At 70.0% G+C, this 54,235-nt stretch carries 57 protein-coding genes, 4 tRNA genes and 1 pseudogene (1 of these 62 cut by a window edge); 25 read left to right on the top strand and 37 right to left on the bottom strand.

What is annotated here, in order from left to right:
- From ACNQOV_RS04135 to ACNQOV_RS04115, 5 genes are all read right to left on the bottom strand, one after another.
- Window positions 1-39, bottom strand: partial view of a hypothetical protein gene (locus ACNQOV_RS04135; RefSeq protein WP_416393470.1) — the 5' end (the start) only. 582 nt of this gene lie to the left of the window's left edge; only the first 39 of its 621 coding nucleotides appear in the window; the start codon lies at window positions 37-39; its stop codon lies off the left edge, out of view.
- Between the two features lie 52 nt (window positions 40-91).
- Window positions 92-328: a hypothetical protein gene (locus tag ACNQOV_RS04130; protein WP_416393469.1), complete on the bottom strand. Its 237-nt coding sequence runs from the start codon at window positions 326-328 to the stop codon at window positions 92-94.
- An 11-nt stretch (window positions 329-339) separates the two neighbouring features.
- Window positions 340-609, bottom strand: a complete 270-nt coding sequence (locus tag ACNQOV_RS04125) for a hypothetical protein (protein WP_416393468.1) — start codon at window positions 607-609, stop codon at window positions 340-342.
- Between the two features lie 309 nt (window positions 610-918).
- Entirely contained in the window at window positions 919-1,455 is a 537-nt protein-coding gene (locus ACNQOV_RS04120; RefSeq protein WP_416393467.1) for a hypothetical protein, read from the bottom strand.
- A gap of 62 nt (window positions 1,456-1,517) precedes the next feature.
- Complete coding sequence (locus ACNQOV_RS04115) at window positions 1,518-1,661, bottom strand: hypothetical protein (protein WP_171898811.1); 144 nt, start codon at window positions 1,659-1,661, stop codon at window positions 1,518-1,520.
- Between the two features lie 1,194 nt (window positions 1,662-2,855).
- Here ACNQOV_RS04115 and ACNQOV_RS04110 point away from each other — a divergent pair.
- A complete protein-coding gene (locus ACNQOV_RS04110) occupies window positions 2,856-3,113 on the top strand; it encodes a hypothetical protein (protein ID WP_416393466.1) in 258 nt (85 codons plus the stop codon).
- 163 nt (window positions 3,114-3,276) lie between these two features.
- On the opposite strand, the gene ACNQOV_RS04105 is transcribed toward ACNQOV_RS04110, so the two are convergent.
- From ACNQOV_RS04105 to ACNQOV_RS04095, 3 genes are all read right to left on the bottom strand, one after another.
- Window positions 3,277-3,843, bottom strand: coding sequence for a DUF2290 domain-containing protein (locus tag ACNQOV_RS04105; RefSeq protein WP_416393465.1), 567 nt, complete (start codon window positions 3,841-3,843; stop codon window positions 3,277-3,279).
- A gap of 91 nt (window positions 3,844-3,934) precedes the next feature.
- Window positions 3,935-6,097 (bottom strand): DEAD/DEAH box helicase, encoded by a 2,163-nt coding sequence (locus ACNQOV_RS04100; protein WP_416393464.1) that lies wholly within the window; start codon window positions 6,095-6,097, stop codon window positions 3,935-3,937.
- Between the two features lie 597 nt (window positions 6,098-6,694).
- Window positions 6,695-6,784: transfer RNA gene (locus ACNQOV_RS04095), tRNA-Ser, on the bottom strand.
- Between the two features lie 142 nt (window positions 6,785-6,926).
- On the opposite strand from ACNQOV_RS04095, the gene ACNQOV_RS04090 reads away from it, so the two are divergent.
- Entirely contained in the window at window positions 6,927-7,916 is a 990-nt protein-coding gene (locus tag ACNQOV_RS04090) for an SGNH/GDSL hydrolase family protein (RefSeq protein ID WP_416393463.1), read from the top strand.
- A gap of 10 nt (window positions 7,917-7,926) precedes the next feature.
- Window positions 7,927-9,288: a DNA repair protein RadA gene (gene radA / locus ACNQOV_RS04085; protein ID WP_070419292.1), complete on the top strand. Its 1,362-nt coding sequence runs from the start codon at window positions 7,927-7,929 to the stop codon at window positions 9,286-9,288.
- Between the two features lie 75 nt (window positions 9,289-9,363).
- Here radA and ACNQOV_RS04080 read toward each other — a convergent pair whose 3' ends face one another.
- Complete coding sequence (locus tag ACNQOV_RS04080; protein WP_071296496.1) at window positions 9,364-9,747, bottom strand: SseB family protein; 384 nt, start codon at window positions 9,745-9,747, stop codon at window positions 9,364-9,366.
- Window positions 9,748-10,051: 304 nt separating this feature from the next.
- Between ACNQOV_RS04080 and ACNQOV_RS04075 the strand changes: the two genes are divergently transcribed.
- Both ACNQOV_RS04075 and ACNQOV_RS04070 read left to right on the top strand, forming a co-directional pair.
- Window positions 10,052-10,261, top strand: a complete 210-nt coding sequence (locus tag ACNQOV_RS04075) for a cold-shock protein (RefSeq protein ID WP_022907629.1) — start codon at window positions 10,052-10,054, stop codon at window positions 10,259-10,261.
- Between the two features lie 111 nt (window positions 10,262-10,372).
- Window positions 10,373-11,104: a DUF3800 domain-containing protein gene (locus ACNQOV_RS04070; protein WP_416393462.1), complete on the top strand. Its 732-nt coding sequence runs from the start codon at window positions 10,373-10,375 to the stop codon at window positions 11,102-11,104.
- 92 nt (window positions 11,105-11,196) lie between these two features.
- Here the strand turns inward: ACNQOV_RS04070 and ACNQOV_RS04065 are convergent, their stop codons facing one another.
- Complete coding sequence (locus tag ACNQOV_RS04065) at window positions 11,197-11,880, bottom strand: hypothetical protein (protein ID WP_416393461.1); 684 nt, start codon at window positions 11,878-11,880, stop codon at window positions 11,197-11,199.
- Window positions 11,881-11,944: 64 nt separating this feature from the next.
- Window positions 11,945-12,487, bottom strand: a complete 543-nt coding sequence (locus tag ACNQOV_RS04060; RefSeq protein WP_022907627.1) for an amino-acid N-acetyltransferase — start codon at window positions 12,485-12,487, stop codon at window positions 11,945-11,947.
- A 73-nt stretch (window positions 12,488-12,560) separates the two neighbouring features.
- Between ACNQOV_RS04060 and ACNQOV_RS04055 the strand changes: the two genes are divergently transcribed.
- From ACNQOV_RS04055 to ACNQOV_RS04035, 5 genes are all read left to right on the top strand, one after another.
- Window positions 12,561-13,013 (top strand): SRPBCC family protein, encoded by a 453-nt coding sequence (locus ACNQOV_RS04055; RefSeq protein WP_022907626.1) that lies wholly within the window; start codon window positions 12,561-12,563, stop codon window positions 13,011-13,013.
- Window positions 13,014-13,251: 238 nt separating this feature from the next.
- Window positions 13,252-13,695 carry a hypothetical protein gene (locus ACNQOV_RS04050; protein WP_416393460.1) on the top strand — a complete coding sequence of 148 codons (444 nt, stop codon included), beginning with the start codon at window positions 13,252-13,254 and terminating at the stop codon, window positions 13,693-13,695.
- On the top strand, window positions 13,692-14,150 hold the full coding sequence (locus ACNQOV_RS04045) for a hypothetical protein (RefSeq protein ID WP_022907624.1): 459 nt from the start codon (window positions 13,692-13,694) through the stop codon (window positions 14,148-14,150). The genes ACNQOV_RS04050 and ACNQOV_RS04045 overlap by 4 nt, the downstream gene beginning before the upstream one ends.
- Window positions 14,147-15,097, top strand: a complete 951-nt coding sequence (locus ACNQOV_RS04040) for a hypothetical protein (RefSeq protein ID WP_416393459.1) — start codon at window positions 14,147-14,149, stop codon at window positions 15,095-15,097. Before ACNQOV_RS04045 ends, ACNQOV_RS04040 begins: the two co-directional genes overlap by 4 nt.
- Complete coding sequence (locus ACNQOV_RS04035) at window positions 15,094-16,152, top strand: hypothetical protein (RefSeq protein ID WP_416393458.1); 1,059 nt, start codon at window positions 15,094-15,096, stop codon at window positions 16,150-16,152. The genes ACNQOV_RS04040 and ACNQOV_RS04035 overlap by 4 nt, the downstream gene beginning before the upstream one ends.
- A 282-nt stretch (window positions 16,153-16,434) precedes the next feature.
- Here the strand turns inward: ACNQOV_RS04035 and ACNQOV_RS04030 are convergent, their stop codons facing one another.
- Window positions 16,435-18,951: an ATP-dependent Clp protease ATP-binding subunit gene (locus ACNQOV_RS04030; protein ID WP_022907623.1), complete on the bottom strand. Its 2,517-nt coding sequence runs from the start codon at window positions 18,949-18,951 to the stop codon at window positions 16,435-16,437.
- Window positions 18,952-19,173: 222 nt separating this feature from the next.
- Here ACNQOV_RS04030 and ACNQOV_RS04025 point away from each other — a divergent pair, with 222 nt between their 5' ends.
- Complete coding sequence (locus ACNQOV_RS04025; RefSeq protein WP_416393457.1) at window positions 19,174-20,106, top strand: NAD(+)/NADH kinase; 933 nt, start codon at window positions 19,174-19,176, stop codon at window positions 20,104-20,106.
- 167 nt (window positions 20,107-20,273) lie between these two features.
- On the opposite strand, the gene ACNQOV_RS04020 is transcribed toward ACNQOV_RS04025, so the two are convergent.
- The 16 genes from ACNQOV_RS04020 to tilS form a co-directional block, all read right to left on the bottom strand.
- Window positions 20,274-21,344 (bottom strand): sigma-70 family RNA polymerase sigma factor, encoded by a 1,071-nt coding sequence (locus tag ACNQOV_RS04020; RefSeq protein WP_416393456.1) that lies wholly within the window; start codon window positions 21,342-21,344, stop codon window positions 20,274-20,276.
- 341 nt (window positions 21,345-21,685) lie between these two features.
- Window positions 21,686-21,853 (bottom strand): hypothetical protein, encoded by a 168-nt coding sequence (locus tag ACNQOV_RS04015; RefSeq protein ID WP_022907621.1) that lies wholly within the window; start codon window positions 21,851-21,853, stop codon window positions 21,686-21,688.
- 63 nt (window positions 21,854-21,916) lie between these two features.
- Window positions 21,917-22,150, bottom strand: coding sequence for a hypothetical protein (locus tag ACNQOV_RS04010; protein WP_416393455.1), 234 nt, complete (start codon window positions 22,148-22,150; stop codon window positions 21,917-21,919).
- Window positions 22,151-22,213: 63 nt separating this feature from the next.
- On the bottom strand, window positions 22,214-22,417 hold the full coding sequence (locus ACNQOV_RS04005; protein WP_031262806.1) for a hypothetical protein: 204 nt from the start codon (window positions 22,415-22,417) through the stop codon (window positions 22,214-22,216).
- Between the two features lie 107 nt (window positions 22,418-22,524).
- Window positions 22,525-23,745, bottom strand: a complete 1,221-nt coding sequence (gene fdhA / locus ACNQOV_RS04000; RefSeq protein WP_402268522.1) for a formaldehyde dehydrogenase, glutathione-independent — start codon at window positions 23,743-23,745, stop codon at window positions 22,525-22,527.
- Window positions 23,746-23,909: 164 nt separating this feature from the next.
- Complete coding sequence (lysS, locus tag ACNQOV_RS03995; RefSeq protein WP_022907617.1) at window positions 23,910-25,430, bottom strand: lysine--tRNA ligase; 1,521 nt, start codon at window positions 25,428-25,430, stop codon at window positions 23,910-23,912.
- A 55-nt stretch (window positions 25,431-25,485) separates the two neighbouring features.
- A complete protein-coding gene (locus ACNQOV_RS03990) occupies window positions 25,486-26,178 on the bottom strand; it encodes a Rossmann-like and DUF2520 domain-containing protein (protein ID WP_402268516.1) in 693 nt (230 codons plus the stop codon).
- The gene (locus ACNQOV_RS03985; protein WP_416393454.1) at window positions 26,175-27,989 is read right to left on the bottom strand and encodes a PH domain-containing protein; all 1,815 of its coding nucleotides are present in this window, start codon (window positions 27,987-27,989) and stop codon (window positions 26,175-26,177) included. The genes ACNQOV_RS03990 and ACNQOV_RS03985 overlap by 4 nt, the downstream gene beginning before the upstream one ends.
- Before the next feature lie 8 nt (window positions 27,990-27,997).
- Window positions 27,998-28,519: a PH domain-containing protein gene (locus ACNQOV_RS03980; RefSeq protein ID WP_402268510.1), complete on the bottom strand. Its 522-nt coding sequence runs from the start codon at window positions 28,517-28,519 to the stop codon at window positions 27,998-28,000.
- A 90-nt stretch (window positions 28,520-28,609) separates the two neighbouring features.
- Window positions 28,610-29,101, bottom strand: a complete 492-nt coding sequence (locus ACNQOV_RS03975; protein ID WP_022907613.1) for a DUF3180 domain-containing protein — start codon at window positions 29,099-29,101, stop codon at window positions 28,610-28,612.
- On the bottom strand, window positions 29,098-29,658 hold the full coding sequence (folK, locus tag ACNQOV_RS03970; RefSeq protein ID WP_402268507.1) for a 2-amino-4-hydroxy-6-hydroxymethyldihydropteridine diphosphokinase: 561 nt from the start codon (window positions 29,656-29,658) through the stop codon (window positions 29,098-29,100). The genes ACNQOV_RS03975 and folK overlap by 4 nt, the downstream gene beginning before the upstream one ends.
- The gene (gene folB / locus ACNQOV_RS03965; RefSeq protein ID WP_031262804.1) at window positions 29,655-30,056 is read right to left on the bottom strand and encodes a dihydroneopterin aldolase; all 402 of its coding nucleotides are present in this window, start codon (window positions 30,054-30,056) and stop codon (window positions 29,655-29,657) included. Before folB ends, folK begins: the two co-directional genes overlap by 4 nt.
- Window positions 30,053-31,027, bottom strand: a complete 975-nt coding sequence (gene folP / locus ACNQOV_RS03960) for a dihydropteroate synthase (protein WP_402268501.1) — start codon at window positions 31,025-31,027, stop codon at window positions 30,053-30,055. Before folP ends, folB begins: the two co-directional genes overlap by 4 nt.
- Before the next feature lie 6 nt (window positions 31,028-31,033).
- A complete protein-coding gene (ftsH, locus tag ACNQOV_RS03955) occupies window positions 31,034-33,019 on the bottom strand; it encodes an ATP-dependent zinc metalloprotease FtsH (RefSeq protein WP_022907611.1) in 1,986 nt (661 codons plus the stop codon).
- 121 nt (window positions 33,020-33,140) lie between these two features.
- Window positions 33,141-33,692, bottom strand: coding sequence for a hypoxanthine phosphoribosyltransferase (hpt, locus tag ACNQOV_RS03950; RefSeq protein WP_070417327.1), 552 nt, complete (start codon window positions 33,690-33,692; stop codon window positions 33,141-33,143).
- Window positions 33,693-33,701: 9 nt separating this feature from the next.
- A complete protein-coding gene (gene tilS, locus ACNQOV_RS03945; RefSeq protein ID WP_402268496.1) occupies window positions 33,702-34,721 on the bottom strand; it encodes a tRNA lysidine(34) synthetase TilS in 1,020 nt (339 codons plus the stop codon).
- Between the two features lie 50 nt (window positions 34,722-34,771).
- Between tilS and ACNQOV_RS03940 the strand changes: the two genes are divergently transcribed.
- The gene (locus tag ACNQOV_RS03940; protein ID WP_070417329.1) at window positions 34,772-35,263 is read left to right on the top strand and encodes an inorganic diphosphatase; all 492 of its coding nucleotides are present in this window, start codon (window positions 34,772-34,774) and stop codon (window positions 35,261-35,263) included.
- Between the two features lie 80 nt (window positions 35,264-35,343).
- Here ACNQOV_RS03940 and ACNQOV_RS03935 read toward each other — a convergent pair whose 3' ends face one another.
- Window positions 35,344-36,807 carry an NlpC/P60 family protein gene (locus tag ACNQOV_RS03935; RefSeq protein ID WP_416393453.1) on the bottom strand — a complete coding sequence of 488 codons (1,464 nt, stop codon included), beginning with the start codon at window positions 36,805-36,807 and terminating at the stop codon, window positions 35,344-35,346.
- A 33-nt stretch (window positions 36,808-36,840) separates the two neighbouring features.
- Window positions 36,841-38,112: a M23 family metallopeptidase gene (locus tag ACNQOV_RS03930; RefSeq protein WP_416393452.1), complete on the bottom strand. Its 1,272-nt coding sequence runs from the start codon at window positions 38,110-38,112 to the stop codon at window positions 36,841-36,843.
- Between the two features lie 301 nt (window positions 38,113-38,413).
- Here ACNQOV_RS03930 and ACNQOV_RS03925 point away from each other — a divergent pair.
- From ACNQOV_RS03925 to ACNQOV_RS03915, 3 genes are all read left to right on the top strand, one after another.
- A tRNA-Glu gene (locus tag ACNQOV_RS03925) sits at window positions 38,414-38,486 on the top strand.
- A gap of 57 nt (window positions 38,487-38,543) precedes the next feature.
- Window positions 38,544-38,620: transfer RNA gene (locus tag ACNQOV_RS03920), tRNA-Asp, on the top strand.
- A 1-nt stretch (window position 38,621) separates the two neighbouring features.
- Window positions 38,622-38,694 (top strand) — tRNA-Phe (locus ACNQOV_RS03915).
- Window positions 38,695-38,899: 205 nt separating this feature from the next.
- Here the strand turns inward: ACNQOV_RS03915 and ACNQOV_RS03910 are convergent.
- Window positions 38,900-39,910 carry an aldo/keto reductase family protein gene (locus tag ACNQOV_RS03910; protein ID WP_416393451.1) on the bottom strand — a complete coding sequence of 337 codons (1,011 nt, stop codon included), beginning with the start codon at window positions 39,908-39,910 and terminating at the stop codon, window positions 38,900-38,902.
- Window positions 39,911-40,292: 382 nt separating this feature from the next.
- Between ACNQOV_RS03910 and ACNQOV_RS03905 the strand changes: the two genes are divergently transcribed.
- Entirely contained in the window at window positions 40,293-40,505 is a 213-nt protein-coding gene (locus ACNQOV_RS03905; RefSeq protein WP_416393450.1) for a hypothetical protein, read from the top strand.
- A gap of 57 nt (window positions 40,506-40,562) precedes the next feature.
- On the top strand, window positions 40,563-41,555 hold the full coding sequence (locus ACNQOV_RS03900; RefSeq protein WP_416393449.1) for an NAD-dependent epimerase/dehydratase family protein: 993 nt from the start codon (window positions 40,563-40,565) through the stop codon (window positions 41,553-41,555).
- A gap of 128 nt (window positions 41,556-41,683) precedes the next feature.
- On the opposite strand, the gene rocD is transcribed toward ACNQOV_RS03900, so the two are convergent.
- Both rocD and ddaH read right to left on the bottom strand, forming a co-directional pair.
- The gene (gene rocD, locus ACNQOV_RS03895; protein ID WP_416393448.1) at window positions 41,684-42,907 is read right to left on the bottom strand and encodes an ornithine--oxo-acid transaminase; all 1,224 of its coding nucleotides are present in this window, start codon (window positions 42,905-42,907) and stop codon (window positions 41,684-41,686) included.
- A complete protein-coding gene (gene ddaH / locus ACNQOV_RS03890) occupies window positions 42,907-43,800 on the bottom strand; it encodes a dimethylargininase (protein ID WP_416393447.1) in 894 nt (297 codons plus the stop codon). Before ddaH ends, rocD begins: the two co-directional genes overlap by 1 nt.
- 238 nt (window positions 43,801-44,038) lie before the next feature.
- On the opposite strand from ddaH, the gene ACNQOV_RS03885 reads away from it, so the two are divergent.
- Genes ACNQOV_RS03885 through ACNQOV_RS03870 form a run of 4 tightly spaced genes read left to right on the top strand, consistent with a single transcriptional unit; the run spans window position 44,039 to window position 46,465 of the window.
- Window positions 44,039-44,476, top strand: a complete 438-nt coding sequence (locus ACNQOV_RS03885; RefSeq protein WP_022907603.1) for an Lrp/AsnC family transcriptional regulator — start codon at window positions 44,039-44,041, stop codon at window positions 44,474-44,476.
- A gap of 10 nt (window positions 44,477-44,486) precedes the next feature.
- Window positions 44,487-44,870 (top strand): hypothetical protein, encoded by a 384-nt coding sequence (locus ACNQOV_RS03880; protein WP_416393446.1) that lies wholly within the window; start codon window positions 44,487-44,489, stop codon window positions 44,868-44,870.
- Between the two features lie 3 nt (window positions 44,871-44,873).
- Window positions 44,874-45,707: a nitroreductase family protein gene (locus tag ACNQOV_RS03875; RefSeq protein ID WP_416393445.1), complete on the top strand. Its 834-nt coding sequence runs from the start codon at window positions 44,874-44,876 to the stop codon at window positions 45,705-45,707.
- Complete coding sequence (locus ACNQOV_RS03870) at window positions 45,704-46,465, top strand: YqjF family protein (protein WP_416393444.1); 762 nt, start codon at window positions 45,704-45,706, stop codon at window positions 46,463-46,465. Before ACNQOV_RS03875 ends, ACNQOV_RS03870 begins: the two co-directional genes overlap by 4 nt.
- Here ACNQOV_RS03870 and ACNQOV_RS03865 read toward each other — a convergent pair.
- Window positions 46,437-47,087: a hypothetical protein gene (locus ACNQOV_RS03865; RefSeq protein ID WP_416393443.1), complete on the bottom strand. Its 651-nt coding sequence runs from the start codon at window positions 47,085-47,087 to the stop codon at window positions 46,437-46,439. The genes ACNQOV_RS03870 and ACNQOV_RS03865 overlap by 29 nt on opposite strands.
- A 93-nt stretch (window positions 47,088-47,180) precedes the next feature.
- Here ACNQOV_RS03865 and ACNQOV_RS03860 point away from each other — a divergent pair, with 93 nt between their 5' ends.
- The 3 genes from ACNQOV_RS03860 to ACNQOV_RS03850 all read left to right on the top strand — a co-directional run bounded on the left by ACNQOV_RS03860 (window position 47,181) and on the right by ACNQOV_RS03850 (window position 48,805).
- Window positions 47,181-48,179 (top strand): SDR family oxidoreductase, encoded by a 999-nt coding sequence (locus ACNQOV_RS03860; RefSeq protein WP_416393442.1) that lies wholly within the window; start codon window positions 47,181-47,183, stop codon window positions 48,177-48,179.
- Window positions 48,176-48,538, top strand: coding sequence for a hypothetical protein (locus tag ACNQOV_RS03855; protein WP_416393441.1), 363 nt, complete (start codon window positions 48,176-48,178; stop codon window positions 48,536-48,538). The genes ACNQOV_RS03860 and ACNQOV_RS03855 overlap by 4 nt, the downstream gene beginning before the upstream one ends.
- Before the next feature lie 69 nt (window positions 48,539-48,607).
- Entirely contained in the window at window positions 48,608-48,805 is a 198-nt protein-coding gene (locus ACNQOV_RS03850) for a hypothetical protein (RefSeq protein ID WP_022907596.1), read from the top strand.
- Between the two features lie 68 nt (window positions 48,806-48,873).
- Here the strand turns inward: ACNQOV_RS03850 and ACNQOV_RS03845 are convergent, their stop codons facing one another.
- Window positions 48,874-49,605: a tyrosine-protein phosphatase gene (locus ACNQOV_RS03845; protein WP_416393440.1), complete on the bottom strand. Its 732-nt coding sequence runs from the start codon at window positions 49,603-49,605 to the stop codon at window positions 48,874-48,876.
- A complete protein-coding gene (locus ACNQOV_RS03840) occupies window positions 49,598-53,167 on the bottom strand; it encodes a proline dehydrogenase family protein (RefSeq protein ID WP_416393439.1) in 3,570 nt (1,189 codons plus the stop codon). The genes ACNQOV_RS03845 and ACNQOV_RS03840 overlap by 8 nt, the downstream gene beginning before the upstream one ends.
- Before the next feature lie 117 nt (window positions 53,168-53,284).
- Between ACNQOV_RS03840 and ACNQOV_RS03835 the strand changes: the two genes are divergently transcribed.
- Complete coding sequence (locus tag ACNQOV_RS03835) at window positions 53,285-53,761, top strand: MarR family winged helix-turn-helix transcriptional regulator (RefSeq protein WP_402268456.1); 477 nt, start codon at window positions 53,285-53,287, stop codon at window positions 53,759-53,761.
- Window positions 53,762-53,817: 56 nt separating this feature from the next.
- Here ACNQOV_RS03835 and ACNQOV_RS03830 read toward each other — a convergent pair.
- Window positions 53,818-54,235 (bottom strand): annotated as a pseudogene (locus tag ACNQOV_RS03830) (hypothetical protein); the annotation flags it as partial.

Genomic DNA, 54,235 nt, shown 5'->3' with positions numbered 1-54,235 from the left:
CCCGATCGTTGTCGCCGGCACCCTTGCCTGATCGCTCATCGTCACCGCTTCTCCGAGGTTGTCGTCATCACCTGGCGGTAGAAGTCGCGAGTCAGTCGTCGTTCGGGAGATACCAGCCGTGCTCGCGGTGGCGCGTTGCTGGCGGGTTGGGGTGCTCTCGTTCGTATGCCTCATTCGACCGCCGCACCATCTCTGCGTCGTACCGCCGCAGCTCGTCGTACCGGTCGTCGCCGGCGATGTGGCGCAGCCGTATCGCCTCGCGCTTCAGTGCCAATTCGTCGTCGCTGTAGGGGCGGAGACTGCCTAGCGCTCTTGCGACGGAGTTCAAGATGCCCATTGTCAGACCTCGGGGACCCCGTGGGCGCGCGCATCCTCGTTCCACTCATCGAGCCGAGCCGAGAGCATGTTGGTTAGCTCACGAGCAGTGGTGGAATGCAGGTAGTGCTTCACACCGTGAACGGTGACCGCGATGCACTCATCGGCCTGAGGGTCGGTTATCGCGACGTCGACGTGGCCGCGAGGCCAGTTCTGTGGCGTCGCTGGCTCGTGTGTCTCGGCCGGCAACGGCGCGGCTGCGCGCTCTGCTTTGAGTCTGGCTCCCTTACCCATGTGTAGATGATGACACCTCTAGTCCCCGGTCGGTAGGGAATCACGGGTGCTGGGATGAGCCGGGAGGGCTGGGGGCGATCCCGGTCCGCTGGTGGCTGTGAGACCGCCAGCGGCGAAGGTATCGGCTGATCTCCTCCTTTCTAGTCGCTCTGACCCAGGGCGCGTCAGGCGCAACAAGCGCAGACCCTGGCACCGTCGGGAAGAAGCGCCGTGGCATATCTAGGAGACGACTACGACGCGACACTGATCTACCACGCCGTCGACTTTCCCCGACGGGGGGCGCTCCTGGTACCGGCATGAGCAGTCGCGCTAGGATGTCACGGCGTCCGAAAGCGCCTGGATCGTTTCCCGCGCGAGGTTCGCCGATTCGTCGGACACCCCCTTCGAAACGCCCACGATGAGGGGGGCCAGCAGGCCGCTGATGATGCGGATCGATTTCTTGAGTTTTCCCTCGTCGGGTTCGGCCAGGGTGGTCTCTGCAAGCGCCTCTCCTGCCGTCGTCCTGAGGTCCGCCTCGTCCTCGGCGGAAAGTTGGAACGCAGCGCTGTTCGTGACGATGGTGGCTAGAAGCTGGGCTACTGTCTCGAGTCCCGGGGCAATCGTTTCAACGCGATGCTGCGTCTGGTGGACGGGGCCGGTGTTGCCCCACGCGAGCTGAGCGCCGTCTCCGTTGACGGTCACCGCCGGGCCGTGCTGGTGGATGACCGTTGGCGGTGCCGTCGCAGGCAGGTGACTTGCCGTTGACGGCTGCACCGGCACCTTGAGCGGGCGCTTGTTGAACTCTCGCTGCAGCTCCTTGGTGAGCTTGTCGAGTTGGCGTTTGTCGATTTTGAAGCCGTTTGCCATGGTGGCTATCCCTTCGTCGAGGTGGAGGCGGGCGCACCGCTGATCGGTGCGCCCGCCATCCGTTACTTGGAGCGCTTCGTTGCTGCCTGCGCCAGTGCGCTGGCCGCGATGCTGCGGGTGCGGGCAGATGACCGGCCGTCGCGAAGTGCTGCCGATGCCTTCTTCGCCACGCTCTTGCTCGTGACGCGGGTCGAGGGCTTTCCCATCTTGATCACCTCCTCCCTGAGGTGTCGTCGTGATGTAGGGCTACGGCGTCCGGAACGAACGACGGCAAGAGTCGCAGAGGACGTTGACTCCGCGGACGTAGGCGGCGATGTTCCGATGGGCGTGCCGGCAGTGCGGGCACGTGATGGTGTAGGTGCGGGTCTTCACCCGAACCGTGATCCGACGGGGCATTGCGGTCTCCTGACCAGCTGACCTCCGCGCCTGCCGTGAGGAGTCACGCGGGTGCGTCACGTCGTCATCGGCGGGCTAAGCTCGTGGGTGATTCTTGGCGGAATCCACGGGCCCCTGTTGCGGAGACCGACCTCGGTCGGACTCTCCGACCAGGGGCCTTGCTCTTCACCGCCAATACTACATCTGGGGTCCGACACTGACCTTGACCACAAGATGAAGTGTTACAGCCATGTAGTTCCCGGCGCGAGTTCTCCACAAGGGGGACAGGTGTTCGTACCCCGGAATCCCGCATATTCACTAGCTGCTGGCCGGACCCATCCACAAGGCCTGTTGCGCATTCCACAGGGTGTGTAGAACTTCAGCGGGCGTGTCGGAGTGGCCTGTGCCCTGAAACTGCACTGGGTTTGCCGGTAGCAAGGCAGCGCTCTCGGGGTGTGGGTCTGACGTCATCAGCTGGCTCAAAGACGGGGAAAGCTGACCGAGGCGGAGCGTTCGGAAGGGGCGCACGGTGCCCCCCCTTCGACACGACGGTGCGACGGGTGTTGAACTCCCTCAGTTCGAGGTCTGCGCGTTGATCCGCCGTCGACAGCGCCTTGAAGCACTCTCTCTATGGGTGCTGTCATGTGCCGTAAGCCGGTCCGCGATCGGCCAGGCGGCGTAGTTCAACCCTCTCGCGCGCCGCGGCGTCGCAGATGCCCCGTCCGATTTGATTCTCACTCGGCTGCGCCATACGGACGCCCCGCCACGGACGAGATCGCCTACTGGCCAACCGTGGATGCCGATCGGCACTGGTCCGAGCAGTCGCACGACGGCCGGCCTGCGCAGCAGCCAACTCTTCGCTCCATGCTCAGCTCCATGTCACTTCAAGAGTCACGATTCACACCGGTAATAGTGCCTGTTATCCGAAACTTCCGGAGCACCCCCTCGGGTGCTCGAAGACCGCGAAATCCCTCCAGAACGCCGGGCCCCGCCGGTAAACTGGACCCGTACGAAACGGAGCCCTCATGCGCCACGTCACCCACCTGCAGGCCGTCACCGGGTCCGGCACCGCGAAGCCGCGCGAGACCGCGCCGGCACGCACCGACGCCGACATCCAGCGCGCCATTACCCGCGCTGACGCAGCCCTCGGCGCCGTCGGCCACCAGGTCACGGACGAAGAAACCCGTGAGCTCGGGCGTCAGGTCGCCGCCGGCACCGTGTCGGGCGACGAGGCAGCGGCTCGCATCATCGAGAAGCTGAGGCTGAAAAGTCGTACGGCCTGACCGCCGATTCCCCAGGACCGGGCTGTTCCCATTCCCGCATAAGGGTATGTTTCGGCATTCCGACAGGCACGCACCATTCACTGCCAGATAACTCAAAGTATCGGCAGGCGAAATCCCGCTGCCGAAACTCGAAAGGCGCGACGACTCCCTACCAGTCAGGTCGTCAACGATTCCCCGGGCTCGACATGTGCAACTCGCCCGAGTGATCAACGGTCGAAAGCTCAAACCGCCGGTCGAGATCGTAGTCCACAGCCGCGGGCGCGAATTCGGGCGTGCTATAGAACTGCCGAAGCAGAAATCCAACGAACACGGCCGGCGTGACGGGCCCATTGACGGGTATGCGGCAATGCCGGTATTGCCCCAGAGTCAAATGCGTGGCTGGGTGAACTGTTCCATCAGCCGCTTCGCGGTCAAAGTCGAACCTCAGAGGCACGGCAACCTGCTGCCTTCCGACAATATCGGCCCACAAATGCTCACCAAGGTAAAGCTCTGGTTCGTTTTGATAATCGAAGAGATGCGGGGACGGCAAGAAAGCAAGTCGATGCTTGCTGAGAGCACCTCCCGACCACTCGTACGAAATCTGCAACAGTGCTTTGTCGAGGAAGACGACATTGAAGATTCGGCTTGCAGCCTGAGTTGCGTACAAGTCCTCGTAGGAGCGAGCGCGGAGCGTCGTGGCGTCAACTGGGTTTGAGGTCGTGACAAAGGTCTTACCGCCGACTGTCTTCATTGACGGCCACTCTTGATCGTCTACAAGACCCGTGCGGACTAGTTCTGTTGTGAGCGCAGAGATCGAACCATGCACGTCAGCCGGCGAAGGCTCAGTCCTTGTCACGGTCTAGCCGGGAAAGTAGACGGGTGATCAGTTCCGGATCCAGATCCTCGGGGAAGATCCGCCCTTCCTCGAGGTCGTCAAGGAACTCCTTAACGGATACCTTTCTCTGCGTAATGGCCTCAGCTTGTTCAGGCGTGACTTCGCGGTGCAGGAGGTTCAACTTCTCCCGCTCAGCCTCAGTGGGATAACGGAAGGCAAGCTTGAAGTCAGCAGCCTTCGCCTTCTCGTACTCGGCAATCAACTCGTCCATACGTGGCCCCACACCTAGAACACGAACCCACCCCTTGCTCCGCGTGATTGCCGTGAAGAGCGCGTTCCGAACCGAGGACAAATTATATACCGCATCCATGCCCTCTTCGGCATTGACAATGTAGACCATGCCGGCCTCATTGCCTTTCGCGCGATAAATACCCGTGACTGTGACCGACTCCTTCTCGCGTGAGAAGAAGACGTCCGCGGACGTGTCCACCCCGGCATGATGATTATCGACCCCTTGCTCCAACAGAGCTGCGCGCAGGGGAGCTAAATTCTTCCTCGCACTGATGCCATTTGGATTAATCACAACGATGTCGTCATGCCGAAGCTCATCACGTTCCAGGTTTGCAACGACATTAGCAGCGACCCAATCATTCTGCTCAGCCGCACTTTGGAAGGACTGGAAGTGAATCAGGTCATCGAGAGGAGAGTGCTTCTCAAGGAACGGCGGACTGGACTCGGCAGTTCGAGCGAGCGCGACGTCGTTATTTTCCTCGAGCGGACCGCGATCAACGTGGTAACCAATGTCTTCCCAAAGGTGGGCGTTCTCGAATAGCTGCACAAGACCCGTCGTTTGACCAGTGGGCGGCTCTCTGTAAATGCCGAAACCGATTGCGTGGGCCGTGACCAGGACTGGACGAGAATTTCGGTAGCACTTCTCAAGTACAATGTCGCGACGCCGGCCGTCTACCGTATCAAATTCGACAACAGCGTCGCCGTTATCCCGGAGTCCGAATATCTCGTCAGGGCCAGGTAGTCCGCGGCCGGTCAGAATCTGCAGCTCGTCATATGCATAGACGAGACGCTTGGGCTCCCGCAGGAGCAAGTAACACATGCGTAGGAAGCTGGGCGGAAGATCCTGCGCCTCATCCACTAAAATCGCGTCGTATGCCGGCGAGAAGTCCTTGGCCTCATCCAGCGCAACATTGCACACCGATTCGAAAGCGCGCGCAGACGTGAAGTTCCGAGCAGCTTGCCCGTAGTTCCAAAAGGTCGCACCGGTCAGGTCGCAAAATTCACTGTAGACGCCGCCCCGTTCTGGATCGCTTCCCGCGCCGCCCCAAGCATTCAAAATGCGGAGGCGAGTCCAGTCAGGGTCCGTCCCGGTTTGATCGATATAGAACGACGAAATTAGGCGCTTGAATTGATCCTTGAGTGACCGCGTATTGAACGTAACCGCGATCCGCCAGTCGGGGAACTGAGCGTGAAGGTACGCGGCCTTCAATGCGAGGACCACCGTCTTCCCGCTGCCCGCAAGACCTCGAATCCGTTGAACACCTTCAGCCGTTTCGACTACAGCCCTTCGCTGTAGGGTATCCAACGTCGCAATGGACTTCTCAAGGTCCTTCAACCGCGCTCCGCGCGAGTCAGGTTGAACAGGCTCGCGCGCCGACTTGATCTTGTTGAGCGACGCCAAATTCTGTATGGCAGATCGAACCTGATCGTAAACCACCGCCTGGTCGACTGCGAGACCAAATTGACGAAGTGCTCTCACGACACCGGTCGTGTTCGCGACGGGATAGTCCTCGTTGAAGTGCTGCTCCACACTTTCATCACTCAGCGCCGGCGCGTATGTCAGCGCGCGCACTTCCGGCACCAATTTGCGTCGACTAACGAGTTCTCGGTGACCGAAAAGCTTAGCGGTGAGAACGCGGATGAGATCGTCCTGTCGCGACTCAATATCGCCGAGGTCGGTACCTTCTACGATGTCGAAGGCGAGCACACCAAAATCAGGAGAGACGAGCAACGCGTCCACGGCGAAGGGCCGCGATTCGCTCACCACGATTGGGAAGCCAGTCGTCATTTCCCCATCAAGGGTCGCGTTCTCGAGGACGCGTCGCAGTTCCCCGGTCGCGACTGGCTTTCCCGTAGCCCCTGCAACGACGTTTATCACAGGCCCAGCCTAGCCCCGCTGCGGAGCTAACCTTCATAGGCGGGCCGAGTCGGATCGAAGCAGGCTCACGCGTGCAGGCTGGGTGACTTGTCGCTGAGTCGGCTCCCGAGGTATCGACGTGCGTTCGGCGTCGCGTGCAAGTGCGCTCGATTGAGTGCCCCTTAGACGAGGGCTCAAGAGGCTGCTAGCCATGATAGGGCTTTCCTGCTGTCCGCAGTGGTGCCGCAGGCGCATTGCGCGCTAGCCGGCATTCCCGTGGATCTCCAAGAAATTCAAACGCAGTATATTGCCGATTAACCGGTCTGGGCAGATTACGGGTCCTCTGTAGGAGTGGTAGCAGCAGACCTTTCGAGTCAAGGTGCCCTACTGCTCGGCACCGTCAAGACGTCGCACCCCGGTTGGCGGGCTCGTTAGCAACTGCGGCAGCACCGGGCTGGCAGTTGCTCGCGATCAGAACAGCTCTAAGCGTTCAGCAGTTGCGGTTGCTCACACCTGCTGCGAGAAGGTCCGTTACCGCTTGGTTACCGGAGGAGCTGACCGGGTGAACCGAAAGAGCCCCAGATCCCCGTCCTGACGGGGATCTGGGGCTCTTTGCGCTGGCGGTACCGGTGGGATTTGAACCCACGGTGGAGTTGCCCCCACACATGTTTTCGAGACATGATCCTTCGGCCGCTCGGACACGGTACCGGGGAAGAGTTTACACGATCCAGGAGGCCCCACGCACCACCGCGCGTCGGCTCCCCCTCCACAGGTGGCCGGTCCCGGACGCCCGTCCACGACCCGGTCGAGACGGATCGCGTCCCGAAGAAGTCCGCGTAACGTCCACCGCATGAGATCTCGCACGCTCATCGCACTGCTGTCGTGGGTCGTCGGTGGCCTCACCGTCCTGGGGGGTGCTGCCTTCGGCGCCCGGGCAGGCGTCCGTGGCCAGCGCGCCGCCGCCCGGCGCGTCGGCGAACTGCTGCCCGTGCACGCCGACTGGTGGCGCGAGCGCCTGCAGCACGAGGGACAGATCACGTACCTGGCGATCGGTGACTCGGCGGCGCAGGGCGTCGGTGCCAGCGAGCCGCACCGCGGGTACGTGGGACTGCTCGCCCGGCGGATCCGACACCGCTCCAGGTCGTCGGTCCGCGTGGTGAACCTCAGTGTGTCCGGCTCGACGACCTGGGGCGCGCGGAAGGACCAGCTGCCGAAGCTCCGCAACTACACGCCGGACATCTGCACCGTGTCGATCGGGGCGAACGACATCGCCGACTTCCATCCCGACAAGTTCGAGCGGAACATCCGCGACATCTACGGCGCGGTCCCGTCGCACGCGATCGTCGCCGAGCTGCCGTGCATGTTCGTGCCCGACCGTGAGCGCAAGGTCGCCGTGGCGAACGAGATCGTGCACCGGGTGGCCGAGGAGTTCGGGCTCACGGTCGCGCCACTGCACACCATCACGAAGCGGGTCGGGCTGCGCCGGACGTTCTTCAACAGCTACGGCGACCTGTTCCACCCGAACGATCGTGGGTACGAGATCTGGGCGAGCGCGTTCGAACCCGCGGTCGACGCGCGGGTCGACGTCGTCGCTGCGATCCGGCACTACCTGTCCGCCCGCGAAGCCGAGGACCTCGGTGCCGGGGCCGGAGCGGTGGCGACCGCCCGGGCCGAGCAGGACACCGAGGGCGCCGAGGCGCTCGACCACGCCGAACGTCCTGGTCGCATCGATCGCCTGCGGCAGCGCATGACCGGATCGGTCACCCTGCCCGATGACGGATCCGAGACGCGCCCCGACGGTCCGGACGACCGCGCGGGTGATGTCGGCGGCACCGCCTAGCCTGGCGATCATGGCGCGCGCTCAGTCCCTCTACCGCTGCACCGAGTGCGGCTGGACCAGCATCAAGTGGGTCGGCCGCTGCGGTGAGTGCCAGTCCTGGGGCACGGTCGAGGACTCCACCGCGGCCACCGCCAGCGTCCGGGGCACCACCTCGGTGGCGGTCACCGGCAACCGCGTGGCACGGCCCATCACCGAATCCCGCGGAACGACGGTCCAGCGCTGGCAGACCGGCATCGGCGAGTTCGACCGTGTCCTCGGCGGCGGAGTGGTCCCGGGTGCGGCGGTCCTGCTGTCCGGCGAGCCCGGCGTCGGCAAGTCCACGCTCCTGCTCGAGGTCGCTTCACGAGCGGCAGCGACCGGCAAGCGCGTGCTCTACGTCAGCGCCGAGGAATCCGTCGACCAGGTCCGGCTCCGAGCCGAGCGCACCGGGGCGATGCACGACGACCTCTACCTGGCGAGCGAGGTCGACCTCGGCGTCATCCTCGGCCAGATCGACCAGGTCAAGCCGGATCTCCTCATCGCCGACTCGGTGCAGACCATCTCGTCGAGCTCGATCGACGGCATCGCCGGTGGTACGTCGCAGGTGCGCGAGGTCGCCTCCACGCTGATCCGCGTCGCGAAGGACCGCGCGCTCCCGGTCCTCATCGTCGGCCATGTGACGAAGGACGGCACGATCGCCGGACCCCGACTGCTCGAACACCTCGTCGACGTCGTCTGCCACTTCGAGGGTGACCGGCAGACCGCGCTCCGGTTCGTCCGCGCGCTCAAGAACCGCTTCGGCCCCACGGACGAGGTCGGCTGCTTCGACATGGCCGGTGACGGCATCCACGAGGTCCCCGACCCCAGCGGCCTGTTCATGTCGAAGAACGGCGCGCCCGTGTCCGGTACGTGCGTGACCGTCGCGCTCGAGGGACGCCGAGCGCTCCCGGTCGAGGTGCAGGCACTCGTCGTCCCGAGCTCGGCGCCCCAGCCGCGCCGGGTCGTCAACGGCGTCGACTCGTCTCGCGTGGCGATGCTGCTCGCGGTGCTCGAACGTCGCGCCGGCCTGAAGCTCTCGGATGCCGACGTCTACGTCTCCACGGTGGGCGGCATGAAGCTCACCGAGCCGGGCGCGGACCTCGCCATCGCACTGGCCCTCGCGAGTGCCGCCCGCGACCGCCCGTACCCGCACACGTTGGCGGCGGTCGGCGAGATCAGCCTCGCGGGCGAGATCCGCCCGACCACCGGCACGAAACAGCGCGCAAGCGAAGCCGCCCGCCTCGGGTTCACGACCGTGCTCGGCGCGGACGCCCAGCACCTCCGCGAAGCACTGCGGGTCGCGTTCTCCCTGGCCGCGAACGAGCGGGAGCGCGAACTCGACCGAGCGTTCTGACCGATCACGGCAGCACCGATCACGGCAGAGCCGGCGGTGCGACACGCCGCCGAACGACGCACACGCAAGCGGGAGTCAGGCTCGGAGCGCCGCCAGCAGGTCCTCGGGCGTCGCCTGCATCGTGTGCGGGCCCGCGATGTCGAAGAAGACGCCCTCGAGCGAGTCCAGGTGCGCGGCGATGAACTCCTCGAGCCGCGGCCCGTCGTAGACCATCACCTGCCGGACCTTCTCGTCCGGCACCATCGCCGTGTACGCGTCCGCCGACGAGAACAGCAGCAGGATGCGCTTGTCCGAGCCTTCACGCCCGAACACCCGCACCTGCATGTCCTTCTTGCCGGTGACGAGCCGGGGGACGATCACGATGTCGTTGCGGAGCGCGAAGGCCACCGCCGCGACGTCCTGCTTCTCGAGCGCCGCCTCGAGCTGTTCGCTCCGGAAACGCTGTTCCTTGTCTGCCATCGAGACCCAGTCCACCAGATTCATGGACGTTCGGCGACTTCGGCTCTTCCCTTGTGGCCACAAGACTGTAGATTGGTACCAACCGCTTCGGCGGGAGTCCATCGTTCTTCCGGTGCACAGCACCTCGAGCGCCATCGGTCACTGGCCTTCCCCGGCCGCCTGGCCCCGAACCCGTTCTACCGGCCCCATGCCCGCAGGACGCATCGATCTGACGACATCCGTCGGTGGATCGGCGGTAGCGAATACCGCATCGCAAGGCAGTCGACTGCAGATGTCGACTGGCAAGAAAGTAAGGAACGCCATCATGGCATCGACCGGCACCGTCAAGTGGTTCAACAACGAAAAGGGCTTCGGCTTCATCGCCCCGGACGACGGCTCCGCTGACGTCTTCGCTCACTTCTCCGCGATCGCTGGCAACGGCTACAAGTCGCTCGAGGAGAACCAGAAGGTGGAGTTCGACATCACCGAGGGTCGCAAGGGCCCGCAGGCGGAGAACATCTCCGTCATCGGCTGATCTCCTCCAGCCCGAACGGGCCCGTCGTCCTCGTGACGACGGGCCCGTTCCCGTTCCACGACCCGAGAGCGCTTCGCAACCGTCGTATCACCGCTGATATGCTGACTCCTCGTGCGGAGCGGATACGTCGTCTACGTCGACGAGAGCGGAGACCACAGTCTCACGCGGATCAACCCGGACTACCCGATGTTCGTCCTGGCGTTCTGCATCTTCCCGGTCGACCTCTACGTGGAGCGCATCGTCCCGCTTGTACAGCGCATCAAGTTCGACTTCTTCAACCACGACATGGTCGTCCTGCACGAGCGCGAGATGCGACAGTCAGCACCGCCGTTCGACATCCTCCTGAACGCTGACGTCCGGACGGCGTTCATGCAGCGGGTCGACGCGGTGTTCGACGAGCGGTTCGGTGTCGTGGCGAGCGCGATCCGGAAACACGAGTTCCGTGCGCGCGTCGGTGCCGACACGAGTCCGTACCACGTCGCCCTCGAGTTCGGACTCGAGCGGGTGTTCCTGCAGCTGCAGAGCAAGGGAGTCGCCCGGAGCGAAACGGTCGTCGTCTTCGAGAGCCGTGGTCGGACGGAAGACCGTGACCTCGAGCGGGAGTTCGATCGGATCCTGTCCACGACGAAGATGCGTGGGATGGCCGAGACCTTCCGTTTCGCGATCGCGAGCAAGCAGGCGAACAGTACCGGGCTGCAGATCGCCGACCTCGTCGCGCGCCCGATCGGCACGCACCTGCTCCACCCAGGGCAGCCGAACCGGGCGTGGGACCGGATCCTCAACCGGATGCCGAAGTCCCCGGCGGGTTCGGAGCTCGGCTGGGGACTCAAGGTCTACCCCTGACAAGCGAAAACCCCCGGAGATCCGGGGGTGTGACGCCGATCGGGCATTCCCAATCCACTTGCCTTCATCGTAGCAGGGGGAGCACCGCCGGACTACCCGAGGATGAACTGCACCGAGGTCTTCGACGCGAGATTCCCCACCGCCACCTGCAGGTGGTAGCTCGCACCCCCGCCGGTGACCGACGGCCGTGACGAGTCGCACGTCGACGTCGACGAACGCGTCCGGTCCCAGGCGATCGCCGGGGTGGTAAGGGTCTGCCCGGCCTTGATGGTGACGTCCTGGTTGGTGCCACCGGTCTGGCAGTCCTTCGACGACCAGTACTGCTCCTCGCCGGACGAGATCGTGAGGACCTGCTGGGACGACCCGAGGTCCATGTGACACGAGTTCGACCCGGTGTTCTTGATCGACATCGCGATCTTCGGGTCCTCGGTGGGTCCGTACGTGCTCTTGTCGACGACCGGGGTCAGGGCGATCTGGTCCTTGGTGCACGTCGCGCCGTCCTTGGCGGAGGCGGTGGGCGACCCCGAAGGTGATGCTGCGGCGGAGGACGTCGCACGCGGCGACGCGGACGACCCCGAAGCAGACGAAGCAGCGGAAGAAGCGGCAGAAGACGCCGAAGCAGCCGTCCCGGCCGGATCCGCCGAGGCCCCACCGCGCCCGACCACGATCAGTACGACGACGACCGCGATGAGCAGCAGCACGCCGATGACCATCGCTCGGCGGCGCCAGTAGACACCCGGCTTCTCGGGCCCGACGGGGTGACGGAACGACGACATGCGCACAGGGTAGACAACGGCGGGAGCGGCACGGGGGAACCCCGCCGCGCGGTCACCGAAAGCGTCAGAGGATCTTCAGCATGCGGGTGTTGCCGAGCGTGTTCGGCTTGACCCGGGCGAGGTCGAGGAACTCCGCGACCCCTTCGTCCGACGACCGGACGAGTTCGGCGTACACGTCGGGCGACACGACGCTCTCGCCGATCTCGAGGTACCCGTGCTTCGTGAAGAAGTCGACCTCGAACGTCAGGCAGAAGATGCGGGCCACACCGAGCTCGCGGGCGTCGTGTTCCAGCGCCTCGAGCATGCGGTGTCCGACGCGCTTGTGGATCCAGTCGGCGTCGAGGGCGAGCGTGCGGACCTCGGCGATGTCGTCCCAGAAGACGGCGAGCGCGCCGCACCCGATCGGGACGCCGTCGGGACCCTCGGCGATCCGGAACTGCTGGATCGACCCGTACAGGGCGACGTTCTCCTTGCCGAGCAGGATCCGCCGGTCGACGTAGGGCGAGATGAGCCGCTGGATGTGCGGGACGTCCGACGCCAGGGCCGGGCGCACCAGGATGCCGTGTTCGTCCCGTTCGTGGAACGCGTGCTTCCCGTGTGCAGTCATCTCCCTCACCATAGTGCGCGCGGGGGACACGGCCCTGTACGTCGCCCAGCCGCGGCCGCCTACCGTCCGGTGCATGCCTCAGATCATCGAAACCGTCGACGTCAACGTCCCCGTCGCAGCCGCCTACGGCCAGTGGACCCGCTTCGAGGAGTTCCCGCACTTCCTCGACGAGGTCGAGAAGATCGTCCAGGTGGACGACACGACCACCGACTGGACCGTCAAGGTCGCCGGCCAGGAGCGCCAGTTCCGTGCCGTCATCACCGAGCAGCACCCCGACGAGCGCGTCGCGTGGACGGTCAAGGACGGCGACACCGACCACGCCGGCGTCGTCACCTTCCACAAGCTGTCCGACGACGAGACCCGCGTCACCGCGCAGATCGACTGGGAGCCGTCCGGCTTCCTCGAGAAGCTCGGCGCCGCGGTCGGTGTCGGCGGACACGCCATCAAGAAGGACCTGCAGAACTACAAGGAGCGCGTCGAAGCGGCGCCCACCGACACCGGGTGGCGCGGCGACGTGCAGGCCTGACCAGGCCGACGCGCGAGAACGCGACCACGGTCGAGACGGGAGGCGCGGTGCCCGCTGGCACCGCGCCACCCGTCCGTCGTCGGCTCGCGACCACCCCACGGTGCCAGCCGCCTGTTCGGCATCCCCCCACGACATGCCGACCTGACGAACGGGCGCGCGCCTGGCAGAGTGGGTCCCGCTGGCCTCGGCGCTGGTCCAGTTTTACCATGTCTGAGACAGATGTACAGGGCGGGGAGACATGATCGAGTACACCGACGACGACGCGCACCGACGAGAACTCTCGCGGAAGCTGCAGCTCCTGATGGACGTCGTCGAGGCGAACACCGGACAGCGCCCGCCCTACAAGGAGATCGTCGCCGAGATCGAGGCGCAGGGTGCGTCGATGAGCCGCCCGCGGTGGGGCTACATGCTCGGGGGCAACGGACCGGCCGTCCGCGACCAGCGCCTCCTGGTCGCGCTCGCCGACTACTTCGGTGTGCCGCCCGAGTACCTCACCGACGCCGCGGGCAACACCGACGTCCCGGAACGGGTGCAGGCGCAGCTCGAACTCGTCCTCGAACTCCGCAAGCGCGAGGTCGTGGCGTTCGCGACCCGGCGGCTCGGCGAGTTCGCCTCCGCGGCCGAGATCCGCGACTTCACCGAGCACGTCCGGCGCCTCGACGACTCCGGGGCGACGTCGTGAGCGGGTTCGCCGACCGCAGCGGCGCCCGCCGCCGGCAGGCCGAGGCACGGCGGAGCGTGCAGCGTCTCGGGCTCCCCCGCCGGCTGACGCTCCCCCAGCTGCTCGTCCGCGCCGAGGCGACCCTCGGCAAGCCGATCCGCCTGCGAACGACGGCGCTCCCCGGCGACCTCTCGGCGCGGCTCATCCAGCGCACCGACCACGCCCTGCTCGAGACGCGCCCCGACCTGTCCGAACGGTCCCGGGTCGCGAGCATCCTGCACGAGCTCGCGCACGTGTTCCTCGCCGACCCGGGCTGCGACCACGAGGCCTACACGGGACTCCTCACCGGGCGGACGGCGTTCACCCGCTCCCTCGACACCCCGCACGAACAGGCGGTGGAGCTCGTCGCCGACCAGCTCGCCCTGCGGATCGGGCTGCTCGACCCCGACGGGGTGCCGCGCGGGATCTTCCGATGACCCTGCACGTCTGGGGGTCGATCCCGGTCTGGCTCATCCTGGCGGTCCTGGTCGTCCGGCTCTGGCTGGTCCGGACCCAGTCGGCGAGCGTCAGCTGGCTCATGGTGTGCTGCGCCTTCGTCGCGGTCGGGCTGAGCATCAACCAGCCCGACGTCGTCACGTTCCTCGGCGGGCTGACCCACGAGCCGAACATCGCCGACCTGCTCGGCCGCTGCCTGATGGTGTGCGGCCTGTTCGCGCTCGCGCAGTCGGTCGAGGCCGCGGCCCGGTCCGCCCGACTCCTCCGACCGAGCCGGCTCGTCGGCATCGTCGTGGTCCTCGTCGCCCTCGTCGTGCTGTTCCTGCTGATCGACGCCCCCGAGCCCACGTCGAGCTTCATGGTCGTCTACGGCGACCAGCTGCCGACGGCGCTGTACTCCGCCGTCGAGATGACGTACATCGCCGTGGTCATCACCCGGTCGGCGCTGGCGGTCCTGCGCGGCTTCCGCGAGGGCGACGGGCTCGGCCGCACGTACTGGCTCTTCGTCGTCGGCGCGGCAGCGATGGTCCTGCTCGCGGCCATCGCGATCGCGCTCGACGCCGTGCACGTGCTCGGGCTGGACGATGCGGTCCGGGTGCTCGGGGCGGTCTACGCGCCGGTCTTCCTGACGTCGATGGTCCTGCTCGCCGTGGGCGCCGCGGGCGGTGTCCTGCCCGACGCCGTCCGCGAGTTCCGCGACTGGCGGGCGACGCGGCTCCGCTTCCGGGCGCTCGAACCCGAACTCCGACGGCTCGAGGGTGACTCGGGCAACCGGGGGCTCTACTTCACCATCGCCTGGCAGCGTCGCCAGTGGCGGAGCCGGCTGCACCGGTTGTCCGTCGAGATCGAGGACCGCGCGCGCGAGGCCGGGCAGAGCATCCCGGCCGCCGCGACGCTCACCACCGCACGACCGGAGGAGACCAGATGACCGGCGGACGCATCGCCGCACTCGGCACCGCAGCAGGTGCCGTCGGGACGCTCGGGTTGGGCGCGTTCGTCGCGCGCCGCCTGCTCTTCCCCACCCCGTACACGGCGACCGCCACGGTCCGGCACGCGACCGCGACCGAGACCGAGTTCGTGGCCACGCGCGACACCCGCCTGCCCGGGACGTACCGGCTCACCCGCGACGGCGTGGGGCTGGGCGTGCACGAGGTCACCGGGACCGGCGACGGCACGGTGCGGCGACGCACGGACAGCGCGCCGGCACTCGGCGAGTGGGGCTGGGACGCCCTGCTGTACGACGACCTCGCGGACGTCCCCGGCGACGAGCCCGCGGATGCCCCCGGCCACGAGCCCGCGGACGTCGCCGGTGGCGACCCCACGGATGGCCCCGGCGACGAGCCCGCGACGGCCGGCACGCACGTCGTCCACGTGCACGGCCAGTCCCTCGGCCCCCGACAGGTGCTGCGCGGCATCCCGGTGTGGCGCGCCCTCGGGGCGACGTCCGAGGTCGTCGACACGACCGACCTGCCGCTCCGCTCGCTCGACCCCGGTGCCGTCGACCGCATCGTGACCGCGGTCCGGGCAGCCCGGCGCCGCGGCGCGACCCGGGTCGTGCTGCAGGGCTGGTCGGCCGGTGCGCTCGCGTGCTCGGTCGCCGCCTCGCGGGTGGAGGTCGACGGGCTGGTCGGGATCGCACCGCTGCTCAGCGTGTCCTCGGCGCTCCGCGGCGCGGTGTCGGGCGCACACCTCCCCGCGTTCGTCGGGACCGTCGCCGCACGGATCGCGACCACCGGCGTCCTGTCACGGTTGGCCGGCGCAGCTGCTCCCGTCCAGACGACCGCGTGGCAGGCGTCGGCGACCCCGACCCTGCTCGTGCACTCGGCGGCGGACGCCCTCGTCGCCGAGGCCGACGTCGCCGCGCAGACCGCACACCCCCGGACCCGCGCCGTGGCGTTCCGGACCGCCCCGCACACGCTCGAGTGGAACGAGGACCCCGAGCGCTGGGAGGGCGCCGTCCGGGACTTCGCGGCCACCCTCTGACGCGGCCGTCCCGCGGGGACGATCCTGCCCGGAATGCCATCGGCCCCGGTCTGCGGAGCAGACCGGGGCCGGCGCGTCTCGACCTGTTGGGGGGAACCGGTCGAGCGCTGCGTGCGAGGTGTTGGGGGGAACCCCTCGCGCACAGACACCACCGTACCCCCGGACGGGGGCCGGTGGTACCGCGACGCGCGAACCGTCCGCGCCGCGCCGTCCGCACCACGACGTGACGGGAGGGACGGTGCCAGCTGGCACCGTCCCTCCCGTCATGTCTGCGGCTGGGTCCTAGGACTCGATCTCGCCCTGCGGAGCGTCCGTCGCCTCGACGGCGGCAGCCCCGGCGAGGACCTCTTCGCGGCCCGGCTGACGCCCGGTCTCGAACTGGAACGTACCGTCGGTGAAGTCGACCTTCACGTGGTCGCCGGCGTTGAGCTCACCCTGCAGGATGTGCTCCGACAGCTGGTCCTCGACCTCGTGCTGCATCGCGCGACGCAGGGGGCGAGCACCGAGCGACGGGTCGAACCCGACCTTGATGAGCTGCTCCTTTGCGGCGAGCGTGAGCTCCACCGTCATGTCGCGGTCGAGCAGACGGTCGGCCAGGCGCTTCACGAACAGGTCCACGATCTGCAGCAGCTCGGGCTGCGACAGCTGCGGGAACACGATCGTGTCGTCGACGCGGTTCAGGAACTCCGGCTTGAAGTGCTTCTTGAGCTCCTCGTTCACCTTCGCACGCATGCGGTCGTAGCCGACACCCGAGTCACCCTCGACCTGGAAGCCCACCGGGCCACCGGCGATGCCCTGCGAACCGAGGTTCGTGGTCATGATGATGACGGTGTTCTTGAAGTCGACCACGCGGCCCTGACCATCGGTCAGACGCCCCTCTTCGAGGACCTGCAGCAGCGAGTTGAAGATGTCCGGGTGGGCCTTCTCGATCTCGTCGAAGAGGACCACGGAGAACGGCTTGCGGCGCACCTTCTCGGTGAGCTGGCCACCCTCCTCGAACCCGACGAACCCGGGAGGGGCACCGAAGAGTCGCGAGACGGTGTGCTTCTCACCGAACTCCGACATGTCGAGGGAGATCAGTGCACCCTCGTCGTCGAAGAGGAACTCGGCGAGCGCCTTGGCGAGCTCGGTCTTCCCGACGCCCGTGGGGCCGGCGAAGATGAACGAGCCGGAGGGACGGTTCGGGTCCTTCAGGCCGGCACGGGTGCGGCGGATGGTCTTGGACAGGGCCGAGATGGCCTCTTCCTGACCGATGACGCGCTCGTGCAGGGCCTTCTCCATGAAGACGAGACGCGAGGTCTCCTCTTCGGTGAGCTTGAAGACCGGGATGCCCGTGGCCTGCGCCAGGACCTCGGCGATGATGCCCTCGTCGACGGTGCCGGACGCGGCGACGTCACCCGCACGCCACTGCTTCTCGAGGCGGAGACGCTCGCCGAGGAGCTTCTTCTCCTCGTCGCGGAGCGATGCGGCCTTCTCGAAGTCCTGCTCCTCGATCGCGGCTTCCTTCGATCCGCGGACCGTCGAGATCTTCTCGTCGAACTCGCGGAGCTCCGGCGGTGCCGACAGGATCGACAGGCGGAGGCGTGCGCCGGCCTCGTCGATCAGGTCGATGGCCTTGTCCGGCAGGAAGCGGTCCTGCACGTAGCGGTCGGCCAGGTTCGCCGCGGCGACGATCGCACCGTCGGTGATGGACACCTTGTGGAACGCCTCGTACTTGTCGCGGAGGCCCTTGAGGATGTTGATCGCGTGCGGCAGCGACGGTTCGTTGACCTGCACGGGCTGGAAGCGACGCTCGAGGGCGGCGTCCTTCTCGAAGTGCTTGCGGTACTCGTCGAGCGTGGTGGCACCGATGGTCTGGAGCTCACCGCGGGCGAGGAGCGGCTTGAGGATCGACGCGGCGTCGATCGCGCCCTCGGCAGCACCGGCACCGACGAGCGTGTGGATCTCGTCGATGAAGACGATGATGTCGCCGCGGGTGCGGATCTCCTTCGTGACCTTCTTGAGGCGCTCCTCGAAGTCACCGCGGTAGCGGGACCCGGCGATGAGCGACCCGAGGTCGAGCGAGTAGAGCTGCTTGTCCTTCAGCGTCTCGGGCACGTCGCCCTTGACGATCGCCTGGGCGAGGCCCTCGACGACGGCGGTCTTGCCGACGCCGGGCTCGCCGATCAGGACGGGGTTGTTCTTGGAGCGACGGGAGAGGATCTGCATGACCCGCTCCATCTCCTTCTCGCGGCCGATGACCGGGTCGAGCTTGCCGTCGCGCGCCGCCTGGGTGAGGTTCCGACCGAACTGGTCGAGGACCTGCGAACCCTGCTGGGCGTTCTGCTGCTGCTCGCCGCCGACGGCGACCGCTTCCTTGCCCTGGTAGCCGGACAGGAGCTGGATGACCTGCTGGCGGACGCGGTTGAGGTCCGCGCCGAGCTTGACGAGCACCTGGGCGGCGACGCCTTCGCCCTCGCGGATGAGGCCGAGCAGGATGTGCTCGGTGCCGATGTAGTTGTGGCCGAGCTGCAGCGCCTCGCGCAGGGACAGCTCGAGCACCTTCTTGGCGCGCGGCGTGAACGGGATGTGCCCGGTCGGCTGCTGCTGGCCCTGCCCGATGATGTCCTGGACCTGCTCGCGGACGGCATCGAGCGAGATGCCGAGCGACTCCAGCGCCTTGGCGGCGACGCCCTCGCCCTCGTGGATGAGGCCGAGGAGGATGTGCTCGGTGCCGATGTAGTTGTGGTTGAGCATCTTCGCTTCTTCTTGAGCGAGGACGACAACACGACGGGCTCGGTCGGTGAATCTCTCGAACATGTGCTCTCCCTTGCCGGACCGGAGCTGGCCCGGTGACGTACATCGAGACTAACCAGCGCACCCCGGGTGGTCTGCCCCTGTTCGCCGTGGGCGTGACCTCGTTGCGTCCGGCGGGCAGGCGAGGGCCTGGAGGCGCGGTGCGGGTCCGGCACGCGGCGCGCGCCCGGCGGGCGGCGGCGCCACGACCGGGGTCGTCCCGGGTCGGGTCGGTACCATCCGAGCATGGAGCAGCCCGTCGTCGGACTCGTCGTCCACCCGACCAAGAACGTGCAGGAGTCCGTCGCGACCCTGCAGCGCTGGAACGCCTCCGGCCGCGGTCGCCTCGTCGCCCGTCGGGCCGACGCCCAGCGCATCGGCGGTGGTCTCGACGTGATCGGTGACGAGGACTTCACGGAGGAGGTCGACCTCGTCGTCGCGCTCGGCGGTGACGGCACCATGCTCGGTGCGATGCGTCTCGTGGCGAAGCGCCCGGTGCCGGTGCTCGGCGTCAACTACGGCAACGTCGGGTTCCTCGTCGAGATCGAACCGCCGGAGCTCGAGGGCGCGCTCGAACGGCTGTCCGCCGGCGACTACCAGCTCGAACCGCACCACGCGCTCGAGGCCCGGCTGTCCTGGAGCGGTGCGCGGACGGACTACCTCGCGTTCAACGACCTCACGATCGTGCGGCGGCCCGGCGCGGGGCAGGTCTCCGCCGACCTCAGCGTCGGCGGCCTCGGGTACGGCTACTACCGGGCCGATGCGATCGTCGCCGCGACCCCGGCGGGCTCCACCGCGTACAACTACGCCGCCGGCGGACCGGTCCTCTCCCCCGCGCTGTCCGGCTCCGTCGTGACGCCGGTCGCACCGATGGCCGGGATCGACCGTGCCGTCGTCCTGGCCGCGCGCGAGCGCTACCGGTTCGACATCGCCGAGGGCACCCGCAGTGCGGCGCTCGAGGTCGACGGGCTCGTCGTCGGCGAGGTCGCGACGGGCGCCCAGCTCGACGTCCGCCTGCGGAAGGACGCCGGCAGCGTGGTCCGGCTCGACGCCGAGCGCCACGGCCGGACGGGCCGCGTCAAGCTCAGCCTGCTCGACCTGCCCGTGCGGCCGGACCAGCTCATCGAGCTCATCCCGCAGGACCTCCGCCAGAAGCTCGGGCGCGAGGTCGAGGAGTAGCGGCCCGGTCGCTCCGCGCGGAACGGTGCGACGCGCCCCCGGGAACGTGAATGGCCCGCTCACGCCGAAGCGCGAGCGGGCCGTCCCATCACCCCACCGGATCGTCTTCCCACAGAACGACCCGGTTCCCCGTGCCGGTGTTCGCACACCGGCCGAAGTCATCCGACCTAGTCGGTCAGGTACAGCTGCATGTCCTGCGAGACCGCCTTGGCGAAGAGCCGCAGCTTGGCGCGGGACTCCACACGGCTGACCGCCTGGCGGGTCGTGTGGACGATCTTCGAGATCTCGTCGAGCGTCATCGGCTTGTCGTCGTCGAGGCCGTAGCGCATGCGGATCACGTTCGCCTCGTCGCTCGGCAGTTCGGCGACGATCGAGCGGATGTCGCGGTGGAGCAGCGTGGTCTCGGTGAGCTCGTTCGGGGACGCGGCGTCCTCGTCCTCGATGAAGTCGCCGAGTTCGCTGTCGTCCGAGTCGCCGACGACGGTGTGGATCGACACCGGCTCGTGCGAACGGCCCTTGAGGTCGACGAGTTCCTCGACGCTCATGCTGAGCTCCGCCGCGACCTCGTCGGGCATCGGCGCACGGCCGAGGTCGACGGTGAGATCGCGCTCGGTGCGGGAGATCTTGTTGATCAGCTCGACCGTGTGGACCGGGATGCGGATGGTGCGGGCCTTGTCGGCGAGGCCACGCGAGATCGCCTGGCGGATCCACCAGGTGGCGTACGTCGAGAACTTGTAGCCCTGCGTGAAGTCGAACTTCTCGACCGCGCGGACCAGACCGAGGTTGCCTTCCTGGATCACGTCCATGAAGGGCAGGCCACGCTGCGAGTAGCGCTTGGCGATGCTCACGACGAGGCGGAGGTTCGAGGTGATCATGCGCTCCTTGGCGCGCTCACCGTCGCGGACCAGCCAGCGCAGTTCGCGCTGCAGGGTCTTCGCGAGGCCCTTCTCGGTGTTGAGCTTCTCCTCGGCGAAGAGGCCGACCTCGATGCGGCGGGCGATCTCGGCTTCTTCCTCGGCGGTGAGGAGCGAGAGCCGGCCGATGTGGCGCAGGTAGTCACCGACCTGGTCGACCGAGGCGCCGCGGACACCCGCGAGCTGCTCGTCGGCCTCGACCTCGGTGTCGAGCGTGGTGGTCTCGACCGCGGTGACCGTGGTCTTCGCTGCCGCGGTCTTCTTGGAGCGGCGCGCGGCGGGGCCGGTGGTCGTCGTCTTCGGTGCTGCTGTTGCGATCGTCATGATGACTCCCTGCGTTCGACGGGTGATGACCTCGTTGGGGGGTGTCATGAGTAAAGCGGCCCGGAGGTGTACCCCACAAACCGATCGGATCGATTCTCAGGCTTCTCCGTGCTTCACCATGGATACCGTCCCCCGAGGGGTACAGCCTGTCGTCAGTCTGGTCCCCCTCGTCGCCGGAGAGCAAGGGGATGCCGCCGTGTTTCCGGCGTTGCATCGGTGTTTCTTGCTCGTTTCCGATCCTGTACCCCGGGCGGCCGCGTCGAGTGGACACGAAAAAGGGGTACGGCGGCCCGGATCGTCGCGATCCGATCGTCGTACCCCGAAAGCCGGAGGGGTGGGGGTCACCAGGAGGGTTCGAGCCACCCCTCGCGACGCTTCGAGACCTCGAGGTCGGCGTCCCGGTCGAACTCGTCGTACTCGCTCTCGATGTCGCCGACGAGGCTGCGCCCGGTGAAGACGCCGCCGCGGTTCGCGAGGACACCACCGGTGATGATCTGCGTGATGGACATGCCGACGATGCTCGCGCCGGTGGGCGACGTCGGGGTGAACGGCCGGTGACCGTGTCCGGACGCTCAGACGTCGATGTCGTCCTCGTCGCCGTCACCGTCGGGCCACACGGTGTCGTCACGGGACGCATCGGGCACGGCGGTGTGGCCGAAGGCGTCCTCGGGGTCGAGGTCGGCGAGGTCAACGGGGTCGACGGGGTCGGTGAGGTCGGAGCGGTCGACGAGGTCGGCGGTCGCGTCGGATCCCGGTCCGGCGTCGACGCCGAGGTGACGGTCGGCGGGCTCCGGGTCCTGGCGCATGCGCGTCAGCGTCGCACCCGGCGGTGAACGCCGGGTGAAGTCGACCGCGCTCGGGGCGCGGGACTACTCGGCCGAGGCCGGTGCCGGTGCCGGGACCCCGTGCTCGCGCTCGAAGCGGGCGCGCTCCTCGGCCTCGACCTTGGCGTAGGCGGCACGCTCGGTGCGGTCGGCCCGCATGATGGCGCGCATCACGAACCAGAAGATGAGGCCGACCACGACGGTCGGCGTCAGGGCGAAGATGATCCCGGTCACGACTCCATGCGGCACGCGAACATGGTACGCCCTCGAACCCGTATCGCCCCCCCCCCCCCCCGCAGCGAGCAGCCCGGCCGCCCGCGAACGGACGAGCCGGGCTGCCACCGGTGCGTGGTCCCTCACGCGGCGGGGATGAGCCCGTTCGGGTTGAGGACGTACTTCGTCGCCGCGCCCTTGTCGAACTCGGCGTAGCCGCGCGGGGCGTCGTCGAGCGAGATCGCCGTCGCGTTGACGTTCTTCGCGATGCTCGTCCGGTCGTGCAGGATCGCCATCATCAGCTGGCGGTTGTACTTCATGACCGGACACTGGCCCGTGGTGAACGACAGCGACTTCGCCCACCCGGTGCCGAGGCTCAGGGACAGTGCGCCCTTCTGCGCCGCCTCGTCGATGCCACCCGGGTCGCCGGTGACGTAGAGCCCGGGGATCCCGAGCGCCCCACCGGCGGCGGTGACGTCCATGAGCGAGTTGAGCACCGTCGCCGGCGCCTCGTGGTCCGACCCCGAGCCGTGGCCCTTCGCCTCGAACCCGACGGCGTCGATGCCGCAGTCGACGAGCGGTTCACCGAGGATCTGGTCGATCTGGTCGGCGGGGTCGCCCTTGGTCAGGTCGACCGTCTCGCACCCGAAGGTCCGCGCCTGGGCGAGCCGGTCGGCGTTCATGTCCCCGACGATCACGACGCTCGCGCCGAGCAGCAGCGCTCCCGTCGCGGCGGCGAGACCGACCGGCCCGGCACCCGCGACGTACACGGTCGACCCGACCTCGACACCGGCGGTGACGGCGCCGTGGAAGCCGGTCGGGAAGATGTCGGACAGCATCGCGAGATCGAGGATCTTCTCCATCGCCTGCTCGCGGTCCGGGAACTTCAGCAGGTTCCAGTCGGCGTACGGCACGAGCACGTACTCGGCCTGACCACCGACCCAGCCGCCCATGTCGACGTACCCGTACGCACTGCCGGGACGGTCCGGGTTGACGTTCAGGCAGATGCCGGTCTTGCGTTCCTTGCAGTTCCGGCAGCGCCCGCACGCGATGTTGAAGGGCACCGAGACGACGTCACCGACCTTGATGAACTCGACGTCCCGCCCGACCTCGACCACCTCGCCGGTGATCTCGTGCCCGAGCACGAGGTCCGCCGGTGCCGTCGTCCGCCCGCGGACCATGTGCTGGTCGCTGCCGCAGATGTTCGTCGCGATGGTGCGCAGCACGGCACCGTGGTGGACCTTGCGCCCGACGTTCGCCGGGTTGACCCCGGGTCCGTCCTTGAGCTCGAAGGTCGGGTACTCGGTCTCGATGACCTCGACCTGACCGGGCGCCTTGTAGGCGACCGCGTGGTTCGTTGCCATGGTGATCCTCCTCGATCCCTGGCACCCCGGGACCGACGATCGACCTGCGCTCGCCCCCACGCCGTCGTGGGGAGTCCTCGTCCGGGGCGTACCCGGGACGCTACGCGCACGACCGTGGGCCGCGCGCAGGCAGCGGGCGACGGTCGACGCCGCCCGCTCGCGCGCTACTTGACCAGCGGGAAGAGGATCGTCTCGCGAATGCCGAGGCCCGTGATGGCCATGAGCAGCCGGTCGATCCCCATGCCCATGCCACCAGACGGCGGCATGGCGTGCTCGAGGGCCCGCAGGAACTCCTCGTCGACGCGCATCGCCTCGAGGTCGCCCCCGGCGGCGAGCTTCGCCTGCTCGACGAACCGCTCGCGCTGCACGACCGGGTCCACGAGCTCGGAGTACGCCGTCGCCAGCTCGAAGCCGCGGATGTACAGGTCCCACTTCTCGACGATGCCGGGGCGGCTGCGGTGCTGGCGGGTGAGCGGCGAGGTGTCGACCGGGAAGTTCATGACGAACGTCGGACGGTCGAGCGAGTCGATGACGAAGTGCTCCCAGAGCTCCTCGACGTACTTGCCGTGGGTGGCGTGCGCGACCTCGACGCCCTCGGCCTCGGCGAGCGCCTGCAGCTCGGACAGCGGCGTCTCGGGGGTGATCTCGCGACCGGCCGCCTCGGACAGCGAGCCGTACATGTCGATGCGCGGCCAGTCGCCGCCGAGGTCGTAGGTCGTGCCGTCGGCCCAGGTGACCTCGAGCGAGCCACCGGTCACCGCGCGGGCGGCGTTCTGCACGAGTTCCTGGGTGAGGTCGGCCATCTGCTCGTAGTCGCCGTACGCCTGGTAGGCCTCGAGCATCGCGAACTCCGGCGAGTGTGTCGAGTCGGCGCCCTCGTTCCGGAAGTTGCGGTTCACCTCGAAGACGCGGTCGATGCCGCCGACGACGGCGCGCTTCAGGAAGAGCTCCGGCGCGATGCGGAGGTAGAGCTCGGTGTCGAAGGCGTTCGAGTGCGTGACGAACGGCCGGGCCGAGGCGCCGCCGTGCTGGGTCTGCAGCATCGGCGTCTCGACCTCGAGGTACTCGTGGTCGGTGAAGGTCTGCCGGAGCGACGCCATCACGGCGGCGCGGGCGCGGACGGTGGCGCGGGCCTCGTCGCGGACGATGAGGTCGAGGTACCGCTGGCGGACCCGGGTCTCCTCGTTCAGCTCGTTGTGCAGGTTCGGCAGCGGCAGGATCGCCTTCGCCGCGATCTGCCAGTCGTCGACCATGATCGACAGCTCGCCCCGGCGCGAGGAGATCACCCGGCCGTGCACGAACACGTGGTCACCGAGGTCGACGAACTCCTTCCAGCGGGCGAGGGACTCGTCGCCCACCTCGGCGAGGGACACCATCGCCTGGATGCGCGAGCCGTCGCCGGACTGCAGGGACGCGAAGCAGAGCTTGCCGGTGTTGCGCGAGAACACGATGCGTCCGGCGACGCCGACGACGTCCTGGGTCTCCTCGCCGGTCTCGAGGTGGGCGTACTGCGCGCGCACGGCGGGGATCGTCGTGGTGATCGGCAGCCCGGCCGGGTACGCCTCGATCCCCGACTCGAGGAGCTTCGCCCGCTTGTCGAGCCGGACCTGTCGCTGCTCGCTGGTCTCCGCGGCGGCGATCTCGTCGGCGGAGGGCTCGGTGGCGGGTGCGGTCTCGTCGGTCATGCTGGTGCGGCTCCGATGGTCGTGGGGGTCCCGGAAATCGTACAGCGCGGCCGGTCTAGAGCGTCGCCTGCCCGTCGGCGGCCGCGAGCGCGTTGTCGACCGCCGTGCGGACCAGCGCGCCGAGCACCCGCCCCGGGTACTCCACCCCGATGCCGGACAGGGTGCCAGCGGACTGGTCGACGATCGCGGTCGAGAAGCTGACGGCGGCGCGGACGGCATCGGCGTAGGCGGGACGGTCCTGCTCGGTGACGACGAACGGCTCCGCGCCCATCTCGACGACGAGCGCCTGTGCGATGGGGAGCACGGGCGCCGGCGCGGTGACGGCGCAGTACGCGTCGCGGAGCCGGACGAGGTCCACGCTGGTGCCGGTGAACGCCATCGCGGGGTGGATCGCGAGCGGGATCGCGCCGGCCGCCATCGCGGGTGCGAGGATGCCGACGCCGTGGTCGGGGCTGGTGTGCACGACGAGCTGCCCCGGCTGCCAGATGCCCGCGTCGGCGAGCCCCTGCACGAGACCCGCGAGCTGGTCGTCCGGCACCGCGAGGAGCACGAGCTCGCTCCGCTCGACGAGGTCGGGCGTCTCGAGGACGGGGGCACCGGGGAGCATCGCCTCGGCGCGGTCGCGTCCGGCATCGGACACGGCCGTCACGCCGACGACGGCGTGCTCCGCGTTCGCGAGGGCCGCCCCGAGGACCGGTCCGACGCGTCCGGCGCCGAGGACGCCGACGCCCAGTCGTCCCGCCCTCACCGCGCGGCTCCCGGCGGTGGGACCGCGCCCCACGGCGATCCGGGAGGCGCGGTGCCGGTCGGTCGCGCCGGCTCGGCACCGCCGGGGGCCGGTTCCGGCGACCACCCGCGGGGCGCGACGGACGCGGCGGGGGCGTGCTGCGCCTCCTGGCCCGCAGGACCGTCGACCGCGACGGGTGCGCCGGGGGCGACCCGCGCCTCCCGTTCGCGCCACCGGTGCGACGTGTCGGCCGCAGCGGCCTCGACCGCGCGGGCCGAGGTGTCCGACCACAGCCGCTGCGCGTCCCGCGCGTCCAGCGCGCCGATGCTCGCCGAGACCGGGCCCTGCACCGTCTGCACGTGCACCGACGCGAGGCGGAGCGCACGCTCGAGCGGCCCCTGCGAGACCTTGACGCTCTGCACCCGCGGCAGCGGCACGATGACGAGCGACCGCCAGACGGCACCGAGCCGGAGCAGGACGGCACCCGGGACGAACCGGTACCCGTTGCGCCGGAACGCGAACGGGCGGAGCCACGCGCCACGGCGTGGGGAGTGCACGAACCCGCCCCGGTCGCCCGTGGTGGTGAGGCTGTCGTCGACGACGTCCACCGCCACGGCCGAGCCCTCGCGGAGCTGCTCCTGCGACGCGGCGGGACCGGCGACGGCGGTGCCGACGAGGCCGGGCAGGATGATGTCGAGGACCTCGCGCACGTCCCGCGCGGTGCCGACGGGCAGCACGATCGACGAGACCTGCTGGTTGTTCGACGCCCCGTTGCCGGCGTTCGTCGCACGGTTGATGCGGACGTCCCACCAGCCGAACGGTCGCCACAGCAGCGGCTGCGCGACGCTCACGGCGTGGATGCGACCCGGGGGCAGGGTCTCGTTCGAGGTGGACACGAGCCCGAAGCCGATCCGGATGCCGTCGCGGGTCTCGGCGATCGTGTACTGCAGCGAGCGCGAGAACTTGCGGACGTAGTAGCCGCCGGCGCCGATGACCGCCGGGAAGAGACCGAACAGGATCCCGTACTCGCCGGTGAGCGCGACGCTGACGATCATCGCCGCGACCGCCGCCAGGATGAACACGGTCGTGCCGGACAGCAGCATCGAGGCGATCAGCCGGCCGGGGTGCACCTTCACGATCCGGGTCGCGCGGACCGCGGCAGGGTCGAGCTCGGGCGAGAAGATCTCGTCGACGCGGTCCTGCAGCACGCCGTTCGAGGCGCGGGCCGGGTCGTGCTGCCGCTCGTCGTCCTTCGCGCCGGAGGCCAGGACGAGGATGCGCTGCCGCAGGTCGTCCGCCGCCCGGACGCCGAGGTACGCGAGCTGCACGTTGGCGTCGTTGCCGGCCTGCGCGATCTCGAGCTTCGCCGTGCCGAAGATCCTCGGGACGAGCGGCCGCGAGATGTTGATGCCCTGGATGCGGTCCAGCCGGGCCTTGCGGTTCGTCCGGAACAGCACGCCCGAACGGACCTCGACGATCTCGCCCGTCACCCGGAACTCGTGCATGCGCCAGGACAGGTAGAAGAGCCCGATCAGCACGACGAGCACCACCACGATGCCGAGCAGCACCCAGCCGACGACACCGTGCTCGTAGACGTACCGCACCGGGTCACCGTCGTCCTGCGGACCACCGCCGGGGATGAAGAACTCGACGAGCTGGTCCCGCAGGCTGTTCAGCACGTAGCCGAGGACCACGATGAGGAAGATGCCGCCCTTGAGCAGCGGCGTCAGCGGGTGCATGCGGTGCCACTCGCCGTCGGTGAGCGGCTCGGCAGCGGCGGCGTCGCCCCGGTGCGGCGGAGCGGGCGGCGGCGGGCCGGGTCGGAACGTCATCGGACCCCCTACAGCCCGGCGCGACGGGACTCGGCGAGCTCGACCAGCCGATCGCGCAGCTCGTCGGCGTCGGCGAAGGGGATGCCGGGGATCCGGACGTTGGTCGACGCGGCTGCCGTCACGAACTTGAGCTCGCTCATGCCGAGCACCCGGTCGAGGGGTCCGCGGTTGACGTCGACCAGCTGCATGCGGCCGTACGGGACCGCCGTGAACCGCTGCCACATCAGGCCGCGTCGGAGGATCAGGTCGTCGTCGCGCAGTGCGTACCCGATCGCCCGCACCCGACGGGGCGTCAGGACGGCGGTCACGAGGGTGGCGATCGCGACGGCGATGCCGACGAGCGTCCAGACGGTGCCGGCGGTGCCGGTGAACCCGCCGCTGACGACGCCGATGATGACGCAGCCCGCGGTGACGACGGCCCCCACCAGGACGGTGCTGACGAGCTCGGTCCAGACGAGCTTCGGCGACACCCGGGTCCAGGTGGTGCCGGTCAGGCCGAGGCCCGGCTCGTCGAGTCGTTCACGCGGCATCGCGGGCCTCCTGCGGTCGGGTCGTGCTGGGTACGCCGGGTGGGTGCGCCGGCGGCGTGCCGCCCCGGTGTCCGTGTGCCTCGGTCGTGGTCAGTGTGCCTCGGTCGTACCGCCCCGGGGGAGGTCGTCGTCGTCATCGTCCCCCGGAGGAGCGATGCACATGCGTTCGGCGACGAGTGCGCACACCGTCAGCACGAGCCCACCCCCGACCGCCACGGCGTTCGGCAGGACCGAGCCTAGCGAAGGGAACGCCGACCGGGTCAGGAGGTAGACGAGGAGGCCGGCACCGAACCCGCCGAAGAGCGCGCCGGCGATGCTCGAGGCCTTCGCGAGCACCACGACGCGGGTCGCGTAGAGCGGGTCGACCGAGCGGGCCCTGGCGGCGCCGTCGCGTGCGTGCCGCCGGACCGGGCGGGCCATCAGGACGACCGCGATGCCGATGAACGCGAGCGTCACACCGAGGGGCGTCGCGAGGAACAGCGTCGGCGCCTGGCGCGAGGCGAGGACGGCGTCGAGGGCGAAGCCGGCGACCGCGGCGACGACCGCGACGCTCAGCAGGGTGGAGGCGCGGGTGGGCTTCACGAGGCGGCTCCGGCCGCGGGGTCCGCCGCGGGCCCGGAGGCGCGGCTCGACTCGTCGAAGAGGCGCGGCTCGTCGACGCGTTCGGTGTCGTCGCCCACCTGCGCCAGCAGGTCGGCCACCGGCCCGACGCCGGGCAGCACCGCGTCCGGGTCGGCGTCGTGCCACGGCGCGAGCACGAACGCCCGCTCGCCGGCGCGCGGGTGCGGCACCGTCAGCGTGGCGGTGTCGATCGACAGGTCGTCGTAGGCCACCAGGTCGAGGTCGAGCGTCCGGTCGCCCCAGCGCACCTCGCGCGTGCGGCCGTGGGTGTCCTCGATGCCGTGCAGGGCGTCGAGGAGCTCCTGCGGCTCGAGGTCGGTGTCGACGACCACGACGGCGTTCCGGTACCGGGGCTTCGAACGGTCGGGGCCGTCGAGCGTGACGGCGACCGACTCGACCTCGCGGCTGGACGCCACCGGACGGACACCGGGCAGCTCGGCGATCGCCGTGGCGGCGGCGCGCAGGGTGCTCCCCCGGTCGCCGAGGTTCGCGCCGAGGGCGACGACCGCCCGGCTCACTCTTCTTCCTCGACGGCGGAGCCCGGGGCCCGGACACCGCCACGGGTCCGTCGGATGCTGATCGACACGTCGGTGAACGGCACCGTGATGGGCGCCTGCGGCTTGTGCACCGTGACCTCGGTCGCCAGGGCCGCGCGGTGGGTGAGCACGGCGGCGGCGATGCGCTCGGCGAGGGTCTCGATGAGGTCGACCGGGTCGCGCTCGATCTCGGCCACGACCTGCTCGGCGAGCACCCCGTAGTGCACGGTGTTGTCGAGGTCGTCGGTCCCGGACGCGACGCGGGCGTCGACCTCCACCGCGACGTCGACGACGAAGTCCTGGCCGTCGGCGCGTTCGTGGTCGAAGACCCCGTGGTGGCCGCGTGCGCGGACCCCGGTCAGGCGGATGGTGTCCCTCATGATCGAGCTGCCCTCCAGGCGTCCCAGACGTCGAGCACGGCACGGGTCGGTGCCGGGTCGTGCACGCGCACACCCCACGCCCCGCGTTCGGCGGAGAGCAGGCTGATGGCGGCGGTGGCGAGGTCGCGGTCCTTCGGCGGGGCACCGGCGGCACTGCCGACCCCGTCCAGGAACCGCTTGCGTGAGGCGGCGACGAGCACCGGCAGTCCGATGGACGCGAACCGCTCGTACCCCGCGAGGATCTCCCAGTTCTGCACGCCCTGCTTGGCGAACCCCAGGCCCGGGTCGATGACGACCTGTTCCTGGCGGACACCGAGGACGATGAGCTCGGCGACGCGCATCTCGACCTCGCGCCGGACCTCGTCGACGGCGTGCACGTACTCGGCGTTGCGGTACATGCGGTCGCTGTGCCCGCGCCAGTGCATGACGACGAAACCGGCACCGGTGTCACGGACGACCCGCGCCATGTCGTCGTCGGCAAGTCCGCCGGAGACGTCGTTGACGATGGCGGCACCGAGGTCCACCGACCGTTCGGCGGTCGCGGCGTTCATCGTGTCGACGCTCACCGTGATGCCCTCGGCGACGAGCTGCTGCACGACCGGGAGGACCCGACGCTGCTCGACCTCCACCGGCACGCGCTCGGACCCCGGCCGGGTCGACTCCCCGCCGACGTCGACGATGTCGGCCCCGGCGGCGACGAGCGCACGGGCGTGCTGCACGGCGGCGTCGTAGGCCTGGTGCAGGCCCCCGTCGCTGAAGGAGTCCGGCGTGACGTTGAGGATCCCCATCACCCGGGTCCGGTCGTCGGTCGGTGCGCCGCGGTCACGGTCCCGCCGCGGGCCGGTCACGATCTCCGGCACCGGGGCGGGTGCACGGAGGTCGATCGCGACCGTCGGCGGTTCGGCCGCGGCGGCCCGCGCCTGGCTCACCTCTGCGAGCCGACGCGAGCGCCTCGTCGGCAGGTCCGTCATGCCGGCCTACGCGGGGGCGATACCCGGGTTGCCGAAGGGACGGCGACGGGGCTTCGACGACTCGTGGTCGGACTGCTCGGACGCGGTCTGCGCGGCCTTGCCCGGCACCTCGATGGCGGGCAGGTTGCTCACCGGACGCTTGTCGCTGGAGAGCCACTGCGGGCGCTCCGGCAGCTTGCGCACGTCCTTGAAGATCTCGACGAGCTCGGGGGCGTCGAGGGTCTCCTTCTCGAGCAGCTCGCCGGCCAGCCGGTCGAGGATGTCGCGGTTGTCGTTGAGCACCTGGTACGCCTCGTCGTGCGCGGCCTCGAGCAGGGCGCGGGTCTCGGCGTCGACCGTCTCGGCGATGTTCTCCGAGTAGTCGCGGCTGGTCCCGCCGCTCATGTCGCGGCCGACGAACGGCTCGCTCGACCCGGAGCCGAGCTTGACGGACCCGACGGCACGGCTCATGCCGTACTCGGTGACCATCTTGCGGGCGGTGCCGGTGGCCTTCTCGATGTCGTTCGACGCACCCGTGGTCGGGTCGTGGAAGACGATCTCCTCGGCGACGCGCCCGCCCATGGCGTACGTGAGCTGGTCGAGCAGTTCGTTGCGGGTGACGGAGTACTTGTCCTCGAGCGGGAGCACCATCGTGTAGCCGAGGGCACGGCCGCGCGGCAGGATCGTGATCTTCGTCACGGGGTCGGTGTGGCGCATCGCGGCCGCGGCGAGGGCGTGACCACCCTCGTGGTAGGCCGTGATGAGGCGCTCCTGGTCGGACATGATGCGCGTGCGGCGCTGCGGTCCGGCCATGACGCGGTCGACGGCCTCGTCCAGCGCACGGTTGTCGATGAGCTGCGCGTTCGAGCGGGCCGTCAGGAGCGCGGCCTCGTTCAGGACGTTCGCCAGGTCGGCACCCGTGAAGCCCGGCGTCTTGCGGGCCAGCAGCTCGAGGTCGACGCTCGCGGCGAGCGGCTTGCCCTTCGCGTGCACCTCGAGGATCTGCTTGCGGCCGGCGAGGCTCGGCGCGTCGACGCCGATCTGGCGGTCGAAGCGGCCGGGGCGCAGGAGCGCGGGGTCGAGGACGTCGGGGCGGTTCGTCGCCGCGATGAGGATGACGTTCGTCTTGCCGTCGAAGCCGTCCATCTCGACGAGGAGCTGGTTCAGCGTCTGCTCGCGCTCGTCGTTGCCGCCGCCGATGCCGGCGCCGCGGTGACGACCCACCGCGTCGATCTCGTCGATGAAGACGATGGCGGGCGAGTTCTGCTTCGCCTGCTCGAACAGGTCACGGACGCGGCTCGCGCCGACACCGACGAACATCTCGACGAAGTCCGAACCGGAGATCGAGTAGAACGGCACGCCCGCCTCGCCGGCGACGGCTCGGGCGAGCAGCGTCTTGCCGGTGCCGGGAGGGCCGTAGAGCAGCACGCCCTTCGGGATCTTCGCGCCGACGGCCTGGAACTTCGCGGGCTCCTTCAGGAACTCCTTGATCTCCTGGAGCTCCTCGATCGCCTCGTCGGAGCCCGCCACGTCGGCGAAGCTGACCTGCGGGTTCTCCTTGTTGTTCATCTTCGCCCGGGACTTGCCGAACTGCATGACCTTCGAGCCACCGCCCTGGGCGTTGGCGAGGAGGAACCAGAACAGGGCGCCGATGATGAGGAACGGCAGCAGGATGCCGAGCAGCGAGAGGAACCAGTTCGACTGCTGGACGGTGTCGTTGTAGCCCTTGGGCAGGTTCGCGTCGTTGACGGCCTGGATGACCTCTTCACCGCGGGGCGTCGAGTAGTAGAACTGCTCGTGCGCGTTGCCGTCCTTGAGCGTCAGGTCGACCCGCTGCTCGGTGGAGTTCACCACCACGGACGAGACCTTGCCGTCGGAGAGCTGCTGGAGGCCCTTCTGCGTGTCGATCTGCTGCGTGCCGGACTGGCTGATGACCGCCCAGCCGATCCAGATCCCCACGATCGCGATGAGCACGTAGATGTACGGCCCGCGAAGGATGCGCTTGAAGTCCATGTGATCCGGGCAGGTCGCCCGACACCTTTCTCTGCCGAAGTTGCGTGCTGGTCAGCATACGGCTGCGATTCTGTGGCGAGAATGGGTGTCCTCTGCGGGCGAACTCCACCCGCCACCAGGATCAGCTGTAGACGTGCGGCGCGAGCACGCCGACACCGCGCAGGTTGCGGTAGCGCTCGTCGTAGTCCAGCCCGTACCCGACCACGAAGGCGTCCGGGATGTCGAAGCCCACGTACTTCACGTCGACCTCGACCTTGGCGGCCTCGGGCTTGCGCAGCAGTGCGACGATCTCGACGCTCGCTGCCCCGCGGGACTCGAGGTTCTGCTTGAGCCACGACAGCGTCAGACCGGAGTCGATGATGTCCTCGACGATGAGGACGTCGCGCCCGTGCAGGTCCGTGTCGAGGTCCTTGAGGATGCGGACCACACCGGACGACTTCGTGCCGGAGCCGTACGACGACACCGCCATCCAGTCCATGCGGGCCTGCATCTTGAGGTGCCGGGAGAAGTCCGCCATCACCATGACGGCACCCTTGAGGACACCGACGAGCAGCGGGTCGCGCCCCGCGTAGTCGGCGTCGACCACCGCGGCGAGCTCGGCGAGCTTGTCGTCGATCTGCTCGGGGGTGAAGAGGACTTCGGACAGGTCTGCCTGGACGTCGGAGAGTTCCACCACCCCAGCCTAACCGGCGGTGAAGGCCAGCCGGTCGCCCGATCGCGACGCCTGCACGCCCGGCAGGTCGATCGGGCCCTGCCCGCTCCAGTCGGTGACGAGCCGGCACACCTCGAGCGTCTGTACGCGGGACAGCGTCACGCCGAACTCGCTCTCCACTGCGAGCCGCACGAGTCGCTGCCGGAGCGCCGGCGGGTTGGCCCGGAGCTCCCGCACCGACAGCGAGATGCCGGCCTCGGAGTGCTCGGCGAGGTCCTCCGCCATCTCCTCGGCGAAGTGGTCGAGCGCGGCCGAGTCCTCGCGGAGCTGGTCGGCGGTGCGGGCGAGTGCCTCGGGCACACCGGCGCCGAGCTCCCGTTCGAGCGCGGGCAGGAGCACCGTCCGGACCCGGACGCGCGCGTACGCCGGGTCCTCGTTCTGCGGGTCGTCCCACGGGGCGAGTCCGGCCGCGGCGCACGCCTGCCGCGCGGTGTGCCGCCGCAGGCCGAGGAGCGGCCGCCCGTACGCCGGGCCCGCACCGCGCCGCGACAGCGGTGCCATCCCGGACAGCGAGTCCGGCCCGCTCCCGCGGGCGAGCCCGAGGAGCACCGACTCGGCCTGGTCGTCGAGGGTGTGGCCGAAGAGCACCAGGGGCGATCCGACGTCGGACGCAACGAGCGCGATCGACGCGTGCCGCGCCTCCCGGGCCGCCGCCTCCGGACCACCAGCGGAACCGACGGCGACCCGACGGAGGGTCACCGGTGCCAGTCCCAGCTCCGACGCCTGCCTGGAGGCGCGGCTCGCCACCGCCTCGGACCCCGCTTGGAGCGCGTGGTCGACGATGACCGCGCCGGCGCGCAGTCCCTGCTTGGGCGCCTCGAACGCGGTCGCCGCGGCGAGCGCGAGCGAGTCCGGACCGCCGCTCAGCGCGACGAGCACGAGGTCCCCGGGGCGGACCACGGACGTCTCGAGCGCCTGCGCGAGCAGGACGCGGACCGCACGCCGGGTGTCGGCGACCGCAGGATCCAGCCGGGGACGCGGAGAGTTCACCCGGTAACGTTAGCCGCGCTTTCCCGCCAACCGACAGACCAGGAGCACACATGGCCGCGTACGACGTCGTCGTCGAGATCCCCAAGGGCAGCCGCAACAAGTACGAGGTGGACCACGAGACCGGTCGCGTCTACCTCGACCGCGTGCTGTTCACCTCGTTCGTGTACCCGACCGACTACGGCTTCTTCGAGAAGACCCTCGCGGACGACGGCGACCCGGTGGACGCACTCCTGCTCCTCGAGTACCCGACGTTCCCCGGCGTGGGCGTCAAGGTCCGCCCGGTCGGCGTCTTCAAGATGAGCGACGAGGCGGGCAACGACGCGAAGGTCCTCGTCGTCCCGGCGAAGGACCCGCGCTGGGCCCACATCCAGGACATCTCGGACGTCGACGAGCAGACGAAGGCCGAGATCGCGCACTTCTTCGAGCGCTACAAGGACCTCGAGCCGAACAAGTGGGTCAAGGCCGAGGGCTGGGGCGACGCCGCCGAGGCCGAGGCGATCGTCACGGCCGGCCAGGCCGCGTACGTGCCCGCCGGTCACTGACGCCCTGGCGTTCGCGCCCCGCAACGAACAACGCGCCCCGTTCCGACGGGGCGCGTTGTTCGTTCGGGGGTGCGGTCGGCCTAGAGCGAGCCGCTCGGTCGGGCCACGTAGGGCAGGAGCTGCCCGGGGGTCCAGATCGCCCGCTCGAGCACGCCGCGCTGCGGGTTCGCCGCCTCGACCATCATCCCGTTGCCGGTGTAGATCGAGTCGTGGTACGCCTCGTTGACGGTCCCGTTGTACGAGTAGAAGAGGATGTCGCCGGGCTGCCGCTCGGACATCGGCACGAGCCGGCCGATCGACTTGAAGTAGTTGTACTGCCAGACGACGTTGTGGCCGCCGGTGGCGATGCCCTGCGAGCTGTAGGCCATCATCACGAGCCCGGAGCAGTCCCAGGTGTTCGGGCCTGCGCCGCCGAAGACGTACGCGTCGCCGATCTGTGCCCGGGCGAAGGCGATCGCGCCCGCCGCCTTCGAGGGGGTGCTCGGCGCGGTCGGGGTGGTCGGCTTCGACGGGGTGGTCGGCGTGCTCGGCTTCGACGGGGTGGTCGGCGTGCTCGGCTTCGACGGGGTGGTCGGCGTGCTCGGCTTCGACGGGGTCGTGGGCGTGCTCGGCTGGGTGCCCGTCCCGGAACCGCCGCCGGTGCTCGGTTGGGTCCCGGTGCTCGGCTGCGTGCCCGTGCTGCCGCCCGTGCTCGGCTGCGTGCCCGTGCTCGGCTGGGTCCCGGAGCCGGTCGGCGCCGTGCCCGTCGTCGTCCCGGAACCCCCGGTGTTCGACGCGAGCTCCGCCTCGGACCGCTTCGCCTGCTGGGCGGTCCAGTACGCGGCCTCGGTGGCGACGCTCGTGCCCTTGAGGTAGGCGAGCTGCTGCAGCACCTCGTCCTGCTGGGCCTGCTCCTTCTGCACACGGGCCTGGGCCGACGCCGCGGTGTCGTTCGCCTCGGCGAGGGCGGACTTCGTCTCGTCCGTCGCCTTCGCGAGGGCCTTCGTCGCGGCGGACTGCTGCGCGGCGATCGAGTCGACGGTGTTCTGGTCCGCACGGGCCTGGGCGAGCACGGTCGCGGAGCGCTCCGACAGGTGGGACATCGTGCCGACCCGGTAGAGCAGGTCCTTCGAGTCCTGCGCGTCGATGAGCATCGCCGTGGACAGGTCGCCTCCGCCGGTCCGGGACAGCTCGACGACGAGCCCGGCGACCTGCTGCGCGGAGGCGTCCGCCGTGCGCTTCGCCCGCTTCGCCTGCGCGCTGAGGTCGTCGAGCGTCGACTGCGCCTCCTGCTGCTGGGACGACGCGAGGGCGTACGTCTGTCCCGCTCGCAGCTCGGCGACCTGGGCGCTGTCGGCGGCGTCCTGCAGCGTCTGCAGCCGCGTGCTCAGCTCGTCGACCGTGGACTGGGCCTCGGCGGTGTCCGCCTTCGCCGCGCGCACGTCGTCCCAGCTCGGGGCGGACGGCGCCGCCTGGGCGGGACCGGCGACCACGACGGAGAGACCGATCCCGAGGACGGCCACCACCGCGATCCCCGAGGACAGGGTGCGAGCGGACTGCTTCATGCTTCGGTCAACGCCTCCCGGCGGCGCACGTGTTCATACCGAGATCCCCCGCGCTGCCATGAAGGGGACCGGGTCGACGGCGGAACCGTTCACCCGGGTCTCGAAGTGGAGGTGGCAGCCCGTCGACCAGCCGGTCGAGCCGACCTTGGCGATCTGCTGCCCGGCCGTGACGTGCTGACCGACCGACACGAGGGTGCCGCCGTCGACGATGTGCCCGTAGGCCGTCGAGATGCCGCCGCCGTTGTCGATGACGACCTCGTTGCCGTAGCCGCCGCCGTTCGCGGCGAACGTGACCGTGCCGGACGCCGCCGCGTAGATCGGGGCGTAGCAGGCGGGCGCGAGGTCGACGCCGGCGTGCAGCGCGTAGTTCTTCGTGTACGGGTCGAGTCGGTAGCCGTAGGGGCTCGTCTGGTAGCCACCCGTCGGCCGGACCCAGCCGGACGCGTTCGGCGATCCGCCGCCGGCGCCGCCCTGCTGCGTCTGCGCCGCCTTCGCCGCGGCCGCCGCGATCCGGGCGAGCCGGGCCTTCTCGACCTGGACGCCCTTGACGTAGCGCGCCTCGACGTTCTTCTCGCTCGTGGTCAGCAGGGTGAGCTGCGCTTCGAGCCGTTCCTTGTTGTCCGCCTGGGCGTCCACCGAGGCCTGCGCCTGGTCGGCGGCGGTCTGGGCCGCCCGCATCTTCTCCTGCGCCTGGTCGGCCAGGTCGCCGAGGGCCTCCTTGGCGCGGTCTGCCTTGTCGGCGAGCCCCTGCGCCACACCGCGGTCCTGCGACGCCTGCGCGTAGATGCCGTCGGCCTGCTCGCTGAGCTTCGACATCGCGCCGAGCTCGTAGAGCAGGTCACCCGACTTGGTGGGGTGCGTGAGGATGTCGGTCGTGACGTCGTTCGCGCTCGCCCGCCCGAGCTGCGCCGCGAGCTGACCGGCCTGCGCCTCGGACGCCGTCGCGGTCTGCTCGGCGTCGTCCGCCTGGGACTGCAGCTTCTTCTGGGTCAGGGTCGCGTCGTCGTACTTCGTCTGCGCGGTCTGGTAGGCGGTGCCGGCGGCCTCGGCCGACTTCTGTGCCGCGGAGGCCTTCGCCGTGAGGTCCGCGATGAGCCCCTTGATCTGGGTCACCTTCGCCTGCTGGGCCGACTTCGACGCCTTGGCCTTCTCGACGTCGGACCAGCTCGGGTACGACGCCGCGCTGGCCGAGGACACCGGCGCGAGGGCCGCGAGGGTGCCGGCGGTGAGCGCGACGGCGACCGCGGCGGCGATGACGCGGCGGCGGGGACGGGGACGGGGTGACAGCGAGTGTGAGGTCGACATACATCTCGATTTCGTAACAGCGCGGCAAGGCTCACGCACGTAACACTGTTAACAAGCGCAACAGTAACAACAGGTGTCGCACCCGCACACCCCCTCGCACGAGGGGTACGGGACCGACGACGATGCTCCCACCGGAGGATCGACAGCACGAATCGGGGCCTGCTGCCCCACGGTGAGTGAAGCCCTGCGGACCGGGCCCGCCCCCGCGACACGCCGGGGATTCCGCGGTGGAGCGCCTCGATTTGTGAAACCTGCGGGGCATCCGTATGCTTGTCCATCGGTAGCGCGAAGCACCGCTTGCGGCCCTATCGTTTAGTGGCCTAGGACACCGCCCTTTCACGGCGGCAGCACGGGTTCGAATCCCGTTGGGGTCACTCTTCGCAGAGTGAGCAAGCAAGCAGAGCGAGACCGGCAAGACAGTAATTCAACATGGCCCTGTAGCGCAGTTGGTTAGCGTGCCGCCCTGTCACGGCGGAGGTCGCGGGTTCAAGTCCCGTCAGGGTCGCCACGGCTGGATAGCTCAGTTGGTAGAGCGTTCGACTGAAAATCGAAAGGTCCACGGATCGATGCCGTGTCCAGCCACCGGTGAAGGCCCCCTGCTTCGGCAGGGGGCCTTTTCCGTTGTCTGAACGGTGTGGCGTCGGTCACCGCGACCGTGTCCAGGAGGCGGGGGGGGGGGGGGGGCCCCCCCCCCCCCCCCCCGGGCGCCCGCCGGGGCGCCCCGGGGGGGGGGTGCGGGGGGCGGGCGGGGGGGGCCCCCCCCCACCGCGCCTCCTGGGACGGACGGCTAGGCCTCGCGGGTCTTCGGGCTGCTGTCCTCGGTCTTCGCCGGGTCACGCTCGATGACCGAACCGAGGGCGTCGTCGATGCGCGACAGCAGCTCCTCGGGGATCGTCACCCCGGCCGCGCCGGCGTTGTCGTGCACCTGCTCCGGACGCGAGGCGCCGATGATCGCGGACGCCACGTTCTCGTTCTGCAGCACCCAGGCCACGGCGAGCTGGGCCATCGACAGGTCGAGCTCGTCGGCGATCGGCCCGAGCTCCTGGACGGCCGAGAGCACCTCGTCGCGCATGAACCGCTCGATCATCTTCGCGCCACCCTTGTCGTCGGTGGCGCGTGACCCCTCCGGCAGCGGCTGGCCGGGCTGGTACTTGCCGGTCAGGACACCCTGCGCGATCGGCGACCAGACGATCTGCGAGATCCCGAGCTCCTCGGACGTCGGGACGACCTCGCCCTCGATGACGCGCCAGAGTGCCGAGTACTGCGGCTGGTTCGAGATGAGCTGGACGCCGAGGTCGTCGGCGATCTCATGTCCCGCACGGAGCTGCTCGGCGGTCCACTCGCTCACGCCGATGTAGAGCGCCTTGCCCTGGCGGACGACGTCCGCGAACGCCATCATCGTCTCCTCGAGCGGCGTCTCGTAGTCGAAGCGGTGCGCCTGGTAGAGGTCGACGTAGTCGGTCTGCAGCCGCTCGAGCGAACCGTTGATCGACTCGAGGATGTGCTTGCGGCTGAGGCCGGTGTCGTTGTGCCCCTTGGGTCCGGTCGGCCCGAACACCTTCGTGGCGATCTCGAGGGACTGGCGCCGCTCCCCCTTCAGCGCCTCGCCGAGGACGGTCTCGGCACCGGTGTTGGCGTAGACGTCGGCGGTGTCGAACGTCGAGATGCCGACGTCGAGCGCTGCCCGGACGCAGGCGATCGCGGCGTCGTTCTCGACCTGGGAGGCGTGGGTGAGCCAGTTGCCGTAGGTGATCTCGGAGACCTTGAGGCCCGAGTTGCCGAGGTAGCGGTACTCCATGTGCGTGTCACTCCTGTCGTGGGACGCGTCGGTGCGGCCCGAACCGTGACGGTAGTCCTCGTGACCTCCGTGCGGACCGGTGACTGTACGCTGATGTTTCAAGAGCGGCGGGGGAAAGACGAAACCCCGGCGATGTGGCCTGGGCCAGTGATCGTTCCGGGGTCTTCGTCATCCACGGTAGCAGACAGGGAAGTGATGCTGGAAAGCGAAGTCGAGCGCTTGATCACGGCCGAGCGGCTCCGTTCGTACGCCGAACGAACACGGTCCACGACCGCGGCGTTGCGGCTCTACGAGTGGAACATGCGAGCCGGAGTCGCGGTACTTGACCGCGCTGTGGACACCAGCGCTCCACCGGGGGTTCCCGCACGGACCCGCGGACTCCTTGACGCGACAACGGGAGGTGCGTCGGCGACTGCAGCAACTGCACTTCGTGCGGAACCGGGCTGCGCACCACGAACCGATCCACGCCCGTGACCTGCAGCGGGACCACGACGACGCGCTCGAACTGCTCGGCTGGATCAGCCCGCACGCGGAATCCTGGGCACGGGACACCACCTCGCTCCGAGCCGTGCTCCGCGCCCGCCCTGACGGGTAGGTGCAGGATCGAGGGAGTGCGGCACGCAGCGGTGCCGCCGGGAGCGAAGGAGCGTCCATGTCGGGAGCGAGCGTGCTGTTCATCGGCGGCAGCGGGGTGATCAGTGCCTCCTGTGTCCGCGAAGCCGCCGAGCAGGGGTTCGACGTCACCGTGCTCAACCGGGGGACCACCGGGGGCAGGCCGATCCCGGAGGGTGTGACGCGCCTCCAGGCCGACGTCTCGGACCGGAGCGCCCTGGCGGACGCGGTCGGCGACCGCCACTGGGACGTCGTCGTGAACTGGATCGCCTTCACGCCCGACCAGGTGCAGGCCGACGTCGAGTTCTTCGCCGGGCGGACGAGGCAGTACGTGTTCATCTCGTCGGCCTCGGCGTACCAGACCCCGGCGACGCACCTGCCGATCACCGAGTCGACGCCGCTGAAGAACCCGTACTGGCAGTACTCGCGGGACAAGATCGCGTGCGAGGAACTCCTGATGGCCGCCTACCGCGAGCAGGACTTCCCGGTGACGATCGTCCGGCCGTCGCACACCTACGACGAGACCAAGCTGCCGCTCACGGGCGGGTGGACCGCCGTCGCGCGGATGCGTGCCGGCAAGCCGATCATCATCACCGGTGACGGCTCGTCGCTGTGGACCCTCACGCACAGCCGGGACTTCGCGGTCGGGTTCACGGGGCTGCTCGACAACGCCTCGGCGATCGGGGAGCCGTTCACCATCACGAGCGACGAGGCGCCGACCTGGAACGCCATCGCGCACGAGATCGCGGCCGCCGCGCGGGTGGACGACCTGCGGATCGTGCACGTGCCGGCTGATGCCATCAACGCCGTGGACCCGGAGTGGGGTGCGGCGCTCCTCGGCGACAAGGCGAACTCGTCGGTCTTCGACAACAGCAAGGTCCGGTCGCTCGTGCCCTGGTACCGGCCGCGGATCCCGTACCGGCAGGGTGTCCGCGAGGTCATCGCCTGGTACGAGGCACACCCGGAGGAGCAGGTCGTCGACGAGCGGCTCGACGGGCTGATGGACGAGCTGGCGGCGCGCTGGGCGGTGTGAGTCGCGGGGCGCTGCGGCGCCGCCGTGCTTGGTGAGCAGAAATGGTCGGGTGCCCTGGGGCGACCCGACCATTTCTGCTCACGAAGCGAGCGCGGCGCGGCGGCGCGCGGGGCGCAGCGCCGCGCGCGTCAGGCGCGCGCGGCCAGCACCTCGGCGAGGGCGCTGATCGCGAGGCGCACCTCGTCGTCGGTCACGACGAGCGGCGGCGCGAAGCGGATCGTCGACCCGTGCGTGTCCTTCACGAGGACGCCCCGGTCGGCCATGTCGTGCGCGATCTCCTTGCCGGTGCCGAGCGCGGGGTCGATGTCGATCCCGGCCCAGAGTCCGGCGACCCGGTGGGACACGACGCCGTTCCCGACGAGGTCGTCGAGGAGCCCGCGCAGCAGCGGTTCGCCGTCGAGCGCCCGCTGCTGGAACGTGCCCTCGTCGAGCATCGCCACGACCTCGGACCCGACGGCCGCCGCGAGCGGGTTCCCGCCGAAGGTGGAGCCGTGCTCGCCCGGGCGCAGCACACCCAGCACGTCGCGCCGACCGACCACGGCGGACACGGGGACGATGCCGCCGCCGAGCGCCTTGCCGAGCGTGATGAGGTCCGGCGTGACCCCGACGCGCTGCACGGCGAGGGTGTGGCCGGTGCGTCCGAGCCCGGACTGGATCTCGTCTGCGACGAACAGCGCGCCGAACTCGTCGCAGATCGTGCGGACGTCGGGCAGGTAGGACTCCGGCGGGATGACGACCCCGCCCTCGCCCTGGATCGGCTCGAGCAGCACGGCGACGACGGTCTCGTCCATCGCCTCGCGGAGGGCGGCCGCGTCGCCGTACGGCACGGTGCGGAACCCGGGCGTGAACGGCCCGAAGTCGTCGTGCGCCGACGGGTCGTCCGAGAAGGAGATGATCGTCGTGGTGCGGCCGTGGAAGTTCCCCGAGGCGACGATGATCGTGGCGCGCTCGGCGGGGACGCCCTTGACGCGGTAGCCCCAGGCACGGGAGACCTTGATCGCGGACTCCACCGCCTCGGCACCGGTGTTCATCGGCAGGACCATGTCGGTGTCCGTGAGCGCGGCGAGCGCCGACGCGAACGGTCCGAGGCGGTCGTTCACGAACGCCCGCGACGTCAGGGTGACGCGGTCGAGCTGCGCTCGGGCGGCGTCGAGGAGCCGCGCGTTGCCGTGCCCGAAGTTCACTGCGGAGTACGCGGCGAGGCCGTCGAGGTAACGCTTGCCGTCGACGTCCGTCACCCACGCGCCGTCTCCCGATGCGATGACGACCGGCAGCGGGCTGTAGTTGTGGGCGAGCGAACGGTCCTCGACGGCGAGCGCCGCGGCGGTGCGGGACCCGAGTGAGGTGGACATCAGCGTGCCACCGAGGTCCCGGTGCCGACCGGGTGCAGGTCGAGCGTGCAGCACTTCACGCCACCGCCGCCGAGCAGGAGCTCGGACAGGTCGACGCCGATCGGGTTGTAGCCCTTCTCCCGGAGCTGCTCCGCGAAGGTCGTGGCGCGCGAGGCGATCACGACGTTGTACCCGTCGGAGTAGGAGTTCAGACCGAGGATCGCCGCGTCCTCCTCGGTCGCGATGATCGCGTCCGGGAAGCGCTCGCGCAGGATCGCCAGGGAGGGCTCGTCGAACGCACTCTCGAGGTAGGCGATGTTCGACGTGCCGTCGGCGGCGGGCTCCGGGTCGAGCACGGCGATGGCGGTGTCGAGGTGGTAGAAGTTCGGGTTGATCAGCTTGAGGGTGACGACCTCGCGGCCGTAGATCCGCGCGAGCTCCTCGTGCGAGGTGCTGTCCGAGCGGAAACCGGTGCCGGCGAAGATGGTGTTCCCGATGAGGAGGAAGTCACCCTCGCCCTCGTTCGTCTCTTCGGGCTCGGCGACGGTCAGGCCGGCGCTGCGGAACCAGTCCATGTAGGCCGGGCCCTCGGGCTGGCGCTCGGGGTACTGGAACTTCGCGCCGTACGCGACGCCGTCGAGCACGAAGCCGCCGTTGGCCGCGTAGACCATGTCCGGCAGGCCCTCGATCGGCTCGATGTACGAGATGTCGAAGCCGAGCTGCTCGTAGACGGCCACGAGGGACTGCCACTGCTCGACGGCCTTCGACGTGTCGGTCGGGTCCTCGGGGTGCATCCACGGGTTGATCCGGTAGCTGACCGTGTAGTGCGTCGGCTTGCACATGAGGATCGTGCGCTTCGTGGCGACACGGGCCGGGGTGGCGACGGACTCGGGGGCGGGTGCGGTGTTCGACATCAGTCCTCCTGGAGGGACCGGGGCCCGAGCCTGCCAGGAACCACCACTGAAGAAGAGCTCCGGTGAGATGCAGGCTCACTCACCGCAGCGGACCAGGTCGACGCCGCGTCGATCCTCGCACACACCGTCCGGGGAGTGCAGTCCCCCACTGTGCGGGTCGGTGACACCCGTTCGGGTGACGCACGTTTCGTGCGCGGAACCCACCTGACGTGCAAGAAGTCCGCGTACCATGGGTCCAATGGATTCGCTCGACCACCGCATCCTGGATCAACTCCGGGACAACGCCCGCGCCGGCTACGGCGACATCGGGTCGGTGGTCGGGCTCTCGGCCTCCGCCGTCAAGCGTCGCGTCGACCGGCTGGTGGGCGACGGGGTGATCCAGGGCTTCACGATCAAGGTCGACCCCGCGGTCGAGGACCGTGGCACCGAGGCCTGGGTCGAGCTCTACTGCCGCGGGACGGTGTCGCCGGACGAACTCCGGACCCTGCTCGACAGCGTCCCGGAGGTCATCGACGCCGGCACCGTCACCGGCAGCGCCGACGCCGTCGTGCACATGCGGTCGAAGGACCTCTCCGCACTCGAGGAAGCCCTCGACAAGGTCCGCCTCGCACCCCAGGTGGACCACACGCGGTCCGCCATCGTGCTCTCCAAGCTGGTCAGCCGGGAGAGCGCGTAACGTCGCGCCCGTGCGACGGACAGTGCAGGCCTGGAGGCGCGGCTCGGCCCCCACGGGTTCGCGCACGGCCCGCCGTCTGGTCGCCGCCGCGAGCGTCGCGTACGTCGCGAACTGCGCGTGGGGAACGGCCGTCGCCGTGCGGCTCGTCCGGACGAGGAAGCTGCGGGTCGTCCACCACGGCCTGTTCGTCGTCACCGCCGCGCTGACCGGCGTCGCCGCGACCACCCTGGTGTGGACCCGCGGACGGTCGGCGCTGTTCCTCCTCCCCGCGCTCGTCCCGCTCGCGGTCGCGCCACGCACGGACCCGCGCTCCGGAGCACACTGGCAAGTCGCGGTCGCCGCGGCACCGTCCTACCTGGGGGCGTTGCTCGCCGGCCGCCGAGCAGGAAGGTGAGCCGTGGAACTCCTCGAGGCGATCAGACGGCGGCGGACGGCCAACGGCCCGTTCCTGCCCGACCCCGTGTCCCCCGAGCACCAGCGGCTGCTCATGGAGCTCGCCGGCCGGGCCCCGTCGCAGCTCAACAGCCAGCCGTGGCGGTTCGTCCTCGTCGAGGAGCGCGACACGATCGACCGCATCGCCGAGATCAGCGGCTCGTCGATGACCCGCACCATGGCCGAGGGCACCTTCTTCGAGCGGTACAAGCCGTACTTCCGGTTCTCGCAGGCCGAGATGGACGCCCGGCGCGACGGCATGCTGTTCGACAAGCTCCCCGGTCCGCTCAAGCCCTTCACGAAGCAGGTGTTCACGAAGCGCGGCCAGCTGCTCATGAACACCCTGCGGGTGCCGCACACCCTCGGTGAGGAGAACAGGAAGCTCGTCGCCGGGTCGCCGCTGCTGCTCGGGGTGCTGCTCGACCGGCACGAGTACCGGAAGGAGGAGCTCTCGGGCTTCTACTCGGTGTTCAGCATGGGCGCGGCGATGGAGAACATCTGGCTCGCCACCACCGAGCTCGGCCTCGGGATCCAGTTCGTGTCGTTCCCGATGGAGACCCCGGGCGCCTGGGAGGAGATCGAGGGCCTGCTGCACGTGCCGGACTCCCTCGAGCTGATGGCCGTCTACCGGATCGGGTACCTGCCGCCCGAGCGCCGGCGTCCCGCGATCGACTGGACGTCGAGCGAGCGGAAGCGCCCGTCGCAGTACGTGTTCCGCGGGACCTGCGACACCCCGCAGCAGGGATGGGACGACGCACCCGTCGCCCCGCACATCGAACCGGAGGCGACCCCCTCGTGACCGACAGCCGACCCACCCAGGCCGCGCCGCGCCTCCCGGACCACGCCCCGGGACTGACGGGCCGCCCCTGGATCTCGCAGGACTGGCTCGACGTCGTCTTCGTGCACTGGCGCGTCGACGTGTCGGCGGTGGCGCCGCTGCTGCCCGCCGGGACCCGGCCGGACACCCTCACGGCGGACGGCACCGACGACGGGGCGACCACGTGGGTCGGCCTCATCGGGTTCCGGTTCGAGGACACCCGGTTCCCGCCGATCCCGACGGGGAGGATCGGGGACTTCGTCGAGGTGAACGTCCGTGTCTACACGATCGACGACCAGGGACGACACGGCGTGGTCTTCCTGTCGCTCGACGCCGGCAAGCTCCTGCCGACGATCGGCGCGCGCGTCGCGACCGGTCTGCCCTACTGGTGGGCCGATGTCGAGACGCGGAGCGGCGACGGCCGCGTCGGGTACGCGATGCGGCGACACGGGACGCACCTGCGGTCGCTCGTCGACGTGCGGATCGGAGCAGCGGTGACGGAGCCGACGGCCCTCGAGACCTTCCTGACCGCACGGTGGGGCATGCACGTGCACCGAGCCGGCCGGACCCGGTTCTGGCCGAACGAGCACGAGCCGTGGCCGCTCCACCGAGCCTCGGTCGTGTCGCTGCGGGACGACCTGATCGGGGCGGCCGGGCTCCCGTTCGGGCTGGCCTCGCTCGAACCGGACTCGGTGCTCTACTCGCCGGGGGTCACGACGCGCTTCGGTCGGGGGCGCTGAGCGGCGGCGCCACCGCTGCCCGCTCGGCGACGGCGAACTGCACGACGGCCATCACCACGGCGAGCGCCGCGAAGAGCGATCCCGGGCCGATCCAGACCGCCGCGAGACGATCCGGTACGGCGGGGACAGTGAACCCCGCGACGGACAGGCCCGTGCACACCACGGCGACGACCACCGACGCCCACGCCACGAGCAGTCGGTCGACACAGGGCACCGACCGGGCCGAGCGGAACGTCATCGGGATCCAGCCCACCGCGCCGAAGAGCACGCCGAACGGGAGACCGACAACGAGGCTGCCGATCGCGACGATCGCTGCCGTCGTCACCCCGACCGTCATCCGGACGACGTGCAACCGCCAGGACGCCGTCGTGGTCTGCTCGTCGTGGGCCGACCACCCGGCGGCGGCCAGGGCGATCGCCCCCGCGGTGACGACGGCCGCGCTCGCCACCGCGACGACCGCGCCGAGTGGCTCCCCGAAGCGGGCGGCGGCGAGGACGAACAGCGCCGCCAGGAGCAGCAGCAGGACCGGGAGCGTCCAGACCTCGTGACGTCGTGTCGGGGTGCTGAGGACCCAGCCGGGTGGCGGCGTCTCCTCGGCGGTGTCCTCGTCACGGGTCTGCACGAGCCCATCATGCTCGTGGCCGACGCCACCCGCATCCGTCCGGGGGACGTCGGCTGGGTGGGGTCGGTGGTCACCGTCGGTAGAACGGGAGTCATGACACGTGTGGCAGTGGTGACCGGTGGTTCGGCTGGACTCGGACGGGCGACGGTGCGGGAGCTCGCCGCGCGGGGGTGGGACGTGGCCGTGCTCGCGCGGGGGCGGGACGGGGTCGACGCCGCGGTCGCCGAGGTCGAGGCAGCCGGCCGACGCGGGCTCGCGCTCGTGGCGGACGTGGCCGACCGCGAGGCCGTCGAGGCAGCGGCGGACCGGGTCGAACAGGAGCTGGGCCCGATCGACCTCTGGGTGAACGGCGTCATGGTCGGCGTGTTCGGTCGGTTCCTGGACACCGCCCCGGAGGACTTCGAGCGGGCACTGCACGTCACCTACCTCGGCTTCGTGAACGGCACCCGGGCCGCACTGTCCCGGATGGTGCCGCGCGACCGCGGTCAGGTCGTCCAGGTCGGTTCGGCGCTGGGGTTCCGCGGCATCCCGCTGCAGGCCGCGTACTGCGGCGCGAAGCACGCGATCGTCGGGTTCACCGAGTCGGTCGTCTCCGAGCTCCTCGAGCAGGGCAGCAGGGTGCAGGTCTCCCGCGTCGACATGCCGGCGCTCAACACCATCCAGTTCCAGTGGGTGAAATCGAAGCTGCCGCACCAGCCGCAGCCGGTCGCGCCGATCTACCAACCGGAGGTCGGCGCACGGGCGATCGCCACCGTCGCCGAGCGGCCCCGTCGACGCACGTGGGTCGGGGAGTCGACCGTCTACACGATCCTCGGCAACCGGATCAGCGGCCGGTTCGCCGACTGGTACGCCGCGAAGACCCTGGTCTCCGGGCAGCAGGCCCCGGCGAAGGACGGCGCGGCGATCGGCGTGAACCTGTACGAGCCGGTGCCGGGTGACCACGGGGCGCACGGCGTGTTCGACGACACCGCGCACGCCTGGTCGCCGCAGACCTGGTGGGTGGAGCACCGACGGCTCGGGAACGGGATCGTCGGTGCGGTGCTGGCGGGGGCAGCCGGTGCGGTCGCCCTGGCAGCGGGACGACGACGATGACGGCGCGGGCGTCGGCGCGCGGCCGTCGACGCGGCACCGGTGTCGAGGCGTTCCGCGCCGCCGTGGGCGTCGGGCACGCCGTCCGGGCGGGCCGGGGCGGCGGGCAGCCCGTGCTCGACGCCGTGCTCGCCGTGCGGCAGGTCGTCCAGGCGGCACTCGTCGCGCGCGCCGGGACCACCGACGCGCACACGATCAGCGCGGTCGTGGACACGGTGCACGGTCTGACGATGGTGCCGCTGGCCGTCGTCGGGCGCCGGCGACGGTTCGCGCTCGGCCAGCTCGGGATCGCGCTGGTCCTGGTCGTCGCCGAGTGCGCCGCCGTGGGCACCGGGCGCCGGACGGACCGCGGCGGTCGGTAGCGCACCGGGTCGGCCGGGATGCGCGGGCTGTCGCCGGTCGCCCACGGAGCGCGGCGTAGCGTCCGGGACATGAGCGACAAGGAACAGACCGAGCCCGTCATGGACGGCGCCACCGAGGCCACGAACCACGAGAAGCTGCGCGGCCTCATCGAGCAGGTCGACCACGACCACGCGGGCGAGGGTGCCGGCGCGATGGCCGACCACCTCCGCGACCGGATGGACGAGACGGGCGTCGTGGACGAGGAAGCCGGCGACACCGAGGACTGACGCGTGCACGCCGGGCGATCGCGCAGTGTCGCGCTCGCCCGGCGGAGCCGTCGGACCGTACCGTCGGCTCAGGCGAGGTGCGCGCGGAAGGTGCGCAGTGCCTCCAGGTCGGCGGTGTCGAGTCCCGAGCGCTCGACGAACCGCTCGACGTCGAACCCGTCGAGCGCCGCGCGGAAGGCACCCTCGACCGTGGTGCCGTGCTCTGCGCAGAGCGCCTCGATCCTCCCCTCGGTCGACGGGACGCCGATGGAGGCGAGCAGGGCCGGGGCGTTGTCGACGGTGACGAGGTGGTCGGCGACGATGGCCTCGGGTTCGACCCCCGCGATCGTCAGCAGGGCGAGCGCGACGATCCCGGTGCGGTCGCGTCCGCCCGCGCAGTGGAACAGGACGCCGCCGGGTTCGGCGCGCGCGATCGCCCGCAGCGCCCAGCCGGTGCGTTCGGGCAGCTCGGCGAGGTGCGGGCCGTAGTACAGCGGTGTACCGACGAGCCCGGTCTCCCAGTACGCCTGCCAGAAGACCGGCGCAGCATCGAGCCCGTCGTGGTCGATGACCACGGTGGTGAGCCAGTCCGGCCGGGCGCCGGTGTCCTTCTCGGTCTCCCACGGTGCGCGCAGGTCCACCACCGTGCGGACCCCGGCGTCGTGCAGCGACCGCCAACCGTCGGAGGTCACTCGGTCGACGCTCTCGGACCGGAAGACGCGCCCGGACGGAGTCGTGCCGCCGTCCGCCTGGGGGAGCCCGCCGAGGTCACGGGCGTTGTGCAACCCGTCGGCGTGCAGGGTGCGGTCGACGTCAGACATGCAGCTCCGCGAAGTCGGGATCGAGGTCGCCGAAACGGTGCGCGGTGATCGACACCGTCTGTTCGCGGAGGAACGGCAGCATCTCGATCATGCCGGCCTCGACCACGGGGGCGTCGTGGATCGCCACGTCGACACCGGCGCCGAGGGCTTCCTCGAGCGCGAGCGGGTCGCCGCCGATCAGCCGGATCCGCGCACCGGGGCCGCCGAAGGCGGTGTGCGTCGGACGGTCCTGCCCCTGGGCGAGCACCGCCTCGAGCGCGTCCTGCGGGGCGTCGTCGCCCGAGGACCAGTCCGGCCGGAACAGGTCGCCCGTGGTCGCGCGGCGGAGGAACTCGTCGTCCGACTCGACGAGGTGGTCGACGACGCAGAGCGGCGAACGGCTCGAGGCGAGGAGCTGCGTGAGCGGTCCGGGGAGCGGCCGGGCCGTGCTCACGAGGAGGTCGGCACGGGCCGCGGTCGCGGCGACCAGCACCCGGACGAGGTCGCCAGCGGGAGCGCCCTCTGCGTGCCGGACGATGACGGACTGCGGGCGCCAGCGGAGCACGTTCCGCTCGACGACGAGCCCCGCCGGGTCGTGCGTCACGCCGAACTCGGACTCGCGGGCACGGACGTCGCTGAGCGCACCCGCGCGGACCTGGTCGAACTCCTCGAAGGACAGCCCGCTGCGGGCGGCCTCGATGACGGCCGTGACCCGCGGCGGCAGGCCGTGCAGCTGGATGCTCTTGTGGACGGTGCGGGGCGTCGGTTCCCACCGTCCGAGCGTCGCGACGTCCATCGGTCCGCCCGGCTTCGTGCCGGTGCCGACGGACGAGCGCTTCCACCCGCCGAACGGCTGCCGGCCGACGACCGCACCGGTGGTGCCGCGGTTGACGAACAGGTTGCCGGCGCGGACCCCGGCGATCCAGTCCGCGACCTCGTCGGGGTCGAGGGAGTGGATGCCGGCGGCGAGACCGTGGTCCGTGTCGTTCTGGATCGCGACGGCCTGGTCGAGGGTCTCGGCGCGCATGACGCCGAGCACCGGCCCGAGGTGTTCGGTCCGGTGGAAGTCGCTGCCCGGGCGCACGCCGTCGCGGATGCCCGGCGACCACAGTCGTCCGGAGTCGTCGAGCGGGACGGGCTGCACGAGCCAGGACTCCCCCGGCGCGAGCTCGGTCAACCCGGCGCGCACCGTGCCCTCGGGTTCGGCGATGAGCGGCCCCATCTGCGCGGACGGGTCGTCCGGCCAGGCGACGCGCAGGGTGCGGGTTGCGTCGACGAGCTGCCGACGGAACCGTTCGCTGTCGCCGACGGACCCGACGAGGACCACGAGCGAGCACGCCGAGCGCTGCTGTCCGGCGCGTCCGAAGGCCGACCGGACGACGTCCTGCACCGCGAGGTCGAGGTCGGCGCTCGGCGTGACGACGATCGCGTTCCGCCCGCTCGTCTCGGCGGTGAGCGGCAGCCCCGCCCGCCACCAGCGGAACGATCGAGCGGTCTCCGCCGACCCGGTCAGGACGATCCGGTCGACCGTCGGGTGCGCGATGAGGTCACGGCGGAGCTGGTCGTCGTCGAGGTCGACGAGCTGGAGCAGGGAGTGCGGCACCCCGGCGTCCCAGAGGACGTCGGCGAGCACCGCGCCGGACCGCTCGGCCTCGGGCGCGGGCTGCAGGACGACCCCGCTGCCGGCGGCGAGGGCGGCGACCACGCCCGCGGCCGGGTTCGCGACCGGGGCGCTCCACGACGACACCACCACGGTGAGCCGGGGCGGCACGTACCGGGCGCCGTCGCCGTCGAGCACGGCCAGCCGCCGGGCGCTGTCGGCGGCGTGGTGGGCGGAGTCGATCGCGGCGCTCACGTCGGAGTCGGCCTCGGCGAGGGTCGTGCCTGTCTCCGCCGCTGCCACCTCGACGAGGTCCGCACGCCGCGTCTCGAGCTCGTGCGCGATGAGGTCGAGGAGCTCGGCGCGGTCGGACGGGTCCTGTCGTCCCCAGTTCACGCCGGCCTGCGCGGTCCGGGCGACGATGCGCTCGAGCTTCGAGCGGTCGGCGACCCTCGCCCCGCGGATGGTCTGGGCGCCGAGCTTCGACCGCGGTACGCGGCGGAGCACGTCCGTCGCCCACGCACGGTTGGCCGCGGTCGACGGATCGGTGTCCGGCGCGTTCGCGAAGGCGTCCCGGTGCACGGGTTCGCCGATCGGGGCGCGGCGGTCCTGCGTCCGGTGGGTGGCCGGCACCGGATCCGTTGCGTCGAGGGCCGTGACCGCCGCGAGCCACCGGCCGCGTTCGCGCTCGAAGACGCGCTCGTCGTGGCCGATGTCGGCGGCGCCGGCGACGAAGCCGTCACCGCTGGCGCTCTCCTGCAGCCGCCGGGCGAGGTACGGGATCGCCGAGTCGAAGTGGTCGGGGTGCACGACCGGCGCGGCGAGCAGCACCGGACCGACGTCGGCGCGGACGGCGTCGAGGTGGCCTGAAGCCATCCCGAGCAGCACCGCGACGTGCACGCCGTCGGTGACCCCGCGGCGACCGGCGAGGGTCCACGCCGTCGCGAGCGTGAAGAGGTTGTGGCTCGCGACGCCGATCCGGACCGCGTCGATGCGCTCCGGCGTGAGCGCTGCGTCGAGCAGCCGGAGGTACGCGGTGTCGGTCTCGACCTTCGAGCCCCACGTGGCGAGGGGCCACCCGTGCAGGACCGCGTCGACCCGCTCCGTGGCGAGGGACGCCCCCTTGACGAGCCGGACCGTGATCGGTGCGCCGCCGCGGGCACGTCGCTGCTGGGCCCAGGCGGTCAGGGACTCGAGGGCGCCGGCGGTGTCGGGCAGGTACGCCTGCAGCACGATCCCGGCTTCGAGCCCGAGGAACTCGTCGCGGTCGAGCAGGGTGCGGAAGGCGGCGAGGGTGACGTCGAGGTCGCGGTGGTCCTCGGCGTCGAGCGTCACGGACTTCGCCACCGGCGACCCCACGGCGAGGCGGTACAGCGGCACCAGGCGGTCCACCACCCGTTCGACGGTCTGGTCGAAGGCCCACGGGGACAGCTGCGGCACGACCGAACGCACGCCGATCGACACCTGGTCGACCTCGTCACGGGCCAGCAGGTCCATCGTCCCCTGCAGCCGTCGGTCGCTCTCCGCGGTGCCGAGGACCGCGTCGCCGAGCAGGCGCACGTCGAGGCGCACACCGGGGCCGCCGACCTTCGCGAGCGCTGCGCCGAGCTTCGCGTCGGGCGCGTCGACCACGAGGTGCCCGGCCATCCGCCGCAGGATCCGCCGCGCGGTCGGGGCCACCGCCCACGGCGCCATCGTGGCGAACCCGCCACCGAAGGTCACCGCGCCGCGCAGGGACCAGGAGAGGAAGTCGGGGACGTCCTGGCTGACCTTCTCGAGGTTGCGCGCCACCACGCGGGGGTCCTCGGGACGGACGACCTTGTCGACCAGACCGCGGGTGAAGTCGAGCCCCTGTCCGTCCCGCAGAGCCTCGGACAGGCGCACGGCACCGGCGTCGGGCTTCGTCCCCGCCGACGCCGCGAGCCAGCGGCGCACGAGGGCGACGGCGTCGTCGGTGCAGTCCTGCAGTCGGGCGCTCGGCATGCTCTGATCGTATGCTGCGCCACTGACCCCACCTCGGAGCGAGCCGTGTGCCGGCGGCGAGTCATCCGAGCGGATGATCATGCCGTCGAACCGAGTCGAGGTCGATACGCTGGCGCCATGTCGATCGAGGGCGCCGAAGGCCACGACTGGGCCACGTGGGACGCCTACCACGACGTCTGGCGGCGACTCGACCGGGCACTCGACCAGGCCGTGCAGCACGGTGCCGGGATCTCGATCCCCGAGTTCGAGATCCTCATCGGGCTGCAGCGCGAGCCGGACCACCGGCTCCGCGTCCGGGACATCGCGGCCGGCATCGGCTGGGAGAAGTCGCGCGTCAGCCACCAGGTCACGCGCATGGTCGCGCGCGGGCTGGTCGAGCGTGCGGACTGTCCCACCGACGGACGGGGCAGCTGGGTGGAGATGACCCCGGTCGGCCGCAGGGCGGTGCTCGCCGGGATCCGTGCGCACACGGGAGCGCTCGAGGAGCTGTTCTGGAGGCCCGTGGGGACCGACGCCCACACGCTGCGGTCCGTCAGTGCTCGCGTCGACGACGCGATCGGCCCCGTCGAGACGGAGCCGGACACCGCGCCCTGAGACGACGACACCCCCGTCCCGGGACGGCCGGGGCGGGGGTGTGACGTTCGGGGGTGTTACTTGATCTGGGCGGTGATGGTCGCGACGCCGACGAGGAGGCCGGACTTCACGGCGTCGGTCTTGAAGGTGCTGTTGAGCAGCTTCGCGGCGTCGCCGGAGACGTGCACGGTGGTACCGGTCAGGATCGCGTTGTCACCCTCGAGCTGCAGCGGCTTCAGGGTGCCACCGTGCAGGGAGAACAGGTACGCGTTGTTGACCGCGACCTTGCCGTTGACCAGGACGTCGCCGTAGAGCTTGGACGAGCCGGGGTTCACGACGAAGTTCTCCAGCGTGACCGTGGTCTCACCGGCGGTGAGGGTCAGACCCGAGTCGTCGTGGTTGAGCAGGCCCTGCACGTAGGGGCGGTAGTTGCCGTCCGGGGACCAGTACGTGACCGAACCGGAGGTGATCGGGAACGACACGGACCCGTCGGCG

Source organism: Curtobacterium sp. LFS084 (assembly GCF_047977705.1).
Taxonomy (GTDB): Bacteria; Actinomycetota; Actinomycetes; order Actinomycetales; family Microbacteriaceae; genus Curtobacterium.
The sequence above is the reverse complement of the archived record's forward strand: the minus strand, read 5'-3'. Positions and strand labels throughout refer to the sequence as shown.

What these genes read in the sequence shown, in the direction of transcription:
- ACNQOV_RS04125 (WP_416393468.1), bottom strand. Translation starts at nt 609, where the DNA reads ATGGGTAAGGGAGCCAGACTCAAAGCAGAGCGCGCAGCCGCGCCGTTG.
- ACNQOV_RS04120 (WP_416393467.1), bottom strand. Translation starts at nt 1,455, where the DNA reads ATGGCAAACGGCTTCAAAATCGACAAACGCCAACTCGACAAGCTCACC.
- ACNQOV_RS04115 (WP_171898811.1), bottom strand. Translation starts at nt 1,661, where the DNA reads ATGGGAAAGCCCTCGACCCGCGTCACGAGCAAGAGCGTGGCGAAGAAG.
- ACNQOV_RS04110 (WP_416393466.1), top strand. Translation starts at nt 2,856, where the DNA reads ATGCGCCACGTCACCCACCTGCAGGCCGTCACCGGGTCCGGCACCGCG.
- ACNQOV_RS04105 (WP_416393465.1), bottom strand. Translation starts at nt 3,843, where the DNA reads ATGAAGACAGTCGGCGGTAAGACCTTTGTCACGACCTCAAACCCAGTT.
- ACNQOV_RS04090 (WP_416393463.1), top strand. Translation starts at nt 6,927, where the DNA reads ATGAGATCTCGCACGCTCATCGCACTGCTGTCGTGGGTCGTCGGTGGC.
- radA (WP_070419292.1), top strand. Translation starts at nt 7,927, where the DNA reads ATGGCGCGCGCTCAGTCCCTCTACCGCTGCACCGAGTGCGGCTGGACC.
- ACNQOV_RS04080 (WP_071296496.1), bottom strand. Translation starts at nt 9,747, where the DNA reads ATGGCAGACAAGGAACAGCGTTTCCGGAGCGAACAGCTCGAGGCGGCG.
- ACNQOV_RS04075 (WP_022907629.1), top strand. Translation starts at nt 10,052, where the DNA reads ATGGCATCGACCGGCACCGTCAAGTGGTTCAACAACGAAAAGGGCTTC.
- ACNQOV_RS04065 (WP_416393461.1), bottom strand. Translation starts at nt 11,880, where the DNA reads ATGTCGTCGTTCCGTCACCCCGTCGGGCCCGAGAAGCCGGGTGTCTAC.
- ACNQOV_RS04060 (WP_022907627.1), bottom strand. Translation starts at nt 12,487, where the DNA reads ATGACTGCACACGGGAAGCACGCGTTCCACGAACGGGACGAACACGGC.
- ACNQOV_RS04055 (WP_022907626.1), top strand. Translation starts at nt 12,561, where the DNA reads ATGCCTCAGATCATCGAAACCGTCGACGTCAACGTCCCCGTCGCAGCC.
- ACNQOV_RS04050 (WP_416393460.1), top strand. Translation starts at nt 13,252, where the DNA reads ATGATCGAGTACACCGACGACGACGCGCACCGACGAGAACTCTCGCGG.
- ACNQOV_RS04040 (WP_416393459.1), top strand. Translation starts at nt 14,147, where the DNA reads ATGACCCTGCACGTCTGGGGGTCGATCCCGGTCTGGCTCATCCTGGCG.
- ACNQOV_RS04035 (WP_416393458.1), top strand. Translation starts at nt 15,094, where the DNA reads ATGACCGGCGGACGCATCGCCGCACTCGGCACCGCAGCAGGTGCCGTC.
- ACNQOV_RS04030 (WP_022907623.1), bottom strand. Translation starts at nt 18,951, where the DNA reads ATGTTCGAGAGATTCACCGACCGAGCCCGTCGTGTTGTCGTCCTCGCT.
- ACNQOV_RS04025 (WP_416393457.1), top strand. Translation starts at nt 19,174, where the DNA reads ATGGAGCAGCCCGTCGTCGGACTCGTCGTCCACCCGACCAAGAACGTG.
- ACNQOV_RS04020 (WP_416393456.1), bottom strand. Translation starts at nt 21,344, where the DNA reads ATGACGATCGCAACAGCAGCACCGAAGACGACGACCACCGGCCCCGCC.
- ACNQOV_RS04015 (WP_022907621.1), bottom strand. Translation starts at nt 21,853, where the DNA reads ATGTCCATCACGCAGATCATCACCGGTGGTGTCCTCGCGAACCGCGGC.
- ACNQOV_RS04010 (WP_416393455.1), bottom strand. Translation starts at nt 22,150, where the DNA reads ATGCGCCAGGACCCGGAGCCCGCCGACCGTCACCTCGGCGTCGACGCC.
- fdhA (WP_402268522.1), bottom strand. Translation starts at nt 23,745, where the DNA reads ATGGCAACGAACCACGCGGTCGCCTACAAGGCGCCCGGTCAGGTCGAG.
- lysS (WP_022907617.1), bottom strand. Translation starts at nt 25,430, where the DNA reads ATGACCGACGAGACCGCACCCGCCACCGAGCCCTCCGCCGACGAGATC.
- ACNQOV_RS03985 (WP_416393454.1), bottom strand. Translation starts at nt 27,989, where the DNA reads ATGACGTTCCGACCCGGCCCGCCGCCGCCCGCTCCGCCGCACCGGGGC.
- ACNQOV_RS03980 (WP_402268510.1), bottom strand. Translation starts at nt 28,519, where the DNA reads ATGCCGCGTGAACGACTCGACGAGCCGGGCCTCGGCCTGACCGGCACC.
- folB (WP_031262804.1), bottom strand. Translation starts at nt 30,056, where the DNA reads ATGAGGGACACCATCCGCCTGACCGGGGTCCGCGCACGCGGCCACCAC.
- folP (WP_402268501.1), bottom strand. Translation starts at nt 31,027, where the DNA reads ATGACGGACCTGCCGACGAGGCGCTCGCGTCGGCTCGCAGAGGTGAGC.
- ftsH (WP_022907611.1), bottom strand. Translation starts at nt 33,019, where the DNA reads ATGGACTTCAAGCGCATCCTTCGCGGGCCGTACATCTACGTGCTCATC.
- ACNQOV_RS03940 (WP_070417329.1), top strand. Translation starts at nt 34,772, where the DNA reads ATGGCCGCGTACGACGTCGTCGTCGAGATCCCCAAGGGCAGCCGCAAC.
- ACNQOV_RS03935 (WP_416393453.1), bottom strand. Translation starts at nt 36,807, where the DNA reads ATGAAGCAGTCCGCTCGCACCCTGTCCTCGGGGATCGCGGTGGTGGCC.
- ACNQOV_RS03930 (WP_416393452.1), bottom strand. Translation starts at nt 38,112, where the DNA reads ATGTCGACCTCACACTCGCTGTCACCCCGTCCCCGTCCCCGCCGCCGC.
- ACNQOV_RS03910 (WP_416393451.1), bottom strand. Translation starts at nt 39,910, where the DNA reads ATGGAGTACCGCTACCTCGGCAACTCGGGCCTCAAGGTCTCCGAGATC.
- ACNQOV_RS03900 (WP_416393449.1), top strand. Translation starts at nt 40,563, where the DNA reads ATGTCGGGAGCGAGCGTGCTGTTCATCGGCGGCAGCGGGGTGATCAGT.
- rocD (WP_416393448.1), bottom strand. Translation starts at nt 42,907, where the DNA reads ATGTCCACCTCACTCGGGTCCCGCACCGCCGCGGCGCTCGCCGTCGAG.
- ddaH (WP_416393447.1), bottom strand. Translation starts at nt 43,800, where the DNA reads ATGTCGAACACCGCACCCGCCCCCGAGTCCGTCGCCACCCCGGCCCGT.
- ACNQOV_RS03885 (WP_022907603.1), top strand. Translation starts at nt 44,039, where the DNA reads ATGGATTCGCTCGACCACCGCATCCTGGATCAACTCCGGGACAACGCC.
- ACNQOV_RS03860 (WP_416393442.1), top strand. Translation starts at nt 47,181, where the DNA reads ATGACACGTGTGGCAGTGGTGACCGGTGGTTCGGCTGGACTCGGACGG.
- ACNQOV_RS03855 (WP_416393441.1), top strand. Translation starts at nt 48,176, where the DNA reads ATGACGGCGCGGGCGTCGGCGCGCGGCCGTCGACGCGGCACCGGTGTC.
- ACNQOV_RS03850 (WP_022907596.1), top strand. Translation starts at nt 48,608, where the DNA reads ATGAGCGACAAGGAACAGACCGAGCCCGTCATGGACGGCGCCACCGAG.
- ACNQOV_RS03845 (WP_416393440.1), bottom strand. Translation starts at nt 49,605, where the DNA reads ATGTCTGACGTCGACCGCACCCTGCACGCCGACGGGTTGCACAACGCC.
- ACNQOV_RS03840 (WP_416393439.1), bottom strand. Translation starts at nt 53,167, where the DNA reads ATGCCGAGCGCCCGACTGCAGGACTGCACCGACGACGCCGTCGCCCTC.
- ACNQOV_RS03835 (WP_402268456.1), top strand. Translation starts at nt 53,285, where the DNA reads ATGTCGATCGAGGGCGCCGAAGGCCACGACTGGGCCACGTGGGACGCC.